49 protein-coding genes (2 of these 49 running past the window's edge) are annotated in these 57671 nt (G+C 58.4%); 12 read left to right on the forward strand and 37 right to left on the reverse strand.

All coding sequences use genetic code 11. From position 1 onward, the window contains the following. From APH42_RS00500 to APH42_RS00510, 3 genes are all read left to right on the forward strand, one after another. A protein-coding gene (locus tag APH42_RS00500; RefSeq protein ID WP_060492424.1) for an OprD family porin crosses the window boundary here: on the forward strand, positions 1-220 show its 3' portion. The gene continues 1061 nt to the left of window position 1, outside the view; only the last 220 of its 1281 coding nucleotides appear in the window; its start codon lies off the left edge, out of view; the stop codon is at positions 218-220. Between the two features lie 329 nt (positions 221-549). Further along, positions 550-1140: a disulfide bond formation protein B gene (locus APH42_RS00505; RefSeq protein ID WP_060492425.1), complete on the forward strand. Its 591-nt coding sequence runs from the start codon at positions 550-552 to the stop codon at positions 1138-1140. Between the two features lie 133 nt (positions 1141-1273). After that, positions 1274-2260 carry a LysR substrate-binding domain-containing protein gene (locus APH42_RS00510; protein ID WP_060492426.1) on the forward strand — a complete coding sequence of 329 codons (987 nt, stop codon included), beginning with the start codon at positions 1274-1276 and terminating at the stop codon, positions 2258-2260. On the opposite strand, the gene APH42_RS00515 is transcribed toward APH42_RS00510, so the two are convergent. From APH42_RS00515 to APH42_RS00540, 6 genes are all read right to left on the reverse strand, one after another. Continuing rightward, positions 2254-2472, reverse strand: a complete 219-nt coding sequence (locus tag APH42_RS00515) for a 4-oxalocrotonate tautomerase family protein (protein ID WP_060492427.1) — start codon at positions 2470-2472, stop codon at positions 2254-2256. The genes APH42_RS00510 and APH42_RS00515 overlap by 7 nt on opposite strands. Before the next feature lie 221 nt (positions 2473-2693). Next, positions 2694-4124 carry an NAD-dependent succinate-semialdehyde dehydrogenase gene (locus APH42_RS00520; protein ID WP_060492428.1) on the reverse strand — a complete coding sequence of 477 codons (1431 nt, stop codon included), beginning with the start codon at positions 4122-4124 and terminating at the stop codon, positions 2694-2696. 36 nt (positions 4125-4160) lie between these two features. Beyond that, positions 4161-4760 (reverse strand): thiamine pyrophosphate-dependent enzyme, encoded by a 600-nt coding sequence (locus APH42_RS00525; RefSeq protein WP_060492429.1) that lies wholly within the window; start codon positions 4758-4760, stop codon positions 4161-4163. A gap of 11 nt (positions 4761-4771) precedes the next feature. Continuing rightward, the gene (locus APH42_RS00530) at positions 4772-5305 is read right to left on the reverse strand and encodes a thiamine pyrophosphate-binding protein (RefSeq protein WP_177336832.1); all 534 of its coding nucleotides are present in this window, start codon (positions 5303-5305) and stop codon (positions 4772-4774) included. 28 nt (positions 5306-5333) lie between these two features. Further along, positions 5334-6698 (reverse strand): MFS transporter, encoded by a 1365-nt coding sequence (locus APH42_RS00535; protein WP_060492431.1) that lies wholly within the window; start codon positions 6696-6698, stop codon positions 5334-5336. A 49-nt stretch (positions 6699-6747) separates the two neighbouring features. Further along, positions 6748-8361: a GMC family oxidoreductase gene (locus APH42_RS00540; protein WP_060492432.1), complete on the reverse strand. Its 1614-nt coding sequence runs from the start codon at positions 8359-8361 to the stop codon at positions 6748-6750. A 165-nt stretch (positions 8362-8526) separates the two neighbouring features. On the opposite strand from APH42_RS00540, the gene APH42_RS00545 reads away from it, so the two are divergent. Continuing rightward, the gene (locus APH42_RS00545) at positions 8527-9327 is read left to right on the forward strand and encodes an IclR family transcriptional regulator (RefSeq protein ID WP_046786284.1); all 801 of its coding nucleotides are present in this window, start codon (positions 8527-8529) and stop codon (positions 9325-9327) included. Between the two features lie 941 nt (positions 9328-10268). Then, positions 10269-10736: an antitoxin Xre/MbcA/ParS toxin-binding domain-containing protein gene (locus tag APH42_RS30735; protein WP_080952114.1), complete on the forward strand. Its 468-nt coding sequence runs from the start codon at positions 10269-10271 to the stop codon at positions 10734-10736. A gap of 124 nt (positions 10737-10860) precedes the next feature. Here the strand turns inward: APH42_RS30735 and APH42_RS29780 are convergent, their stop codons facing one another. The 11 genes from APH42_RS29780 to APH42_RS00595 form a co-directional block, all read right to left on the reverse strand. Beyond that, positions 10861-11721 (reverse strand): hypothetical protein, encoded by an 861-nt coding sequence (locus APH42_RS29780; RefSeq protein ID WP_156352697.1) that lies wholly within the window; start codon positions 11719-11721, stop codon positions 10861-10863. Positions 11722-12205: 484 nt separating this feature from the next. Further along, complete coding sequence (locus APH42_RS00555; RefSeq protein ID WP_046786286.1) at positions 12206-13147, reverse strand: ATP-binding protein; 942 nt, start codon at positions 13145-13147, stop codon at positions 12206-12208. Positions 13148-13156: 9 nt separating this feature from the next. Then, entirely contained in the window at positions 13157-15064 is a 1908-nt protein-coding gene (locus APH42_RS28930) for a hypothetical protein (RefSeq protein WP_082421358.1), read from the reverse strand. Beyond that, positions 15054-15605, reverse strand: a complete 552-nt coding sequence (locus APH42_RS29785) for a hypothetical protein (protein WP_156352698.1) — start codon at positions 15603-15605, stop codon at positions 15054-15056. The genes APH42_RS28930 and APH42_RS29785 overlap by 11 nt, the downstream gene beginning before the upstream one ends. 588 nt (positions 15606-16193) lie before the next feature. Further along, positions 16194-17741: a histidine ammonia-lyase gene (hutH, locus tag APH42_RS00565; protein WP_060492434.1), complete on the reverse strand. Its 1548-nt coding sequence runs from the start codon at positions 17739-17741 to the stop codon at positions 16194-16196. A 91-nt stretch (positions 17742-17832) separates the two neighbouring features. Next, positions 17833-18603: an ABC transporter ATP-binding protein gene (locus tag APH42_RS00570; protein WP_060492435.1), complete on the reverse strand. Its 771-nt coding sequence runs from the start codon at positions 18601-18603 to the stop codon at positions 17833-17835. Positions 18604-18608: 5 nt separating this feature from the next. Beyond that, entirely contained in the window at positions 18609-19346 is a 738-nt protein-coding gene (locus APH42_RS00575) for an ABC transporter permease (RefSeq protein ID WP_060492436.1), read from the reverse strand. Positions 19347-19358: 12 nt separating this feature from the next. Further along, entirely contained in the window at positions 19359-20063 is a 705-nt protein-coding gene (locus tag APH42_RS00580) for an ABC transporter permease (RefSeq protein ID WP_305728941.1), read from the reverse strand. A 100-nt stretch (positions 20064-20163) separates the two neighbouring features. Beyond that, positions 20164-21015, reverse strand: a complete 852-nt coding sequence (locus APH42_RS00585) for a transporter substrate-binding domain-containing protein (RefSeq protein WP_060492437.1) — start codon at positions 21013-21015, stop codon at positions 20164-20166. 123 nt (positions 21016-21138) lie between these two features. Next, positions 21139-22248, reverse strand: coding sequence for an FAD-binding oxidoreductase (locus tag APH42_RS00590; protein ID WP_060492438.1), 1110 nt, complete (start codon positions 22246-22248; stop codon positions 21139-21141). Further along, positions 22241-23305, reverse strand: coding sequence for an aromatic ring-hydroxylating dioxygenase subunit alpha (locus tag APH42_RS00595; RefSeq protein WP_060492439.1), 1065 nt, complete (start codon positions 23303-23305; stop codon positions 22241-22243). Before APH42_RS00595 ends, APH42_RS00590 begins: the two co-directional genes overlap by 8 nt. A gap of 149 nt (positions 23306-23454) precedes the next feature. Here APH42_RS00595 and APH42_RS00600 point away from each other — a divergent pair, with 149 nt between their 5' ends. Continuing rightward, positions 23455-24399: a LysR substrate-binding domain-containing protein gene (locus tag APH42_RS00600; RefSeq protein ID WP_060492440.1), complete on the forward strand. Its 945-nt coding sequence runs from the start codon at positions 23455-23457 to the stop codon at positions 24397-24399. Between the two features lie 69 nt (positions 24400-24468). Here the strand turns inward: APH42_RS00600 and APH42_RS00605 are convergent, their stop codons facing one another. Then, on the reverse strand, positions 24469-25374 hold the full coding sequence (locus APH42_RS00605) for a LysR family transcriptional regulator (protein WP_060492441.1): 906 nt from the start codon (positions 25372-25374) through the stop codon (positions 24469-24471). Positions 25375-25532: 158 nt separating this feature from the next. On the opposite strand from APH42_RS00605, the gene APH42_RS00610 reads away from it, so the two are divergent. Both APH42_RS00610 and APH42_RS00615 read left to right on the forward strand, forming a co-directional pair. Continuing rightward, positions 25533-26642 carry an S-(hydroxymethyl)glutathione dehydrogenase/class III alcohol dehydrogenase gene (locus tag APH42_RS00610; protein WP_060492442.1) on the forward strand — a complete coding sequence of 370 codons (1110 nt, stop codon included), beginning with the start codon at positions 25533-25535 and terminating at the stop codon, positions 26640-26642. A 43-nt stretch (positions 26643-26685) separates the two neighbouring features. Beyond that, positions 26686-27084 carry a VOC family protein gene (locus APH42_RS00615; RefSeq protein ID WP_060492443.1) on the forward strand — a complete coding sequence of 133 codons (399 nt, stop codon included), beginning with the start codon at positions 26686-26688 and terminating at the stop codon, positions 27082-27084. A 619-nt stretch (positions 27085-27703) separates the two neighbouring features. On the opposite strand, the gene APH42_RS00620 is transcribed toward APH42_RS00615, so the two are convergent. The 10 genes from APH42_RS00620 to APH42_RS00665 form a co-directional block, all read right to left on the reverse strand. Further along, a complete protein-coding gene (locus APH42_RS00620; RefSeq protein ID WP_060492444.1) occupies positions 27704-28735 on the reverse strand; it encodes an aldo/keto reductase in 1032 nt (343 codons plus the stop codon). A 97-nt stretch (positions 28736-28832) separates the two neighbouring features. Then, complete coding sequence (locus tag APH42_RS00625; protein ID WP_060492445.1) at positions 28833-29204, reverse strand: carboxymuconolactone decarboxylase family protein; 372 nt, start codon at positions 29202-29204, stop codon at positions 28833-28835. A gap of 61 nt (positions 29205-29265) precedes the next feature. Further along, entirely contained in the window at positions 29266-30279 is a 1014-nt protein-coding gene (gene proX, locus APH42_RS00630; protein WP_060492446.1) for a glycine betaine/L-proline ABC transporter substrate-binding protein ProX, read from the reverse strand. A gap of 75 nt (positions 30280-30354) precedes the next feature. Further along, on the reverse strand, positions 30355-31269 hold the full coding sequence (locus APH42_RS00635; RefSeq protein ID WP_060492447.1) for a proline/glycine betaine ABC transporter permease: 915 nt from the start codon (positions 31267-31269) through the stop codon (positions 30355-30357). Continuing rightward, positions 31262-32440, reverse strand: a complete 1179-nt coding sequence (locus APH42_RS00640) for a glycine betaine/L-proline ABC transporter ATP-binding protein (RefSeq protein ID WP_060492448.1) — start codon at positions 32438-32440, stop codon at positions 31262-31264. The genes APH42_RS00635 and APH42_RS00640 overlap by 8 nt, the downstream gene beginning before the upstream one ends. Positions 32441-32672: 232 nt before the next feature. Next, positions 32673-33500 (reverse strand): alpha/beta fold hydrolase, encoded by an 828-nt coding sequence (locus tag APH42_RS00645; RefSeq protein WP_060492449.1) that lies wholly within the window; start codon positions 33498-33500, stop codon positions 32673-32675. An 18-nt stretch (positions 33501-33518) separates the two neighbouring features. Continuing rightward, the gene (locus APH42_RS00650; RefSeq protein ID WP_060492450.1) at positions 33519-34583 is read right to left on the reverse strand and encodes an LLM class flavin-dependent oxidoreductase; all 1065 of its coding nucleotides are present in this window, start codon (positions 34581-34583) and stop codon (positions 33519-33521) included. Between the two features lie 39 nt (positions 34584-34622). Then, positions 34623-36134, reverse strand: coding sequence for an aldehyde dehydrogenase (locus APH42_RS00655; protein ID WP_060492451.1), 1512 nt, complete (start codon positions 36132-36134; stop codon positions 34623-34625). Positions 36135-36163: 29 nt separating this feature from the next. Then, the gene (locus tag APH42_RS00660; protein WP_060492452.1) at positions 36164-37135 is read right to left on the reverse strand and encodes a flavin reductase family protein; all 972 of its coding nucleotides are present in this window, start codon (positions 37133-37135) and stop codon (positions 36164-36166) included. Positions 37136-37294: 159 nt separating this feature from the next. Further along, positions 37295-39088, reverse strand: coding sequence for a helix-turn-helix domain-containing protein (locus APH42_RS00665; protein ID WP_060492453.1), 1794 nt, complete (start codon positions 39086-39088; stop codon positions 37295-37297). Positions 39089-39230: 142 nt separating this feature from the next. Between APH42_RS00665 and APH42_RS00670 the strand changes: the two genes are divergently transcribed. The 3 genes from APH42_RS00670 to APH42_RS00680 are packed head-to-tail and all read left to right on the forward strand — an operon-like array spanning position 39231 to position 42726. Beyond that, complete coding sequence (locus tag APH42_RS00670; RefSeq protein ID WP_060492454.1) at positions 39231-39839, forward strand: amino acid synthesis family protein; 609 nt, start codon at positions 39231-39233, stop codon at positions 39837-39839. A 2-nt stretch (positions 39840-39841) separates the two neighbouring features. Continuing rightward, positions 39842-41314, forward strand: coding sequence for an NAD-dependent succinate-semialdehyde dehydrogenase (locus APH42_RS00675; protein WP_060492455.1), 1473 nt, complete (start codon positions 39842-39844; stop codon positions 41312-41314). A gap of 20 nt (positions 41315-41334) precedes the next feature. Continuing rightward, positions 41335-42726, forward strand: a complete 1392-nt coding sequence (locus tag APH42_RS00680) for an aspartate aminotransferase family protein (protein ID WP_060492456.1) — start codon at positions 41335-41337, stop codon at positions 42724-42726. 232 nt (positions 42727-42958) lie between these two features. Here the strand turns inward: APH42_RS00680 and APH42_RS00685 are convergent, their stop codons facing one another. The 8 genes from APH42_RS00685 to APH42_RS00715 all read right to left on the reverse strand — a co-directional run bounded on the left by APH42_RS00685 (position 42959) and on the right by APH42_RS00715 (position 51127). Then, positions 42959-43963, reverse strand: a complete 1005-nt coding sequence (locus APH42_RS00685; protein WP_060492457.1) for a hypothetical protein — start codon at positions 43961-43963, stop codon at positions 42959-42961. Between the two features lie 83 nt (positions 43964-44046). Beyond that, positions 44047-44373: a hypothetical protein gene (locus tag APH42_RS29790; protein ID WP_156352701.1), complete on the reverse strand. Its 327-nt coding sequence runs from the start codon at positions 44371-44373 to the stop codon at positions 44047-44049. Positions 44374-44375: 2 nt separating this feature from the next. Next, on the reverse strand, positions 44376-44999 hold the full coding sequence (locus APH42_RS00690) for a hypothetical protein (protein ID WP_060492458.1): 624 nt from the start codon (positions 44997-44999) through the stop codon (positions 44376-44378). A gap of 86 nt (positions 45000-45085) precedes the next feature. Next, positions 45086-45793 (reverse strand): TolC family protein, encoded by a 708-nt coding sequence (locus tag APH42_RS00695; protein WP_256217729.1) that lies wholly within the window; start codon positions 45791-45793, stop codon positions 45086-45088. 137 nt (positions 45794-45930) lie between these two features. After that, positions 45931-49110, reverse strand: a complete 3180-nt coding sequence (locus tag APH42_RS00700) for an efflux RND transporter permease subunit (protein ID WP_060492459.1) — start codon at positions 49108-49110, stop codon at positions 45931-45933. Positions 49111-49128: 18 nt separating this feature from the next. Continuing rightward, positions 49129-50337 (reverse strand): efflux RND transporter periplasmic adaptor subunit, encoded by a 1209-nt coding sequence (locus tag APH42_RS00705; protein ID WP_256217730.1) that lies wholly within the window; start codon positions 50335-50337, stop codon positions 49129-49131. Beyond that, positions 50327-50554: a hypothetical protein gene (locus APH42_RS00710; RefSeq protein ID WP_060492461.1), complete on the reverse strand. Its 228-nt coding sequence runs from the start codon at positions 50552-50554 to the stop codon at positions 50327-50329. Before APH42_RS00710 ends, APH42_RS00705 begins: the two co-directional genes overlap by 11 nt. A 132-nt stretch (positions 50555-50686) precedes the next feature. Continuing rightward, a complete protein-coding gene (locus APH42_RS00715) occupies positions 50687-51127 on the reverse strand; it encodes a carboxymuconolactone decarboxylase family protein (RefSeq protein WP_060492462.1) in 441 nt (146 codons plus the stop codon). Positions 51128-51238: 111 nt separating this feature from the next. Between APH42_RS00715 and APH42_RS00720 the strand changes: the two genes are divergently transcribed. Beyond that, entirely contained in the window at positions 51239-52159 is a 921-nt protein-coding gene (locus APH42_RS00720; protein WP_060492463.1) for a LysR family transcriptional regulator, read from the forward strand. A gap of 40 nt (positions 52160-52199) precedes the next feature. On the opposite strand, the gene APH42_RS00725 is transcribed toward APH42_RS00720, so the two are convergent. Further along, positions 52200-57671, reverse strand: the 3' portion of a protein-coding gene (locus APH42_RS00725) for a hypothetical protein (protein ID WP_156352704.1). The gene runs 1902 nt beyond the window's last position; 5472 of the gene's 7374 nt are visible here — the last part of the coding sequence; the start codon falls outside the window, past its right edge; it ends in the stop codon at positions 52200-52202.

The raw sequence follows: 57671 nt of genomic DNA on the forward strand, positions 1-57671 counted from the left end.
CTACGTGCGAGGTACCGATATTACCACTCGCCAGAGCACCGGCGGCACTGAACGGGAGATATTCAACCAGATCAAATACGTTGTCCAAAGCGGGCCGGCCAAGGATCTAAGCTTCCGTGCCAGGAGCTCAATACGCAGGGTGTCTGAAAAATCATCGGACTACAGCATCGGCGGGAACGAAGTTCGCGTCCTTGTCGAATACCCCCTGAACATCTTCTGACGTTCACCCTTCGCTTGGCATTGCAAGAGCGGGCTGATTGCTTGACGCCAATCAGTCAATCAATTTGGACCCGCGTTGCGAACCATGGCCGGCAAGCCGGGCTACTGCCCATCACGCCCACAGAGTATTCATAAAACCTGTAAGGAAATTGCACCATGTATATAGGCTTCATTCCAGTCCTGTTCGCCTTTGCAGCGACGCTTGCGTCGTTCAGAAACTTAGCCCTTGCCCGTGTGCTGTGGTGTGCCTGCGCCGTGCTGGTGGTAGTCTGGACAACTTGGCATGGCGCTAACCACATGCCGCACCTCAAGCAACTGGGGGCGTGGTAAATGAGCCTGCAACTCACTGAAAACCGTTTGCGTCAGCTCGAGCTGGCGGTGATCGCTGGCATCTGCTTCCTGCTGCTGGAGGCATTCTTCTACCAACTGGTACTCGGCGAATTGCCGTGCGCATTCTGCAACCTCATCCGGGTGTGTTTCATGCTGCTCGGCTCAGGCCTGTTGCTAAACCAGGTATTCGGCATCAATCCTTGGAACTACTTGCTCAGCGGCTTCGGCGCATTGATTGGCAGCCTGCTGAGCCTGCTGTTCATGTTCGTCAAGGTACTGCCCGGGTCCACGCCAATTGGATCGGCGATCTTCGGTCTGCATATGTATGCCTGGACCTTCATTTTGTTTACCGCGGCGATCATGTTCTGCTTGTTCATGGCTGTGCTGTATGCACGCCGTGCCGCCGGAAACGACGCGCCGACAACACGGCCGTCTCGCTCTGGCCTGGCCCACCTGGTAATGGGGCTGTTCGTTTTGCTGGTAGCGGCAAACCTGGTTTCGGCGTTTTTGCAGAACGGCTTCGACCACTTCATTGGCGGTGGCCAGCAGCACTACCGGATGCTCTATGAAGGTGACGTCATGAAACCCTGAGCGGGTTGAAGGTCTGCGCGGTGTTAGCATCAGCACCTGCTTGGGCTCCAGGATGGGGCCCGGGCAGTAGCAGGCCCAACACCACGAGCCGGGCAGAACAACACCCAACCGATAGCGGATAAGGAGCAGCCACGTGAGCCTGCACAAACCCAGGGGCGTTAAGTTAAGTCATCTGAATGCGCTGCGTGCGTTCGAGGCAACTGCCCGGCATCAGAGCTTTAGCGTGGCGGCAGCCGAGCTGGACGTCACCCCTGCTGCGGTCAGCCAACTGGTCAAGCGAATCGAGCACTTGATTGGCGCCCCACTGTTCAACCGGGCCAAAGGCGGCTCAGGCAAAGTCACCCTCACTCCTGCCGGCCAGATGGCCTATCCGGACATCAGCGCCGGCTTCAGACTCATCCAAAGCGGGCTCGGTTGCCTGAGGCGCATGACCGATGAGGCTCAACTGTCGATCGCAGCAAGTCCTGCTTTCGCTTCGAAATGGTTGATACCTAAACTGGGGGATTTTCGAACTCAGCACCCGGACATCGAAGTCGTTATCCATACCAATTCGATGAAGGACGATTACATCAGTAACAATATCGACCTGGGGATTCGGTACGGTACCGGCGCCTGGGACAACTTGAGCTGCGTTCCCTTGATGGACGAGTACACCTTTCCGGTCTGCTCGCCCCACTACCTGACGACGCTGGACCTCAATGCCAGCCCCTTACACGGTGCTACACTCATCCATGACCTCTCCCTGGACGGGCATTCCGACTTTCCATGCTGGGAACGCTGGTTAGGGGAAAAAAACCTGGTCCTGCTAAACTCCCAGGCCCCTCTCAAAATCAACAACTCAGCGGCCGTGCTGCAGGCGTGTGCTGAAGGCCACGGGTTGGCGTTGGCGAGAAGCATGTTGGTGGAAGGTGACGTGCAAAGTGGAAGGCTTGTGGCGCCGTTTGGTTTTAGTTTGAATAAACTGAAACTCGGCTACTACATTGTTCATCGCGCGGGATTTGAAAACGTAAACAAGATCAGAGTCATGACGAACTGGCTGAAATCCAAGGCGCTGGAGACCAGCTCGTCTTATCTGACGCGTGCCAGGCGACAGCCCGGCCAGTCGGACGGGGCTTACTGACCCGCTTGTACTTTCAATACATCTTCAGCCGTCAGCGCTTTGCCACCGATACCCCAGCTGCCGCTTTTCACCTCTTCAAAAACCACCCAGGTTATGTCGCGCATGCTTTCACCTTCGATGGACACCATGGCATCAGTGATCTTTGCAATCGCTTCGGCTTTTTGCGCGTCAGTGAAAACGCCTTCAATACCTTTAATGATAACCAGCGGCATGGGCAACCCTTCTCCACAATCAATGAATTAATGTTCAGTACGCCCCAAAATACTGCCAGCGGCAGCAGTTCGATGCGATCCATTTATTCTTGATAGCCGTTAAGAAAAACTTAACCTTCAAGCCGTTGAAAGGGCGCCAGATGAAGCGGGCCACGCTACCGAACCGCACGGGGAATCGATAGCAGTGAATGAAGGCCCCTTGGCAGCGATGCCCTTTCAACTCATGCTCTCTGAGTCACCAGCTTGGTATTCAGATACGCCTCTATGGCCTCCGTCCCTCCCTCGGAGCCATACCCCGAATCCCCCACTCCGCCAAACGGAATTTCAGGCAAGCCGAGTGCGACGTGGTTGATGGCGAGCATGCCCGCCTTGATGCCATCGCTCAATGCCTGGACGTTGCCGATATCGCGGGTAAAGGCGAACGAGGCCAAACCATAGGGCAGTCGATTGGCTTCATCGAGCGCTTGATCAATAGTATCGAACGGCATCAGCAAGGCCAGCGGGCCAAAGGGCTCTTCATTCATGGCTCTCATGGCAGGTGTCACATCGACAATTACGGTGGGGCTGAAGTAATTCCCCGCCCCTGCCAGCGGCTCGGCACTGCCGTGTACCCCTGCCCCCAATGCCTGCGCATCTTCTACCAGCGTTTTCAGGGCGTGGACGCGACGGCTGTTAGCCAATGGCCCCATGGTGGTTCCAGCGTCAAGACCATTACCTACTTTGATAGCCCGCGCGTGAGCGACCAGTCTTTCGGTGAAAGCTTCGTACACACTTCGTTCTACCAGAAATCGGGTCGGTGCAACGCACACTTGGCCGGCGTTTCGGAATTTCGCCGCAGCCAGCATGCTCGCAGCCTGATCAAGGTCGGCATCAGCGAAAATAATTGCCGGTGCATGCCCACCCAACTCCATGGTGACCCGCTTCATGTGCTGCCCCGCCAAGGCCGCCAGCTGTTTGCCCACCGGCGTCGAACCGGTAAAGGTAATCTTGCGGATGACCGGGTGAGCGATGAGGTAGCTCGATATTTGGTGAGGATCACCGTACACCAGACCAACGACACCACTCGGTATACCCGCGTCCACGAAAGCGCGAATCAGTTGGGCGGGTGACGCCGGTGTCTCTTCAGGCGCCTTCAGGATGATCGAACACCCAGCAGCCAGCGCCCCCGCAAGTTTGCGCACGGACTGATTAAGCGGGAAGTTCCAGGGTGTGAATGCCGCCACAGGCCCCACTGGTTCTTTGATAACTCGTTGTTCTACACCCGTGGCACGGGAGGGAACGATACGACCGTAAGAACGTCGTGCCTCTTCAGCAAACCAGTCGATGATGTCGGCCGCCGCGCCCACCTCGATTCGGGCTTCCGCAAGTGGTTTACCCTGTTCCATCGTCATTAGCCGGGCAATGTTCTCGCCACGCTCACGCATCAGCTCGGCTGCCTTGCGCAAAATTCGGTAGCGTTCGAAAGCCGAGGTGTTACGCCACACCTCGAAGCCTCGCTCGGCGGCCGCAAGCGCCGCGTCCAGGTCCGCTGATCCGGCCTTGGCAACAGTGCCGATCAGCTCGCCATTGGCGGGGTTGTGAACAGGTAATGTCGCACCCTCCTCTGCCTCGCGCCATAGGCCGTCAATGTGCAACAGCGTATCTACATACATTCATGTTCTCCCAAGGTGGATATTTATCGCACGTACTTACAACGCCCCGAGCAATGTCTGGCGAATCGTGCGCAACTCGTCCCCCATCCGGGTGAAGCGCATATCGGTCATTTCAACAGCGGGCAAGTCATCACCCAATGTTGCGTCGTCGCGGCTGACGCGCAACTCGACGAACGCGGGGGACAACCCGCTCAAAACGTCTTCGATGGCATTCTCGAAAGCCTGCGGATCTTCGAAGCTGTAGACAGCTTTGTAGCCTGCGGCCTTGGCCATCCCAGGGTAGTCGACACTGTGGTGACCGGGCGTTTGCAAATTGCCGAGCCCGGCAAACTGCACGCTGTTGTTCATCACCACATGGACGAAGTTTTCTGGCGCTGCCTGGGCGACGCTGACCAGCCCGCCCAACTCCATCAACAGGCTTGCATCGCCATCGAGCACTATCACCTTACGCTCCGGCCTGGCCAGTGCGAGGCCCAGGCCGATTGAGGCCGCCCCCCCCATGAGAGGCACACAGGCTACTGTCAGTGCTGGCGGGGACAATTTATCGGTAGCGTTCATCGCCCCCATGGTCGTCACGACGACGTGATCAGCCCGATGGGTCTGAATGGTTTGGCAGGCTTGACTAAGCGTTAACATGGCAACACTCCTCAGTTGAAGCCAACGAAATGGCCGATAATGAGCACTACAGGGCCCCGTCGCTCTTTGCTCGCTGCCCAGGCGGTGCGTATCAATGCCGCATCCTCCGGACTGTCCAGGCGCCAGAACGGTATGCCGAGCAACTCAAGCAGAGGCTCCAGCATGTACACCATCCGCCGTTTGGACAGCGACGGTTCCTGGCCCAGATTGCTCCACTCACGTCCGAACTGCCCAACCAGGAACATCATCGGTATCCTGGAATCGAGACCCAGGGCGCGAAGGCTGTTGAGCCCCGCATAAAGTCCTTGGTTTTGCACAATGATGGCGTTGTCAGCGCCACCGGCCCAGAGCCCGGCAGAGACTTCGATGGCCTGGTCCTCGGTGGCACAATTTATTTGCCGAATGCCATGTTCCGGGTTGTCCAAGGCCTGGTGAGTAGCGATTTGCAGCATGTCCGGCACCGTGACGACGTGCGTGATTGAACAAGCCTGTAGTTCTCGAATCACGGCACTTGCCGAAACCGAATGGCGAGCATGATCGATCATTGTCGACTCCCAACAATTAGAAATAGGTTCAAGACACGTAGTTAGAGGTTGCCGGGGCATTTGCAGCCGGTGCTGCCTGCGCGTCTGCTTGAGCAGGGGAACTCGTGGCCTTGGCTAGACGAAACCGCCGAGCGATGATCAGCGAACAGATCGAGGAGAGCACCCCACAACCCAGAACGTAGGCGCAAATCATCCAGGGACTTCCACCATTTGCCGTCAGCAGCAAGGTCGCAATGATGGGGGTCAAACCTCCAGCGAATACGCTTGAGAGCTGGTAGACGAAGGAGATACCGGTGTACCTCACACGCGCATCGAACAATTCGCACAGGAAACCGGAGATAGGGCCATAGACCGAGGCGTAGATCACCCCGAACGGTATCGATACAGCCAGCCAGATCATCCAGAGGTTGCCCTCCGATTGGTTCATCACCCAGAAGGCTGGGTAGCAGCTCAACGCGGTGATGATCGAAGCAAGCGCATAGAATCTAAACCGGTTCACCTTGTCGGACGCCCATCCAAAAACCGGTATGAAGACCGTCAGCACTGCCGAGGCGATCATGACGCCGATCAACGCATCCGCCCGGCTGAGATGGATCTTGTCGGTGAGGTAACTGATCGAAAACACCGCAAAGATATTGAAGACCACACCATCCACATGACGGGCGCCCAACCCAAGCAACACATTGCCGGGGAAGCGTTTGATCATGTCCAGGAACGGCACCTTCGCCTCGCCGTGCTCTTTTTTCATCTGGGCGAACGCGGGTGTCTCCATGACACTCAGGCGCACCCAAAGCCCGAACAGAATCATCACGAACGACAGCACGAACGCACTGCGCCAGCCCCACTGCATGAACTGCTCTTCGGTGAGGAAATAATTAAGTGCGGCAATGACGATCGCTGACAGCAGCACGCCCAGTGACAACCCAATCTGCGGCAAGCTCGCGTAGAAGCCACGGCGATGCGGCGGCGCATACTCATAGGCCATCAATATAGCCCCACCCCACTCACCGCCCAGGCCGATACCCTGAATGATCCGCAGAAAAATCAGAAGCAACGGGGCCGCTACGCCGATCTGTGCGTACGTTGGCACCAGGCCGATGGCGACAGTAGAGATACCCATGATCATGAGTGTCACTACCAACATCTTCTTGCGGCCAATTTTGTCACCGAAGTGGCCGAAGATGATGCCGCCCAGTGGACGAGAGATGAAGCCAACGGCAAAAGTCGCGTAGGCCATCAAGGTCGCCATGGCCGGGTCATCACCGGGAAAATACAACTTGTTCAGCACCAGTCCGGCGACTACGCCATACAGGAAGAAGTCATACCATTCAATCGTTGCACCAATTACACTCGCCAGCGCAACTTTGTTAACGGACTTTTGATCAATATTCATGACGCTGCCCACCTTTTTTTGTATTTGTTAGGGTTGCTCAGCTCACGCTTCACGCCTTTGTAAGGGCGTCCTGCAATATATAATCCGCCGCTTTTTCGGCAATCATCACCGTCGGAATATTGGTATTTCCTGATACCAGGGTCGGCATGATCGAGCAATCAACTACCCGAATCCCTTGCAAACCGTGCACGCGTAAACGTTGATCCACCACCGCCAGAGGATCATCCTCAGGCCCCATCTTTGCAGTGCCCGCCGGGTGGAAAATTGTTGAGGCGTGGTTACGGCAAAACTCTAGGATTTCATCATCCGTACGCACTTCTGGGCCTGGTTTGAACTCCCGTTTCATCAGTGAATTCATTGGCGCTGAGGCGGCGACCTTTCGGGCGAATTTCACCGCGGCGACCGTTGTGCGTTTGTCTGTTTCTGTCGACAGATAGTTAGCCTGGATGGCTGGGGCATCGAACGGATCGCTGGATTTGATGCGCACATACCCACGCGCTTCCGGGCGCAATTGACACACCGAATATGTGCAGCCGGAAAACGGATGAACCTTGCCAGCTGCGTGATCGGCAGACAGCGTAGCGAAGTGAAACTGGGTATCGGGCGTGGGGTTCTCGTCTGGCAGTGACCGACAGAACATCCCCCCCATATTGATACCTACTGCCAAGGGCCCACTACGGTTCAACAACCATTGCAGGCCCATTTTTGCCTGGCCGCTGAGTGACTTGAGGGTATCGTTAGTGGTGATGGGCTCGCTGACCTCGTACATCAGACGTACCTGCAGATGATCTTGCAGATTTTCCCCAACGCCTGGAAGGTGGTGAACCACAGGGACCTGATACCGCGTCAGCAATTCAGTGGCTCCAATACCTGACAATTGCAGCAACTGAGGTGTCTGAATGGCACCCGCGCAAAGTAACACTTCCTTACGCGCCTGAAGCTCCTGACACTTTCCATTCTGCTGAAACAGCACACCGATTGCGCGCTTGCCATGCATGAGCACTCGTGTCACTTGGGCATCGGTTTCGACGGTGAGATTTGGGCGCCCTCGCGCGGGCTTCAGGTAGCCACTGGCAGTCGAGCACCTGAAGCCATTTTTAGTGGACAACTGGAAATAGCCAACTCCTTCTTGCTTACCATCATTGAAGTCGGCAACCCGCGGAACACCGCAGGCTTGCGACGCCGAGATAAAAGCGTCAACCAGCTTGTTCGGGCCTGGTACGGTGGTTGCCCACATTGGCCCACCCTCTCCACGCGTTGACGAAGCGCCCAAATCATTGTGTTCAAGGCGTCTGAAATAGGGCAAGCAGCGCTCCCAACTCCAGTCTGGGTTTCCCAACGTCGCCCATTCATCATAGTCGCGAGATTGACCTCGAATATAAATAAGCCCGTTGATGGAACTGGAACCTCCCAGCGTTCTACCGCGGGGTTGATATATTTGGCGGCCATTTAAATTCTGATCGGGTTCTGTTTCAAAGCCCCAGTTATAGGTTTTGTGAAACATGGTCTTACCATACCCGATTGGAATATGTATCCACGGATAACGGTCAGGAGGACCTGCTTCTAGCAGACAAACCGTATACTTGCCGTTGGCGCTCAGACGATTGGCCAGTACGCACCCAGCGGAGCCGGCGCCAACGATGACGTAATCATAGTGTTGCATCTATACACCCTCATTTTTGTCGTTATCGAGGTAATGCAAGGTTGTTGAATTGCTGCATGTGGTATTGAATGTTTACTCCCCCCGTGTTCACCCAGCAAGGGCATAGCGTGACCACGGTGCAAAGTGGAACAGAATCAGTCGATACGAACCAAAAACGAGGTCCTGATGCCCTACAGCCCCGACGATGCAGGCAATGACACCCGTGCTATCCGCGCGCTCCTGATCCTGGAGCGCATCGCACAATCTGGCCAGCCGGTCACGAACTCCCGTCTTGCGCAACGCCTGGGCATACCTAAGGCGACATTGAGCCGCCTGCTGACGGCTTTGCAGGACGGCGGTTTCATCACTCGCAATGTTGAGTGTGATGGTTACGTGGTGGGGCCTCGCGCCACCGAAATGGCATTGGGCACGCTACGCAGTGCCGCCTTCACCCGCTCCTGCAGAACAATCCTGCGCGGGCTAGTACAAGCCTTGGGGGAGTCGTGCAATCTCACTGCCCTGGATGGAGATGAGGTGATTCACATTGAACGGGTGGAGACGTCCCACGCACTGCGTTTGCACGTCGTGCCGGGATCGCGGCATCCACTTCATTGCACGGCGGGAGGCAAGTTATTTTTGGCGATGATGCCCCCTCATGATCGAGAAGCACTCATCACCCGATTGAGATTGGTACGGATGACCAAGCACACCCTGAGCTCTGTCGATCAGCTCAGGGAAGCCTTGGACAAGATCAATCAGCGACAGGTGGGCATAGACGACGAAGAATACATACAGGGAATGATCGGCATCGCGGTGCCGGTCTTCAATGCTCAGGGGGCCGTCACCGCTGCAATTGTGTGCCACGCCGCCAAGGCCAGGGCCGATCTCGCAGATTTACTGGGTCATGTGTCTGAGCTGAGAGCAGCCGCTCGAGAGCTGTCAGGGTTGATTTATCATCACGCCCAAGGGCCGGTTCAAACGGAGTAAGTCTGTGCCAAGGCGTGATGGGTGGTCGTGCCGGCGAAGGCGACGCAGGGCTCGCGTCCAGGCTCTTTCAATACCTGCACGCGGGTTTCATTGCAGCGGATGATCATGAGCCCACCGCTTAGAGCAGAACCGCAGAAATCCTACTGCTTTTTGGCTCGCATCGTGGAACTGGTTGCCTTCCCCTCGCTATTGCTGCATCAACTGACTAACAGTGGTCCTAGAGCGGCGGTGGTCGACGCCGTTAGGAAGTAATCCAACTGCAAATCGAGGACCTGCGCCGTTTGGACACCGACACCTAACTGTATGCGCTGAGTGCAATCGACGGTGACAGTAGCGCGTGCGGCGGGAAAAGGCGCCGCAGCGGCCAACGATACAACCACTGATCGCCTGGCACGTTGAGGCGCCGGCCAGCAACGGCCCACAGTCTCCCAGTTTTACAAAGGAGGCCTGGTATCAACTGCAAGTCTGTCTGGCTATGAGATTGCGCACATCGTTGAAAGTGGCGCCGTACTGGCCGGTCTCGACAGCGCCTGGGTGGCACACAGCCTAGGCTCAGGTTTCGTCACTGAAGCTGGACGCCAAGAGAAGCCACAAGATCATGGCGAAGACTGAGCGCCGCAGCGCCAGCACAGCGATGGGTTGCTTTCAGACCAGGTCGCTACCAGACAGTCAAGCGAGTGAATTTTTGCATCGCCCTCTTCAGTCTGCCATCCACATGCCATCGCCCACCTGACATTTTCGTTTAGCCGATTCGCATCTACTGACCTGGCGCGACTAGCGCCTTCAGATGTATGTGTCCGTACCAGAGTTTTCGATCTTTTATCAATTAGAATCGCAAGACCCCGGAAGCAGAGTTATCATTGTTAGTCGCGTGCCATAGACCTGCCGCTCCAGCAATCACAGGCTGGGTGGTGAGTAAAAAATGCTTTGAGGATGTGTGGATGTCAACGCTACCTCGTCTTCGCCGAAAGCTCGTCAGACCCTTGAGGCCAACGGCATATTTGCTACATCCCGATCCCGATGAGTTCGGCCCTATACAGGTATACCAGAAAGTCTTACATGGCTTCGCTTTTGCAGATGTTCGTGACCTGTTATCGGCCACTTCTTCTGGTATCGAGCCACAGGTCTGGGCACGGATACTCGGTCTACCACAAAGCCAACTAAGTCCACAGCGAAAGCAAAGGCTGAGTTGGCTGACACCGCAGCAGAGTGCTACCGCCTTAAACTACTCCTGCATTCTAGAGCTAGCGATCGAGGTCTTCGGCTCGCAAAAGTCTGCTGAAGACTGGCTTATTCGACCTTGCACATACTTTGGCAGAGAGTTACCGCTAGATATCTTGACCACTGCGATTGGATTTCAAGCTCTGGAAATTTACTTGAAGCAAATCGCTTATGGCCTCTATCTTTAGCTTTGACAAAGATCACAGCAAAGCATAAAAGTCAGCACTAAAAGCAATGCCAATGCCCAATAAGGCCAACATGTTTTGGCACAGCGTTATTTATGCCCAATGATGAGTAAAAGTTAAATGGTTACTATACAATTAGCTCTCTAAGCTTAGAGTTTTCACGCGTTTGATAACTCTCTGTAGCGCACAGGGCGACAAAAGCTCCACCAGAGTCATTGCGTGTCAGTAAATTTTTCCGCAAAGGAGTGCGGCACTGGCTTCGGAAATTATAGGTTGTCATTTGCAGAAGTGTTGCACCCCGTTCATTTGGAAAGTAAACAACATCGGGCCTACAGAGTATTGCAAAATTTTGTCCTTTCGACATATGATACTCTAACCGAGCAAGTATCGTTAAGAAAACCAATACAGCCTCACGATAAGTCCAGTTTGTTAGCGGTTTTGGCGATTTTCTCCTATTAAAATCACTGAGCAAGACAAAGTCACTGCCTGGCATTGGCCATACATGATTAGATGCCTTAATGCACAGAAGAATGAACGCCAATGCTAACGGGCAGAGCGGAATTGTCCTAGATTGGCCGTCGGGGTAGCCAGCAATTAAACAGCCATCCTCATAACATTGAGAATGCTTAGCCAAAAATCTATTTTTAACGCGACTTAATATTTCAACCTGAGAATGCAGGCGCAGATAATCACCGAGGTCAAAATCTGAATCGCACCTATAAATTCTTTCATGCACAAAAGTTCTGAACCTACCGGCAACCATAAATGGTGGCGAGAATTGCCGGACCCCTGCCAAACTTTCAGGGCTAAGCATTTCAAACAACCTCTCGCCAGCGCCCGTCAACTCCGTTCGCGCGAGATCTGACTTATAATATAAGCCACTGTAACCACTTTCGGCACCTTCCAACTCATAGATTTTTCGATACCAGTCTGCTTGGGCCCGACCAAAATAATCAAGAGCCGCTTCCAGTCCAAGTGAGCGGCGCATTCTAATTTCGCGACGAAGACCAATCTCTTGAAATCCGCACTTATCACAGCGTTCCGAAACACTAGGTATATGAGCATTGGTAAATCCCTTAAAAAAACGCCGCCTACAGGAATCGCAAGCCACACTAAGCGACCGCTTATGCATTGGACAAACCCGGTGCAAGTTAATTGAATTGAACGCCGAGTGATAGCCAAACTTTACGCATTCAATGCAGAATGTGAATGTAGCCATTGGGCTAATGAGTGCATTGGCAGGCGCATGAGTCCAAGGCAGGTGAGCAGTCAGATCTAACAAATTATTTTCCAACCCCCTTTCAATCTTCCGGGTGATCAACCAATGACTTCGATCCTCATCTGGCACTCCTCCTCCGAACTGTCTAGCCAAATCAGGTAAGCAGACAAAATTACTATGCGACAATTTTATATAAATTGAATAAATCGATTCATATGGCATAGGCCCGCATTCCGGATAATAGATTTCCATCCTACGCCCTCAAGTCCGTTACATTCTTACAAAACTCCCTAAAATTACTCTCTCGCACGGCCTCTTCAACTAGATCTTGTGGCACGATCAAAGTATCAGAATCATCGCCACCTAAGATCACCAACAAATAAGCAACCACCTGCGCAACATGTTCCATTGGGAGGTTATTTACATATTTTCCGGCCGCAACGCGCGACATTTCACGCCAGATATCAGGTGCAGTACTTGCCAGTCTAAATCCCGCCGCATAGGCTTGAGGGAGAACATTTCTAGTGAAGCTGTGACCAAGAAGGCTTTCATTCGCACAATCATCATATAATTTTAGCACTTGATTAAGCTGCCCGAGAGTAGTGACGCCTTGAAGTGGACGAATATCAGACAGAAACCTGCCAATAATGTGCCTATCGTCATTGCGGAGGAACTCTTCCACGACCTTCTGAATCGACGGCATTGCAAATGAGATGACTGTCATGGTTATCTTTTCTGCACGTAATTTGTTGTAGATGTCCGCGAGCTGAGTGAAATCAACAATTGAAAGCCTTGATAACTCATCTATTAAAAGAACAATCTGTTTAGCATTGCGAGCTTCAGCCCTGATTTTGAGGCGTTCCACCAACATGGACTGCCGCTGGATGAACGTCGTTCGCGCTTTCGGGAGAATGCCTTCCTGCTCTATTAATTGGTGCACAATCGAGGAGTAGCGAGGTGATGAGGCATCCTTATTTGTTGCTGGAATCATGAGTACATATACATTGGGAAATCGCTTTGGAATCTCCTCAAGTAATGCCTCGCAGCAAACGGTTTTGCCAACCCTAGGCTCGCCGGTGTAAACCACTCCTGTCTTACGCATTAGTACTTTAAAGCAAGCATTTTGAATGACTGCCAGTAAAGCAGGCGTGTTGAGTCGGTATTCTCTACTCAGTAAAGGGTGAGAATGTTCCATAGCTACCTCTCACTTAAGTATGTCCAAGTTTTTCCATCGCTCACTTAAGCTCGGTTTATCGGTAACAGATGTATCTACAGCCTGGTCCTCAGGTCTTTCAGCCACATGTCCACTACTTTCCTCCTTTAGCCGCTGGAGTTCGCGATTAGCTTGCGGAGAGGAACTATTCCTCATATGTCTGCGCCAGGCAAGTAGCGGACTTTCTCCCTCTAGAACTTCAAATTCGCGTTTACGAAGCGCTCTATTCACCAAGCGCCTAGTTGTTACACTATGAACTATATTACGCCATGCCGTTTCGACTGTTAAAATTCCAAAAAAAATTCCGTCAGGCAGGTAAGCTTCCACGTGGCGGTAGTCGTTTGGTGTGATTCGAATAGTTAAGGTGGTACCGATCAATCCTGAGGAATTCGACAGATCTGCACTAGTATAAATTGCCTGGTCCAATTTGATCCTGGGCCTGATACCTTTTATCGTACTACCAGTCACACGCGCTTTACGTGTAGTGCTGCCCAAGGCAATGCTATTCAAATAGGATTCGGAAGATGTAGTTAACAGAGTGTTCCGATCATTACAATATGCCAACAAAATCTCCAACGGGCTATGTGCTTTATTCAAGCCCCCCTGAGGCGTACCGTTGTAGTTAGCCGTGTACACATCCATCACCTCAAGCGCATTATCAACGTCAATTTGATAAAAGATAGCGGCTTTTTCCGGAAATTCCGCACGTCCGTTTTCAGGAGAAGAACCGGTTGTTGATTCAATCTGGTGCATGACCCTCGACGAGATCCGCTTGAATAGCGCCTCAACCTTAGACCTTCTCGCTGGCTGCTTCAAGGGGCCGAAGTTAATACCAAACCCAATCGAATGCAAAGCGAGTTCATACACCTGATTCGCATGATGCTGCATTGCATTATCCAAGCAGACTGCTCCCCAGGTATGATTTTTTAAGGCTGGTATTGAATACCCCGGCATACCCCCTGCCTCGGAATACTTTAAGCCTGGAACATGCAGTGTTTCTCGAGGAACCCAGCATCCGGTATATGCATCGCAAATTAAATCAACTAAATCCTGCGCTCTTATTTCACTGGAGAATACGAATTTTATAGCGAGCACCGCATTACTTCTCCGACACACCGCCGCAATCATCCATATGCGACTTATTACATCGCTGGTCTTGACGCGTCTGTCACCTGTTATATTCAACACAAAAAAGGCATCGACATGATAGGAGTCTATTTCAATCAGGTCGTAGACATCATAGTTATCGAAAAGAGGAATCTTTCCCGTACCTGCTTTGGAGTGGGTTAAGGCTAGCTTCCCCCCGGTAGCAAGCGCAGCCCGCTCAAAGTCGCTCTCTAGAATAGTATTAATATAGGTTCTTATAGTTTTACTGGCACCAGACAATTGATTGAAAGGCCATTCGCCTGGTAGCACCCCCTCGTCTTCGCAAATGTTATAAAAAACAGCACAAAGATATTTTTTATCATACTTTGCTCCGTGCCCGAATTTAACATCCTTGCGAAAAACCTCAGCCACAAATCTTTGAGCTATTTCTGGAAATTTTTCAAGTGTGTAGCTGAGAGCGCCTGAAAGACCGCCTTGTGCCTCAGTGTGTTTATCCGGCAGTGCTTTACGTCTGATATTTGAACCCATGCGGGAGTGCGGCACCAGACCTGCTTCGCCTAGAAATACGCCCTCAAGCAGCATCACTGTATAACGCTTGAACAACCTAGTCTGTTCACTTTCAATTATATCAGTCTGCTCCCGAATCTCTCGTCCTGTTAAGCCATCCAACCTCATCTCGATAGCTTTTTTTCGCCTTAAAAAAATAGCACGATCTTCCTCGCTCATCGCAGTTGCATCCACCGCCTTAAAACCCACCGCGATTACTTTTTCCTTTGTGATATTAATTTTCATTGAGGACCCACTCAGTATCTTGACTAAAGAAGCTGACCTGATAGCTCACAGAAATTACACGCTGCAAGAACAGGCGGGCAAAGACGACCAAAATTAGATTACCGTCAAAGCTTGATAGCGCCGACAAAAAACCACGCAGGGTACCTGTTCGGAGCGACTTAACATAGTTGATCGATTTTTCCTGGAGTTTATCAGGGATGTATAGATTCCTGCTCCCTGCGAGAAAGCTTGCTACTTTGAGGAGAGGTAGTATATGGTGCCTTTTTGGCATCCAGTCTTCATCATTAAACTCCATATACTTATATTTATACCGCTTGGCCACCAAGACTTTTTCTTCAAAATCCTTAGAACGCCCCTCTACTTGCAAATAGTGCAATTCATTTTCGCCTTCCACGGGAAAAACCTCAACGTGATAATTCAATACAATATCAGGATGTTGAGCGAAATCTAACGAGCCGGCCTTGAAACTAAAACATTTAATAGAGGGAGAAAATTCTAGGAATAATAACCAGTGTGCTAACTGCCTGTCGGTCGACAGCAATAAAACCTCCTTGGCTTTACAGCTATACACCGCCCACAGGTTGCCAAAGTGCTTACCGCGCTTGGTAAAATATGAAGTTCTACTATTTCTAGGCATAACCACCCCCATTTTAGGTTGTGGATATGCTGATCCTTATCTCAATTCCTTATGATTGGGGCATTCCAAAAATAATCCTTGGCCGTAACCCTAGTCGCCGTTCATTACTAACGCAAGACATCAAGCGCGCATAGCTCCCACCAATTACATACCGACAAGCAATAGTTTTCTTCTATTTACATATTTACTGCCTGCTTCGATATGCAGGGGCTGTTCTCAAGAAATTATATTTGCAAAGCAGACAACCCTCACTGTTAAGAACACCAGTTAGGTATCTGATTTCTGGGAGATTTTCTATCTATAAATATTTTGCATAATCACTTCCGGGTACTACTCTTAGCACGGCATCAATTAACGCTATCTCTGATAGAAACGCCCTTGCCCACCCCAAGCGGGCTTCCTTCTTGGAGCCACGTCGACTTCGCCACACGTGATTTGATCGTTTAACAAACTCCTGAGCCGGCCCGGTATATCCACCGGGCCGGTACGCAATCACTGATTGGCAAGCACGCGATCAATGACTACGAGCACTTCGCCCCCGCGTAGTTGCTCAGTCACCGCAACGATATCGGCGTAGAACGCGCGGTCTTCATTGGCCACTGGCACGCGACTGCGCACCAGTTCATAGAGCGCACGCGTGGCACTGGAGGCCTTGCCCACCTCATGAAAGTCCAGGGCCTGGCAGCCGACCAGGATCTCGATGGCTAGCACCGACTCCAGCTTGCGCGACACTTGGTACGCCTTTATGGCTGCGTTGAAGGCAAAGCTCACCGGGTCTTCTTGGTTGCCACAAGTGGAGACACTGTCGATGGTGGATGGGTGGGACAGCACCTTCATCTCCCCCACCAGCCCGGCGGCGGTGTATTGGATGATCATGTAGCCATTGTTGAGGCCGGGATTGCGCACCAGGAAGGCGGGCATTTCGCTGAAATGCGAGTTGACCATACGGTCGGTACGCCGCTCGGAGATCTTCGCCAGGTTGGTCATTGCGTTGCACAGCGTGTCCGCCGCCATGCCGATGTAGGAACCATCGAAGTTCGCCCCGGAGATGGCGATACCGTCATCGTCGCTGAGCGGGTAGATCACCGGGTTGTCGCCCGAGGAGCCGATCTCGTTGTCGATGCAGGCCTGGGCGTAGGCGATGAACTGCTTGGAGGCACCATGCACCTGGGGGATGGCGCGCAGGCTGTAGGTGTCTTGCAGGCGGTAGTCGATGTTCTCCTCGATCAGCTGGCTGTCACCCAGCAACTGCTTGATATAGCGAGCGGTCTGCGCCTGGGCGACATGGGCCTTGACCGAGTGGTAGCGCGGGTCGAAGGCCCGAATGGTGCCCTTGAGTACCTGCAGGGAAATGGCCGCGGCCACGTCCGCCGCCTGGGCCGCCTGGTTGGCGTTGTACTGCGCCAGGGTGGCGATGGCAGTGACCGAGGTCGTACCGTTGAGCATCGCCAGGCCTTCCTTGCACTGCAGTGTGATCGGTTGCATGCCCACTTGGCGCAATGCAGTCGCACCGTCCACCCATTCACCACCGGCAACGCTGGCCTTGCCTTCGCCGATCAGTACCAGCGCGAGATGGCCTTCAGGGCCGAGGTAACCGACCGAGCCCTCACTGGGGGCAAACGGCATCACATCGTTGTTGAGCAGCCCGGCAATCTGCTCCAGCAGCGCCATGCGTACACCCGAAAACCCCTTGCCCAAGCTGACCAGAATCATCAACTGCACGGCACGGACCTGTTCGCGGTTCAGCGGCTCACCCACTGACACCGCGTGGGAGCGCACGATATTCACCTGCAGTGTTTGCGCGTCCTCAGGCGAAATCACATGCCGGACGTTGTCGCCAAAACCTGTAGTCACGCCATAGACCAAGCGGTTTTCGTCGAGGAAGCGTTCAATCAGCTGACGCGAACGTGAAACGCGGGCACGGTAGGCATCGGAGAAACTCACTTTCGCACCATAACGGGCGACCGCGATGAACGCTTCGAGGGAGGGTTTGGCATCGTCCAGTACTACGCTGGCGATATCTTGGGGTTGCATGCGCATGGCTGTGCTCTCTCTGCTCATTGGCTTTTCCAGGGTGTAGAACGCCTGCCCCGTTCCAGAACAGGCGAAAAAACGCGTTGTTTTCGGGGTGTCAGGCGTGGCTGAGGATGAACCGGCTGAAACGTTCGCAGTGCTGCTCGTTGAACATCTCCTGCGGCGTGCCCTGAGCCTCGATCAGCCCCTGGTTCATGAACACCACACGGTTGGAAACGTTGCGGGCAAAGCCCATTTCATGGGTGACCACCAGCATGGTCCTGCCCTCCTCGGCCAGCGAACGCATCACCTTCAGCACCTCGCCAACCAGCTCCGGGTCGAGCGCCGAGGTCGGCTCGTCGAACAGGATGACCCGCGGGCGCATCGCCAGGGTGCGGGCGATGGCCACACGCTGTTGCTGGCCACCGGACAGGAACGCCGGGTAGTGGTCGCGCTTGTCGGCCATGCCCACTTTTTCCAGTAACGCCTCGGCTTCATCGATGCACTCGGCGCGCGGACGCTTCTGTACATGCACCGGGCCTTCAATGACGTTCTGCAGCACCGTCATGTGCGACCACAGGCCGAAGCTTTGGAACACCATGCCCAGCTCCGGGCGCATGCGATCGACCTGGCGCCGGTTGGCGGGGACCAGCACCTGGTGGCGACCACGCTTGAACACCACCTGCTCGCCGGCAACACGGATCTCGCCGGCATCGGGGACTTCCAGCAGGTTGATGCAGCGCAGGAAAGTGCTCTTGCCCGAGCCGCTGGCGCCGAGTATCGACACCACGTCACCCTCGTGGGCGTCCAGCGAGATGCCCTTGAGCACCTCCAGGTTGCCGAAGGATTTGCGGATGTGTTTTACCTGCAGCACTGGATCTGTAGTCATGCCACTTATCCTCTACGTACGCTGAGTGCGTACTTTTTTGTTGTTTGACACGCGGTGACGGGCTGCCGGGGCGACAACCAGTGTTCGACCCACGCCAGGATGCGAACGATCAGGAAGTTCAGAACCAGGTAGATCAGCGCGGCACACAGGAACACCTCGAGCGTGCGGTAGGTTTCGGCGATGATCCGCTGCGCCACGCCGGACACTTCGTAGACGGTGACCAGGCTTGCCAGCGAGGTCGCCTTCATCATCAGAATGATCTCCGTCGAATAAGCCGGCAGGCAGCTGCGCAGGGCGATAGGGATGATGATCCGTCGCGCCAGCAACCAGCCCGACATGCCCGCAGCCCGCCCCGCTTCGATTTGCTGCGGCGGCACGGCCAGCAAACCGCCACGGAAAATTTCCGCCATGTAGCCTGCCGTGCACAGCGCCAGGGCAATCACCGCGCAACTGAGCGGCTCGCGCAGCACCGGCCAGAGCAGGCTCTGGCGCACCTCGGGAAACTGGCTCAGCCCGTAGTAGAGCAGGAACATCTGGATCAGCAGCGGCGAGCCGCGGAACAGGAAGATGTAGCCGCGCGCCAGGTGACGCAGCGCAGCGACCTCGCACACCCGCATCCACACCACCAGCAAGGCCAGCAGCGTGCCGATGGTGACCGATGCGGCGAACAGCAGCAGCGTTGTCGGCAGCGCCCGCAACAGTTGCACCAGGGTGTCAGCAATGAAAGCGATATCTACAGACATGGTTGGCCCCCTTCAGCTGCGACGAAAAGTTCTGCCCACACGCAGTTCAGCGCGGGAGAAAACCAGGTTGGAAATGCCCGTCAACACCAGGTAGAGCGCGCAGCCAGTGATGAAGAACAACACGAACTGCCCGGTGGAGGCGGCGGCCACGCGGCTGGCGCGCATCAGTTCCACCAACCCCGTGACAGAAATCAGCGCCGAATCCTTCAGGGTGATCTGCCAGACGCCGCCGATGCCCGGCAAGGCGAAACGCAGGATCTGTGGCGCAATGATCCGGCGAAAGCGCAGCATCAGCGGCATGCCGATCGCCTTAGCCGCTTCCAGCTCGCTGCGCGACACCGCCTGGAACGCCCCGCGATACACTTCGGCCTGATAGGCGCCAGACACCACCCCGACCGCCAGCGCCCCCACCAGGAACGCCGGCATGCTGATAAAGCCCTCGGCACCGAACAGCCCGCCCACGCTGCTCACCAACGCCGAGCCGCCATAGAAAAACAGGTAGATCACCAACAGCTCCGGGATCCCCCGGAACACTGTGGTGTAGCCATCGCCCAGCCTCCGCAGCAGCCCGCTGGGGTGCAGCTTGGCGGCAGCGACGAGTGCACCCAGCACAGCACCGACCAGCAACGCCGCCAACGTCACCAGTACCGTCATGAGCGCGGCCATGAGCAACACACTGCCCCAGCCCTTTGCGCTAAAACCAATCAACTCGATCACCGTAGTCCACCTATAACCGTGTCAGAGAACCGCCGGCCCGCGCTGATGCGCGAGCGGCCTGTCGGTGCCTGGCGCCACTGGGGCGCCAGACGGACCGGGGTCATTGGGTGGGCGGCGTGAAGTCGTGCTTGAACCATTTGCGGCTGAGCTCGCTGATCGTGCCGTCGGCGATCAGCGAATCGATCGCAGCGTCGAGCTTGGCCTTGAGCTCCGGCTCGCCTGGACGTATACCGAAGGCCTCCCCTTCGCCCCAGATCGGCCCATTGATAGCCGGGCCGACCAGTACCAGCCCACTGTCGGCGCCGCGCTGCATTTCCCCGGAAAGGAAGCCGAGGTCTTCGAACACCACGTCGACACGGCCGTTCTTCAGGTCCATCAGCGGCTCGGGCGGGGTCTTGTATTCACGGATGGTCGCCACCTGGCCAAACTGGTCGCGGATGAACTTGCTGTACACGGTGCCGGAGACGATCCCGATCAGCTTGCCCTTGAGGCGTTTGCGCAGGTCATCCACCGCAGGCGTATCCAGCTCAGGGTTACCGCGCAAGTGCAAGGTACCGCTGCCCAGGTCGACAGCGCTGGACTGCAGCGCAATGAACGTGGCCGGGGCCTTGGTGTAAGGGCGGGAGAAGTCGATCACCTTGCGCCGCTCCGGGCTGATCGCCAGGGCGTCCATCACCACATCGAACTTGCCAGCCTTGAGCCCCGGGATCAGGCCATCCCAATCCTGGGCAACGATCGTGCAGCGGGCTTTCATGCGCTCGCACAAGACCTTGGCCATCTCCGGTTCGAAGCCATCGAAAGAGCCGTCTGGCAAGGTGCGGTTCCAGGGTTCATAAACGCCCTCCGTGGCGATCTGTATGTGGTTCCACTCCTTGGCGTGGGTGTTCAGCGAGAAACTGGCAAGCAACATCATCAGCGAGCAAGCGGCGAATCGAGTTTTTTTGTTGTTCATCTTTAATTCTCCGATGCGAAGCACGGTAAGGGGCACGCGAGGCAAGGCAAGTCTGGAGGCGGGCATCAGTCGATAGGCATCAGGCCTCTGGCGGGTTCATCATTGGCCGCGTGGTGCGGGCCTCTATTGATCGATCAGCGCCAACACCACCGGCGAGGTCGGCCGTGCGCAACACAACAACACCTGGCCAGGCTCAGGCGGCATCAACGGCGCCTCGCTGTACTCGACACTGCCGCTAAGCAGCGGGGTCAGGCAGCTGTTGCACAGCCCGGCGCGACAACTGAAGGGCGGCGCGAACCCGGCCTGCTCGGCACAGTCGAGCAGCGAGGGGCAGGCGGCATCCCAGGCCACGGACTGCCCCGACGGCTCGAAGCGCACGGTCAGGTCACCGGCGGGCGCAGGCTCCGGCGGCGCCACAGGGGGAGCAGCCGGGGCTTCGTCTTCATCGAGGATCGTGGCCGGGCCGAAGAACTCATAACGAATGCGCGCCCTGTCGATCCCCAGGCCACGCAGCAGCCGCCAGTTCGCCTGCATGAACGGGCGCGGGCCACACAGGTAGGCGTCGTAGTCATCGAGGGGCAGTAATGTCTGCAGGGTTTCCCGACTGACCAGCCCGCTGCTGTGATGGTGCGCACGTTTCAAGTCGTCATCGGTCGGCATCCGGTAGCAGAAGTGCACCACGATCCCAGCGCGCCTGGCGGCCACCGCCAACACCTCGTCGCGCAGGGCATGCACGGCGCCGTTCTCGCAGGCATGGATGAAGTACACCGGCCGCGTGGTACCAGCCAGACGATGCAGCATGCTCACCATGGGGGTCAGGCCCACCCCGCCGCTGAACAACAGCACAGGCCGCTCGCTGCTTTCGTCCAGTACGAACGTACCGGACGGGCCAGCGATTTCCAGTTGCTCGCCCACTTCCACTGCTTGATGCAAGAAGCTCGACCCCACGCCGGCCGGCAGGCCGGGCGAATGTGCCGGCGGCAATTCGTGCTTCACCGAGATGCGCAGTTGCGAGGGATCGCCCGGGTCGCCCGACAGGCTGTAGGCGCGCAGCACCTGTGGTCCTTCGGCCTGTGGTATGCGAACTACGATGAACTGCCCCGGGCGAAATGCCACCCGGCCCTGGTGCACGGCAGGTTCGAGTACGAACGAGGTTATCGACACGCTTTCTCGCACCTTCCTGGTCACCTGGAAGCGCGCAAAGCCCTTCACGGCGGGAATGGTGTCAAGCATGGGCTTTGACCTCGCGGGTATCGATCAGCTTGGCGGCGCCTGTCTGTTCTTCGCGGATCATGCGCTCCATGGCGCGACGAAAACGCAGCGGGCCTGAGTCGATGGCCAGGTCGATGTTGGCGGTCTGGCGGTTTTTCATGCCAGCATGCACAGCGGCGAGGATCACCCGGTCCTCCTCGAAAGCCCGGCGCACGTCAGCAGCGAACTGACGCGAGACGCTCTCACTGTCGGCATCGAAGTTACGCAACTGGAACCAGTAGTAACGGGTACGGTTTTCATCGACCGGCGTCATGAAGTTGTAGGAGTCCATCAAGAACGCTTTATCGTGCGCAGGTACAGCATCGCCGCCGTAGCCGGCCGGGGTATGGACCCCCTTGATGATCGCGTGCGCCGGGTAACGCACCTCGTAGTACTGCAAGCGATCGCAACGCCCCTGGAACTTTAGGTACTGCTGGTAGAACGGCGCAACGTCGATGTCGTACAGCCACCGCGACACAACTACGCCATCCTCCTTCTCCACGGTTTCCAGCGGCTGCGATTCGCAGGCCGAGGTGCCAAAGGTGCTCTGGTGCACCCAGGCGACATGAGAGGGGTCGAGCAGGTTGTCGGTCATGTACAGGTAATTGCAGTCGATTGTCATCGAATCGCCGCGGTTCAACCCCCAGTTCGGGTCATCCCACTCGGCAATGTTTAGAAGCTTGGCCGGGTCGGCCAGCGCCGGATCACCCATCCACAGCCATACCAGGCCATAGCGCTCCTCTACCGGGTAACTGCGCACCTTCGCCGTCTGAGGAATACGCGACACGCAAGCGGCCTTCACGCAGGCGCCAGCACTGTCAAACGTCAGCCCGTGGTAGCCACACTCGACCACATCACCCTGCAGGCGCCCCATCGACAACGGCAGCTTACGGTGCGGGCAAGCATCCTCCAGGGCAACGACGGCGCCGTCCGCCTTGCGATACAGCACGATGGCTTCGCCAAGGAGGATGGTCGGATGCAAGGCCTGCTTCACTTCGGTGTCCCAGGCGGCGGCGTACCAGGCGTTTCTCAAGAACATGGCGTGTAGCTCCTCTTATTGTTATGCGAAGCGTCGCTTCTTGAGAAAAAGCCTATGCCCGGGGCGAACAAAAGAATAGATGTGCTTTTCTGTTGATTACTTAAGTATTTCTAAACTAAAAATACACACCTTCCCTACGAGGCGCACTCATGAGCCACCTGCCACCGTTACGCGCACTGGAAGTTTTCGAAGCCGTCGGCCTGTGCGGCGGCATCACCCAGGCCGCCAAGCGCCTGGGCATTTCCGCCGGTGCGGTCAGCCAGCAAATGAAGCTGCTGGAAGAAGCCGTGGGCCTTAGCCTTACCGCCAAGGAGGGCCAGCGCCTGCGCCTGAACGCAGCCGGCCAGCGTTTTCATGAAGGGTGCAGCCAGGCCTTCGAACGCCTGCGGGCGGCCTACGCGGAGCTGGAGCGCGGCAAGAACGCCAACAACCTCTACATCAGCGCCCTGCCCTCACTGCTGTCCAAGTGGCTGGCACCACTGGTGGCCGACTGGCAGCTGGAGCATCCACAACTGAGCGTCTACCTCGACGGCACCCACACCGAGCCTTCGGAGGCGCAAGCCAACGGCGTGGACTTTCGTCTCAGTTACGGAGAAGGCATTCACGATGACCAACACACCATCGAGCTGTTTCGTGATTGCGTGGTACCGGCCTGCAGCCCGGCGATGTTGGCGGGTACGGTGGAGCCACGCGAACTGCTGGCCCACCCACTGATCACCATCGACTGGCGACCGAAGTTCGACTCACCGCCGTCCTGGGAGCAGTGGTTTGCCGATGCCGGTGTCGGCGAGGTCATCATCCGCAACTACCGGATCTACTCCCTCTCCGCCATGGCAATTCAGGCGGCGATCGAGGAACAAGGCATCGTCCTGGCGCAGTATTCGATGATCCGCAGGGACCTGGATAGCGGCCGCCTGGTCATCCCGTGCATGCGTGCGTTGCCCATGCCGGCGGCGTATTACGTGACGTGGAACCAGAACAGCTTCCACCGTAGCCAGTGCCGGGCCTTTCAGCGGTGGTTGATAAATCAGGGTCGGGATCAGCAGGAAATGACGAATCAACTGCTAGGCGCTGAGAATGAGCCATCTTCTTAGAACGGCGCATATTCTGGCCTGTTTCTCTGTTTTCAAACGAAATTCAATTGCCGATGGACAAGCTGTGTGTCAGCGCAAAGCTGGCAGCCCCCCAACGGCGGCCAAGATTTCATCAAATACCACTCGAACCCTTCCCGGAACGGGGCCACGCTGAGGGCGATAGACGTACAACCCCCATGCCGGTGGCTCTTCGTCTTGCAACACCTGCACGAGTTTCCCGCTGGCAATGTAGGGGGCCGCCATGTAGTCCGCCAGTTGGGCGAAAGCGACCCCGGCCAGTGCGGCGCCTATTTCCATGTCGGCATTGTCGGCAATAAGCGTGGGCGCTGCGGGTATCCACTGCTGCCCCGCTTTGAAGTGCCAAGGCCACGGGCGTCCGGTATTGGTGTCCAGGGCTGCGGCGATGGGCAGGCCAACCAGCGCATCGATATCGCCAGGTGCGCCCACTTTCTCGATAAGGCGTGGAGCAGCAACGATGGGCAGCCTCATGTCGCCTGCTCTGCGTGCGATGAAGCGGCTATCGCGCATGAACCCGACCCTGACGCCAACGTCGATCCCGTCGTCAACCGTATTGCTGATGCGGTCGGACAAGCGCACATCCAAGGTGATCCTGGGATGACGCCCCGCAATACGCTCCAACGCCGGTAGAACTGCTCTGGTACCCAGGCTGTGCGGTGCGGTGATGCGCACCGTGCCCGACAGAGCATCCTGCTCGTCGGCCACAGGCGGTCGCCACAGATCCTCGAACCGCTCCAGCACAGGGCGCACCTGTTCCAGCAAGCCTTCGGCATAGGCGGTAATGCGGACCTGTCGCGTGCTCCGATGGAACAGCACCTCGCCGTAGTGCCTCTCCAGCTGCTGAATGGCTCGCGTGACGCCTTGAGGGGAGGCCCCCAGACGCACGGCTGCGTCGCGAAAACTGCTGCTTTCGGCCGCCACCCGAAATATGCGCAGCAGTTCGATATCTTTCGTCATTGCTCACGCCTCATGGCCAGGTTCGTCATATGCCAATTATTCCAAATATAGGAATTATAAAATCGCGACAATTCCATATACAACATCTCTGCCGTTTCCCAAACTGACAACACAGTGGAATGCTCCGCTCCTGAACCAGTTAGCAAGGAAACAACATCATGAAATCACGTGCCGCAGTCGCCTTCGGGCCTGGAAAGCCGCTGGAAATCGTTGAGATTGACGTCGAGCCGCCACGCAAAGGCGAAGTGCTCGTCAGGATCACCAATACTAGCGTTTGCCATACCGACGCCTTCACCCTGTCGGGCGACGACCCCGAAGGTCTGTTCCCGGTCGTACTGGGCCACGAAGGGGCGGGTATCGTGGTGGAGGTGGGTGAAGGTGTGACCAGCGTAAAACCTGGCGATCACGTCATTCCGCTGTACACCGCCGAATGCGGCGAATGCCTGTTCTGCAAGTCCGGCAAAACCAACCTGTGTGTTGCGGTTCGCGCCACCCAGGGCAAGGGGTTGATGCCCGATGGTACGACCCGTTTCTCGTACAACGGCCAGCCGCTTTACCACTACATGGGCTGCTCGACCTTCAGCGAATACACGGTGGTTGCCGAAGTCTCGCTGGCCAAGATAAACCCGAATGCCAATCCCGAGCATGTCTGCTTGCTGGGTTGCGGTGTGACTACCGGCATCGGCGCCGTTCACAACACGGCCAAAGTGCAGCCGGGCGACTCAGTGGCGATCTTCGGCCTCGGCGGCATCGGTCTCGCTGCGATTCAGGGTGCACGCCAGGCCAAGGCGGGTCGCATCATCGCCATCGACACCAATCCGGCGAAGTTCGAACTGGCTCGTACCTTCGGCGCCACCGAATGCCTTAACCCGAAGGACTTCGACAAGCCGATCCACGAGGTGCTCATCGAGATGACCGGCTGGGGTGTCGATCACACCTTCGAGTGCATCGGTAACGTCAACGTGATGCGTTCGGCCCTGGAAGCTGCCCACCGTGGTTGGGGCCAATCGATCGTCATCGGCGTGGCCGGTGCCGGCAAGGAAATCTCTACCCGTCCGTTCCAGCTGGTTACCGGCCGGACCTGGAAGGGCTCGGCTTTCGGCGGCGTCAAGGGTCGTACCCAACTCCCGGGCATGGTGGAAGACGCCATGAAAGGCGAGATCGATCTCGCCCCGTTCGTCACCCACACCATGGGCCTCGACGACATCAACAAGGCCTTCGACCTGATGCACGAAGGCAAGTCGATTCGCACGGTGATCCACTACTGATCGCCCACAAACCACTCAACACCAACCATCAAGGAAATCAATCATGTCCAATCCTGTCATCTCCGGCGACGGCATCTTCTCGCACGTCTTTATCGGTGCCGCCGATGTTCAGAAATCGGCCGCATTCTACGACGCCGCGCTGGGTGCCCTCGGCATCAACAACCTCGGCCCTTTCGGCAATGGGTGGGTGCTTTTCGGTCGCGAAAAGCCGGCTTTCATCATCGCCCGCCCGGGCAATGGTGAAGCGCCCTCCAGCAATGGCGTGACGATTGGCTTTGCGGCCGCCACTCCCGCCGAAGTGGACGCTTTCCACGTCGCCGGCCTTGCCGCAGGCGGCACCGACGAGGGGCAACCTGGCGCACGGGGTCACCTGCCGGGTGCCTATGCGGCCTACCTGCGCGATCCGGCCGGCAACAAGGTCTGTTCGTACACCTTCGTCTGAAAGCAACAAGGCTGAGGACGATATGAAAGGGTCAGCACAAGCCGCTGTACAGCGACGGTGCCAGCTCATGAAGAACAGCCCGCAGCCATGTGCGAAACGCATGGCTGCGGGCATAAGCCTTGAAGTGTGTTTTCGACCAATCAGAGATGAGGATCAAATGGCGATGGATTCGTTGCCCCAGGCCCGATCATATCCGGCATCCCTTTGAAACTTCTGCTAGTGCCTCATTAACGTCACCTCCACGAGCAACGCAATAAGGCACCTACACGCGCGCAGATACCAGCCAAAATCAGGACGTTGATTGATTTTCTAGTCCAGAAACGAGAGCTTCTATGCTGACGGTGCAAAATCTAATTGCAATTGATTCACTGAAACTGCAGGTTGTCGCCGGCATGGCAGGGAATGGGCATTGGGTGTCTCCTTTTATTATTGTTCAACGCTTGAACAGGAGACTAAGACGCCTTTGCGGTACTGGAAATCGTTAAATATTCAGGTTTCCGAGCCTGGTTTTGTACAAATGTATGACCCCAAATGCACCGACTTTGAAGCACGTTGGCGCTGCTTTGCCATGCTTGCCCGCAATGGTGTGGTCAAGACCAACGACACCGGTCTGACAGCATTACTCGAAGGCTAGGCTGCATTGATCGGCTGACCTGAATCGCCCCTCGACCGGATAGCTAGGGTCGGTGTAATACGGCGTGGAGCAATGCCCCGGCGGCACCAGGCTGTCGACAAAGCACTCGTCCTGCTCCTCGATACGCACCTGCAATGCCTTCAGGTAACCGTGCCACTGCGCTTCGGTGCGCGGCCCAGCGATGACCGAACTGACGCAGCGGTTATTGAGGACCCAGGCCAAGGCAAAGGCCGCACTGCTGATGCCGCGCGAGGCGGCGTGGGCAGCAACGGACTGGGCGATGTGCAGGGATTCGCGCCGCCATTCGGTTTGCCGGATGCGCTGGTCGCCACGCCCTGCCCGGCTGTCCGGCGGTGGCGGGCCTTCTGGGGCGTACTTGCCGGTCAGTACGCCCCGCGCCAGCGGGCTGTAGGGCACAACGCCCAAACCGTAGTGATAGGCGGCAGGCAATTGTTCGACCTCGACGGTACGGTTGACCAGGTTGTATAGCGGCTGGCTGGCCACCGGCCGGTCCAGGCCCATCTCGTCGGCCAAACGCACTACCTCGGCAATGTACCAGCCGCGCAAGTTCGACACTGCGAAATAACGCACCTTTCCCTGACGGATCAGGTCGCCAACGGCGCGCACGCCCTCTGCCAGGGTCACACCGGGAACGGCACGGTGGAAGTAGAGGATATCGAGGTAGTCGGTGCCAAGGCGCTTGAGGCTCGCTTCGACGACCTGGTTGATCCATTTGCGCGACTGGCCCTGGCGGTTCGGGGCAGTGTCTACGGGTGAGCCGAACTTGCTGGCCAGCACCCAGTCGTCGCGCTGGGAGGCGATGCCCCGGCCGACGATACGCTCGGCGGCACCACCGGTGTAAACGTCGGCGGTGTCGATGAAGTTGACACCCTGAGCATGAGCGTGGGCAATGATGCGCTGGGCGGTCGGTTCGTCGGTGGCACCACCAAACATCATGGTGCCCAGGCACAAAGGGGAAACCTTCAGAGCACTGCGGCCCAAGTAGCGGTAGTCCATGAATATCACCGTGGGAAGGGTTGCAAGTATGCTGGCAGCGGCTGTGTCACGGGGCACGCTCGCATTGGCGCTGATGCGAGAGCCCCGTGCCAGGTGATCAATCCTGCTGGAACACCTCACGGGCACAGCGGAAGCTGTCCACCGCCGCCGGCACCCCGGCGTAGATCGCCGCCTGCAGGAACACCTCGCGGATTTCCGCCTTGCTCACGCCATTGTTCAGCGCGCCACGAATGTGCAATTTGAGCTCGTGAGGCCGGTTGAGCGCGGTCATGAACGCCAGGTTGAGCAGGCTGCGGGTGCGCCGGTCCAGGTCTGGTCGGTTCCATACATCGCCCCAGCAGTACTGCGACACCAGTTCCTGCATCGGCATGCCGAACTCATCGGCGTTGGCCAGCGCGGCGTCCACGTAGGCGTCGCCGAGTACTTCACGTCGGGTCTGCAGCCCGCGTTCAAACAGTTCCTGATTCATGCAAGGTTCTCCGTTTCGATTCTGCCTAAGCGCCGGGGCGCCAGCCGCCCCGGCGTGACTGTCACTTGGCCGCGGCCACCCACTGATCGAACTGTGCCTGGTTGGCACCTATCCACTGGTCGGCGAGCTTGCGGATCATTTCCGGCGAGCCGCCCTCCTTGCCTATCGCCGCCTCCCACTGCGACCACACGGCAGTGGGGAAATGCACCTGCTGCATCAGTTGCCTGATCGCCGGGTTGTCCGCGAGGAACTGCTTGTTCGCAACCGTGTGGTAGTTCCATGAGCCCATGGCCATGCGGCACGGGTTGGCGTCGCCGGCGCAGCCCTCGACGTCCTTGACCAGCGCCGAGCCGTCGTTGGGAATGTCCGCTGGCAACGCATCCTTGGGCGTAGGCAGCCACAGCACGTCGCGGCCTGGCACCAGCGCATTGGTCACCCAGGACGGGCTCCAGGCGTAGAAGAACACTGGCTTGCTGCCCTTGACCTTGGTCACTACGTCGGCCATCAGCGCCTCGTACTTGCCACGCACCTGCCGCACCGTGCCGGTCAGTTCGAAGGCCTTCATCTGATAATCGATCACCTTGCCACAGCTCCACGCTGGGTCGCAGCTGGTCAACTCGGCCTTGCCGCCGGCGCCGAACAGCGCGGCGATCTTCGGATCTTTCAACTGTTCCAAGGTGGTGATGTTGTTGGCCAGTGCGGTCTTCTTGTCTATCAGATAGCCATTGATGCCACCGCCAATGATCATCCCCTCCCCGACCAGCTCAGCGTCCTTCGCCACGGCGCGAAAGCCGGGTTCGCGCTGTGGCAGGGTGATATCGGTGCCGATGTCCATGTCGTGTTGGGCCACGGCGGGGAAGAACAAGGTATTGTCCAGGGTGACCAGCTTGACCTTGTATCCCAGCGCCTTGAAGGCGTCGGAGACAATCTGCGCCACTACATAATTCCCCCCCAGGCTACTGTCCTGGGCATAGCGGATGGTCCGGCCATCACCGGGCAACCCTTCGGCCCGGGCGGTGCCTGTCAGGGCCAGAAGTATGGCGGCACAGGCGAGCGTCTTGTGGAACATGTTCATCGTTGTCTACCTTCTTCTTATGCTCGTTATCGGGTTGTGACACACACGCAAACGCATCAAGCAAGGTGCTGTGGCTCAATGCCCCTGGGACAGCAGGCGTTCGCCGCGCAGACAGCGGCGAAGCACGCTTTTCAACGTCAGACCATTGCCTGGCCGAGGTGCACCCAGTGCCTGGGAAAAACGGTCGAGCATGATCGCCAGCAGCACGATGGCGATGCCACCGACCGCCGCGCCGCCAACGTCGAGCCGGCCGATACCCTGCAGCACCACCAGGCCAAGGCCCTCGGCGCCAATCATCGAAATCACCACCGACATCACCATGGCGGTCAGCACCGTCTGGTTCAGGCCGCCGAGGATAGTCGGCATTGCCAGCGGCAACTGCACCTCCCACAACAGCTGCCACTTGTTGGCCCCGAACGCCTGGCCGGCTTCGACGATCTCGCTGTCGACCATACAAATCCCCAACTGGGTGAAGCGGATCAGCGGCGGCATCGCTGCAGTGGCAACCGCCACTTCACCGGGCACGTTGCCGACACCGAACAGCATCACCACCGGCACCAGGTACACGAAGGTCGGCGTGGTCTGCATCACATCCAGCACCGGGCGCACCACCATCCATGCAGCAGGGCTACGTGCGCACCAGATGCCAATGGGGATACCGATTACCGCGCAGAACACGATGGCCGTGGTAATCAGCGACAGCGTGGTCATCGCCTCCGACCACACCCCAAGCACTGCGATGGTCACGTAGGCGGCAACGCTGAACAGCGCCACTCGCAGGTTGGCCAAGCGCCAGAACAACACGAAGGTCAGCAGCACCATCACCGGGAACGGCATGGCATGGAAAGCACCGTCGACGAAGTTGAGCAACTGCTCGATCGGCCATTTCAGGCTGGAGAAAAAGGGACGGAAGTTCTCCGCCAGCCACTGCACGCCGTTTTGTATCCAGTCGGCGATGGGGAACACCGCCAGGTCGTTGGCTTCAAGCATGTCGCACCTCCACGCCCTGAGCGGCGCCAATCCGGGCCAGAATATGCCCCGCATCCAGGAACCCGAGCAGCCGCCCGGCCTCGTCTGTCACCCCCACCGGCTGGCCACCGATGCACTGCGGCGCCACGTCCACCAGCCGTGCCGTGCTCGGCACGCAAATGAAGCCGGCTGCGGGCTGAGGTGCCTGCTGGCCGCTGCAGGCCAGGGCGACCTGCTGCTGGCTGAGGATGCCCAGCAGCCGCTGATCGCCATCGACCAGGAAGCCTGGCCCCAGATTGCTGGCACCCAGCAGGGTGCGGCCTTCGCCGCGCCAGACCGGTGTCAGCGCGGTCATCACGGAAGCGGCGTCGAACACCCGAGCGCGGTCGACCTCGCGGGTGAAGCCGGCGACGTACTCGCTGCCAGGCTCCATGACGATCGACTGTGGCGTACCTTCGCGGACCACCCGCCCTTCGGACATGATGGCGATGCGCGAGCCAAGCTTGAGCGCTTCCTGGAAGTCGTGGGTGATGAACAGGATGGTCTTGTTCAGGGTGCGTTGCAGGCGCAGCAGTTCGTCCTGCATCTCGCTGCGGATCAGCGGGTCGAGGGCGCTGAATGCCTCGTCCATGATCAGCACGTCAGCGTCTGTTGCCAGGGCGCGGGCCAAGCCGACGCGCTGGCGCATACCGCCACTGAGTTCATGGGGCATGTGGTAGGCCCACTTGCCCAGGCCCACTACCGCCAGCACCTCTTCGGCCCGGGCGCGGCGCTGGGCCGGCGCGGTGCCGCGCATCTTCAAGCCGAACTCGACGTTCTCGATCACCCGCCGGTTGGGCAGCAGGCCAAAGTGTTGAAACACCATGGAGATCCGCGAGCGGCGCACCTCACGCAGGCCCTCCTCGTCCAGTGCGCAGAGATCTTCGCCATCAAGCAGGATGCGCCCGGCGCTGGGCTCGTTAAGGCGGTTGATGCAGCGCGCCAGGGTAGATTTGCCCGAGCCGGACAGGCCCATGATCATGTAGATCGAGCCGGACGGGATGCGCAGCGACACGTCGTCCACGCCCACCACCTGGCTCAGGGTTTCCAGCACCTCGGCGCGGCCCTTGCCTTCGTGCAACATCGCCAGCGCGGGGCCGGGCTTGTCGCTGAACACCTTGTAGAGATTCTCGATGACCAATCGGTCAGTCATGGCTGCGACTCCTCGTGCAAGTTCGGATGGCCCGCGAACCGAGCTCGCGGGGACACGGCAGTCGATGAAGGCCCGGCCTCACGCAAGGCGGCCAGGTGGAGGGATATCGAACCGCTTTTTATTCGGGGGATGCGTTTTTCGATGTTCATTGCCAGCACTCTCGTAGCAAACAGAATCTCACTGACCGGACCGACGCCCCCACCGCAGCGGGGTTGGTGACGTGTCCGTCCACTCACTGATCGTCCATGAAGAACTCATGCAATAGGCCGGCGACCTGCCTCGGTGCCTCGATCAGGATCGAGTGGCGCAACCCCGGCAGGATTTCGAGCCTGGAGCCTGGGATGCATTCGTGCATGAACGTCGCCATGCGCGGGTTGGACCCCTGGTCCTGCTCGCCGGTGGCGATCAGGGTCGGTACCTGGATCTGGTCGATGAAACCGCCATAGTCGGTCTCGGCCAGCACCCGGTACGCGGCCGCATAGCACTGAGGGTCGTTCTCGGCGTCACGCTGGCGCAGGCAGGCGATCAGGTCCGGATTGCACGCCTGGAAATCTTCCGACAGCCAGCGCGACAACGAGGCATCATGGTGCGAGCCGCGCTCGCCCTCCTGCAACGCCGCCAGGCGCTCCAGCACCCGCGCGCGTTCCTCGCGAGTGCGCCCAGAGACCGTGGCCAGCAGCGCCAGGCGCCGCAGCCGGTGTGGGTGCTGCAAGGCCAGACGCTGGGCAATCAGGCCGCCCAGCGAGAAACCGGCCAGGTCGAAGGTGTCGAAGCCCACATGGGCGGCCAACGCCAAGGTGTCACCGACGAAGTCGTCGATCTCGTAGCGGCCGTACACCCGCGAGGAATGCCCGTGGCCGCGCAGGTCGAAGGTGAGGATGCGAAAGTCCTCGACCAGGTGGCTGGCAACCGCGTCCCAGGCCTCCAGGTACGAGCCCACACCGTGGATGCACACCAGCGGGCGCGTACCGCGCCCTTGCAGGCGGTAGTTCAGTTCGATGCCGCCGGTGGCCAGGCTGCCCTGGATCACGCCCGATGGGTCGGAGGTTTGCGTCAGCATATGCGCTCCCTGTCCGTCTCAACCGGCCTGACGCGCGGCGGCGCGACGGGCGAAATGCGGCATGACTTCGTCGATGAACAGGCGCAGCGTCTTCTCCTGCAACTCGTATGGCAGGTTGAAGGCCAACCCGAGGCAGAACTGGTCCACCCCTTGCGCCTCGTACACTTCCAGCTTGCGAATGATCTCGTCGGGGGTACCGAACATCAGGTTCTCGCGGATCGCCTCCGGGTTGTAGCTGTCGCGGTTGGCCACCCGTTCATAGGGTACCGCCTCGGGAAAGCCGTTGTTCACGGTGCCGATGTTCTGCATCAGGTTCTCGAAGGCGCGGCCGTAGTCGATGCTGTGGCGCACGGCCACTTCCCAGTCCTGCTCACGGTCGTAGACACAGGTGCGGCGCTGCATCATGAAACGCGGACGCGGCACCTCGGGATGGTCGGCCACCGCCTTGCGGAACTTCTCACCCAGCACGACGACTTCGCTGGCAGGTGCTGACAACGGCGTGGAGAGGATGTTGGCGCCTACGCTGACGGCCCAGTCAAAGCTTGCCGGGTCGCGGGTGGCGACCCAAATTGGCGGATGTGGCTGCTGCAGCGGCTTGGGTACCGAGGTTGCGACCGGGAACTTCCAGTAGTGGCCATCGTGGGCATAATCCCCCTGCCAGAGCTTCTTCACCGCAGGCAACAACTCTTTCATGTAGGCCACACCTTCCTGCTGCGGAATGCCCCCGGCCATGCGGTCGAACTCATACTGGTAGGCACCGCGGGCGATGCCGAACTCCAGACGCCCGCCTGTCAGGTGGTCACACAAGGCGGACTCGCCAGCCAGGCGGATCGGCGACCAATACGGCGCCACCAACGTCGAGGTACCGAGGCGAATGTTCTGCGTGTGCTGGGCCAGCCAGGTCAGGGTAATGAACGGGTTGGGCGAGATCGTGCACTCCAGCGTATGGTGCTCGGCGGTCCACAGGGTCTCGAAGCCACCCTCATCGGCCATGCGCACCAGCTTGAGGAAGTTGAGGATCTTGTCGCTCATCCGCTCCTCAGGGTTGAAGCGCTCCATGCTCAGGGAAACTGCGAATTTCATTGTTGTTGTCTCCAGTCGTGTGGGGTTGGGCGCGCGCATTCAGCGCAGGCGGATGACGAATGGGTCCTGCAGGGTTTCGGAATAGTCCACCAGCACGTTTTTCAGCCGCGAGAACTCGCGCATCACCTCGAAGCCGCCGCGAATGCCATAGCCGCTGTTCTTCATGCCGCCGTTCGACGACATGTAGGCCGTCGAGCGATAGGTGTTGATCCATACCGTGCCGGCGTCGACGTCACGGGCAAAGCGCATGGCGCGGCTGATGTCTCGGGTCCAGACACCTGCGGCAAGGCCGTATTCGGTGTCGTTGGCCAGTTCAATCAACTGCGCTTCGGTATCGAAGGGAATGACCCCGACTACCGGGCCGAAGATTTCATCGCGCATGAAGCGCATGTCGTTACGCGCCTCGACAATGACCGTCGGTTCGAAATACCAGCCACCGCCTTGCACGGCTTCAGTCGCGCGCCGACCGCCCACAGCCACGCGGGCCCCTTCTCGGATCGCCGAGTCGACGTAGTGCTCGACTTTTTCCAGCTGCGCGGACAGCGCCAGCGGGCCAATATCGGTGTCCTCCAGGGTCGGGTGGCCGACCTTAATCCGCCGTGTGCGCTCCACCAGCGCATCGATGAACGCAGGGTAGATCGAAGACTCGACGAAGCAGCGCGAGCCTGCCACGCAGGTTTGCCCAGCGGCAGCGAACACACCGGCGACCACGCCGTTGACCGCCTGCTCGATGTTGGCGTCGGCGAACACCACATGGGGCGATTTACCGCCCAGCTCCATTTGGCACGACACCAGGTTCTGTGCCGCATTGGCGGCAATTTTGCGGCCAGTGGCAGTGCTACCGGTAAACACCAGCTTGGCAACGCCGGGGTGGCGACTGAGCGCCTCGCCGGTCGTCGGGCCATCGCCCGTCACCACGTTGATTACGCCCGGCGGAATACCGGCCTGGATGGCCAGTTCCGCCAACGCCAAGGTCGATGCACTGGTGTGCTCGGACGGTTTGATGACGACGGTGTTGCCGATCGCCAGGCACGGCGCCAGGGTGCCGGTGAGCAACATCAACGGCGAGTTCCAAGGCGTGATCATGGCCACCACGCCAATCGGCTCGCGCACGTTGTAATTCAGCGCATCGAGCTTGTTGACCGGGATGGTGTCGCCCTGCAGCTTGTCGGCCATGCCGGCGAAGTAGTAGAACGAGTCAGGCAGGCCGCGCATCTGCGCCACCATTTCCTTGAGCAGCTTGCCGTTGTCGCGGCACTCGATGCGCGCCAGCTCGTCGGCATGATCCGCCACCAACTCACCCAACCGGCGTACCAGCTTGCCGCGCTCGGTCTGCGTCATGCGCCGCCAGGCAGCGCCCTTCAGCGCAACCTGTGCGCTGCGTACCGCTGCATCGACGTCCCGCGCATCGGCCTGGGAGAATTCGTACCAGGGATGCCCGGTGGTCGGATCGAAACTGGGCAGGAACTCGCCGCTCTGGGCGGCGGTGAACTGGCCGTCGATGAACAGTTGCTGCCGGGAGCCTTGCAGGTTTTGCAGTGTGGTTTGCATGTGTTACCAACTCCTGATTTTTTTCTGACTCAGTAGGCTTTGTCCCAGCTCTGCGCGCTGCCGACCATCGCGACACGCCCGCCCTCCTGGGAGTCCATGTAGATACCGAAGCTGCCGCGCTCGGTCTCACGCGCATAGCGCTGCAACATGGCGCGTATCTCGTGGGAGGTAATGGTTTCGTAGGGCAGCTGATCGAGGGCGAAGAAGTGCAGCGAAGGCGGCAGCGCACCCTCCCCCAGCGACTCGCCCAGTTTGGCGCGATAAATCAGGTAACCCGGGTCGTTATCAGCGGTGTCGAACACCGAATAGAGAAAGGTGTCATCAGGCAACAGGGCCAACTCGCCGCCTGCGGACAGTGGCAGGCGCCCGTCCTTGAGCCGACGCGAGGCAGTCGGCAGTACCCAGCCGCCCTTGCCATCCTCGGCCAGGAGCAAGCGCCCTTCGGATTCGATCAGGTAGCCGGTGATCATGTCGCTGGCCGATAGCCAACCTGGTGGGAGTGGGTCCTTGACCTGGGCATAGCGACCGCGACAGAAGCCTAACGGTGCCTCGGGGCTGGTACCGAACGCCTGGACCTGGCCAAGCAGGAGGATGTGGTCACCTGCGTCGATGCATTGGTGCACCGTGCAGTCGAACCAGGTCAGGCAATCGGTCAGCACCGGTGCCCCCGTGTGCACTGCGACATGGCTAACCTGGTCGAATTTGTCGAGGGCTTTGGAGGCGAAGACGTTGGAAAGTACAACCTGCCCTTCATGCAGCAGATTGACGGCAAAGCTGTCGGCCTGTCGGAACACCGGAAAGCTCGCTGCCCCCTTGCCGATGCACACCAGCAGCAGTGCCGGATCAAGAGAAACGGAGGTGAACGAATTGGCCGTCATGCCTCTGGGGTTGCCCTGCTCATCACGGGTTGTGACCACGGTTACCCCGGTGACGAACGTACCGAAGGCACGGCGCAGGGCCATGGGGTCTATCGTCTTGTATGCGTGTTCAACGGTCTGCATGTCACTCACCTCAAGAATGCCGTTGCATTGATTGAGGTGAACTATAGGGACGGTGACAGGCCAGGGTCCTCCTAGGTATGGAGGAATAATCGGTGATTTATTCTCGGTTTAAGAGCAAAACGGACTACCCCTGTTTCTCACCCCAGGTAGCCCTGCTCTTCATCTTTTTCCCAGCTCTGCGCCGGTAGTCAGTTGGTGCAACTGCAGCGCCAGTTCCAGGGCAAATCGCCGCTCCGGTGTATCGAAGTCCAGACCGAACAGCTCTTGAATCCGTGCCAGCCGGTAGCGCAGCGTAGTCACGTGCAAGCCCATCGCATCAGCGGCCAACTGGCTGCGACACCCCGCACGCAGGTACGCCGCCACTGTCTCGAGGTAGGGTGCGGCGTTACGCTTGTCGTAGTCGATCAGCTTGCCCAGCGTGCCGCTGACGAAATGCCGCACATCAGTAGCGTCGGCGGCACCAATGAGCACTGGCAACGCGCCCAGGTCCGGCATTTCGAGCATGCCGCTGCGCCCGTAATCACGCGCCACGCGAATCATCCGCCAGCAGCGCTCCCACTCGACGGCCAAAGGCTCGAGCCCCTCGAACGTCTCCCCAAGCACCACGATCGGCTCATGGCCCAGCACACGCCCGAGGGCATCGGCGATACGCCGGCCAAACCGCGCTTGCACCGCAACCTGGTCGGCGTCTACCGGCAGCAGACAAACCAGGCCACTCCCCAGGGTGACCATGTGCATGGCAACCTGTAACTGCTTGGCAAGGCCGGAAACCTGCCGGCTGCATTCGAGCATCAAGTTGCTTCGATGGCTGCCATGGCCGGCAAAATCCACCACCAACATGCGCAGCGGCGCGGCCAATGGCAAGCCGAGGCGTCGGGCACGCGCAAGCACATCCTCTGAATCGCGGAAGCGTCGCTCGACGATCTCGGAAAACAACTCCGTCAGGGTGCGGGTCTCGAAGCGGTAGCGGATCACGCTGCGCATCAATTGCACACTCAAGGCGAAGCAGGCGTTTTCCAAGAGCAGCTTGCGCAGGGTGTCGGGTGGCGCATCACCCACGACCAACAGCGCACCGACCTGTTCATCATCCACCGTCAGCGCTTCGATGTGCGCCGCCAGCCGATGCTCCCCCTCGAGCGGCAGCATCACCTGACCGTCACGCTGATGCTGCAAGGTGTCGTGAATGTAGCCCAGCAGCTCGCGCCCGCCGCTGCCAGCCAGCCAGCGTGTCCATTGCGTGTCGTCGTACAGCGCGGGTAAGGCCGAAGCCGATCCGACCACGTGGCCGGCGGAAAAGTCCGCCACCAGTACCGCGCCGCCGAGCAACTCTCCCAGGGTGACGGCCAACGCTTGCAACGAGTCGCCCGCCAGCACGTTGCGCAACAGCGAACGCTGCGAACCGAGAATGCGTTGTAACTGCTCATTGGCTTCCAGTTGCGCACGGCGCCGATGGGCACGGTCCACCGCGATCGCACCCAGGTCGACCACTGCGGCCATGAAGGTCAGGTCCTCCTCGGCAACCTCCCGGACCGAGCGCGAGATGACGGTGAGCACCATCGGACGTCCTTCAGCATCGCTGCTGGGCATCGGTAAGGCCAGTACGGTGCGGTAATTACGTGCCAAGGCGTCACGCCGATAGCCTGGAAAGCGTGTCGTGTGCTGGGCATCGCGGATGTAGACCGGCTCCCCACTCTGCAACGCGATCAGCGAGGGACTGGTCGCCAGCTCCCAGCGGTCCTGCATCTTCTGCGGCAACCGGCTGCTCTCATAGCGCGCCAAGACCACACCGTAACCGTGAGCGAGGTCAATGCACATTACAGACCCAAGGTCCCAGCCGCCTTGCTGGCAGGCTGAGCGGGTCAACTCACCGAGCAACGATTCCAGATCTTCGTCGGAACTGATCTGGCTCGCCACCCGCCGTAACGCCGTGATTTTTTCTTGTTGTTCAGGCATCGGGTACCCCTTGCACCGATGATAATTAATCGAATCAGAGGAAAAATAACAGAATCTTGCAATGGTTCGACGGAAGATTCACTGCGAATCAGTGACTAGCATGGCCTTCAATTCCACATGGCCCATTGTCCTGGAGGCTTTGATGCCCGCTGATATCCGCAAGATCGTTACGTTTATCGAAACTACCCATCAGGAAGGCGGCAAGGATGCACCCAGGCCGATTACCTCGGTGGTTGTCGCGGCCGTGTTGCGCAACCCTTGGGCCGGCCAAGGGTTCGTCGATGACCTCGGCCCCGAGATCGTTCGCCTGGCACCTGAGTTGGGCCAAATGATGTCTGCGGCGCTGGTGGCCCACCTGCCCAAAGAGCGCATACAGGCCTATGGGAAAGCCGCCGTGGTGGGCACCGGCGGCGAGATCGAGCATGCCGCCGCACTGATCCACACCTTGCGCTTTGGCGACGTGTACCGCGAGGCGGTGGATGGCACGGCGTTTCTCAGCTTCATCAACACTCGGGTTGGCGCGGGCGCATTGTTGAGCGTACCGATGATCCACAAGTCCGAGACGGGCAAACGCTCGCACTTCATAACCTCCACCTTCCAGATCGCCGACGCACCTGGCCCCGACGAGATCGTCATCGCCATTGGTGCCAGTGATGGCGGGCGTGTCCACCCACGCATCGGGGATCGCTTCAAGGACCTGGAGGACATTGCCGCAGAACGCAAGCTTGCCGCACATTCGGGAGGGAAATAACAATGAAAAACCGCGCAACGGCAGCGTTACACCAGTTGAGTCGTCCAGACCTCCTGGAGCTGCGTGCCTACATCGCTGGGCAATGGATTCATGGCGAAGGGCGCTTGGCCGTCACCGACCCAGCTACCGATGAGGTTATCGCCCACGTCGCCCATTGCGACGAGCACTGGATCGACCGGTCCGTGGAGGCGGCCAGCGAAGCCTTCGTCAGCTGGCGTGCACTGCTGCCCGCTCAGCGCGGCAATCTGCTGCGCAAATGGGCAGCGCTGACCCGTGAGCATTGCCAGGACCTTGCGACCATCATGTCGGCCGAGCAAGGCAAGCCCTACGCCGAGGCCCTCAGTGAGATCGACTACGGCGCCAACTTCCTGGAGTGGTTCGCAGCAGAAGCCGAGCGCAGCTACGCAGAGTCGATCCCAAGCCATCTGCCGGGTAGCCAGCTCACCACTCGGCTGCAACCCATTGGTGTCACGGCTGCCGTAACGCCATGGAATTTCCCGAACGCCATGATCACCCGCAAAGCCGGCGCAGCCCTTGCCGCCGGTTGCCCGATGATCATCAAGCCGGCACCGGAAACGCCACTGTCAGCCCTTGCCTTGGCGAGGCTGGCCGAGGAAGCCGGCTTCCCGGCCGGGGTATTCCAAGTGGTCACCGGCGACGCGGCGAAACTGTCCAGGCAGTTGCTTCAGCGTACCGAGGTGAGAGCCTTCAGCTTCACGGGCTCCACCGAAGTCGGCCGGATTCTGCTGCGTCAGTCCGCCGACACGGTAAAAAAGGTTTCGCTTGAGTTGGGCGGGCACGCGCCTTTCATCGTCTTCGAAGACGCCGACGTGTATGAAGCGGCCAGCGCCTGTATCGGCGCCAAGTTCGCCACTTCTGGCCAGGACTGCCTGGCCGCCAACCGCATCTACGTGCAGCGCAGTCACTATGACGCCTTCGTGACCGAGTTCACTCGGTTGGCACAGTCACTGCGTGTCGGTCACGGCCTGGCAGAGGGTGTGGATATTGGCCCTATGACACGTGTCAGCGTTGCCAACAAATGCCGTGACCATATCGGCAATGCGATTTCGCTGGGCGCACGACTGATGTGCGGCGGCCTGGATCACAACCTGGGCAGCAGTTTCGTCCTGCCGACCGTGCTGGCGGATGTCACCGATGAGATGGACATCACGTTCGAAGAAACCTTCGGCCCGGTCGCGGCAATCCTGCCGTTCGACAGCGAGCATGAAGTGGTTCGGCGCGCCAATAAAACCGAGTACGGCCTGGCGGCTTATGTTTACACCAATGACCTGAAGCGCGCGGCGCGCGTATCCGAGCAGCTGGAGTACGGCATGGTCGCGCTCAACACGCCGAAATTTACCGGCGCACCGATCCCTTTCGGTGGCTGGAAACAGTCCGGCCTGGGCCGGGAAGGCTCAAAACATGGCCTGGCCGAGTACATGGAACTCAAATACGTCTGCGTCGGCGGCCTTTGACCAATAACAGGAGAACTACCATGGACAAGCAAAAGATCGACCTCATTTCGGCCCAGGATCGTGGCGCGGTACTGCATCCGTTCACCCACCTGAAGGACTTCGCATCCGGCAAACTGGGAGACCCGACAATCGTCGAGACCGGCAAAGGCATCACCATCACCGACGCGACCGGCCGTGAGTACATCGACGGCTTCGCCGGTTTGTATTGCATGAACGTCGGCTATGGCCGCAGCGAGGTAGCCGAGGCCATCTCGCGCCAGGCGCACAAGCTCGCGTATTACCACACCTATGCTGCGCATACCACCGACGAGTTGGCGCGGCTGTCCGATCGCCTGGTAAACATGGCGCCGGGCAAGATGAGCAAGGTGTTCTACGGCCTGTCGGGCTCCGACGCCAACGAAACCCAGGCCAAGCTGGTCTGGTACTACAACAACCTGCGTGGTCTGCCGAAGAAGAAAAAGATCATTTCCCGCGAGCGCGGTTACCACGGCTGTTCGGTCGTTTCGGGGTCCATGACTGGCATGTCGTTCTACCACGACTACATGGACCTGCCGGTCTCCGGCATCTTGCGAACCGGGGCTGCGCACCACTACTGGGGTGCCGAACCAGGTGAGACCGAACAGCAATTCTCCCAGCGTCGAGCCAACGAGTTGGAGGAACTGATCCTGCGCGAAGGCCCCGACACCATCGGTGCATTCATTGCCGAGCCGGTGCTGGGTACCGGCGGCATCACCCCACCACCCGCCGGATACTGGGCAGCCATTCAGCCAGTCCTGAAAAAGTACGACATCCTGCTGATTGCCGATGAAGTCATCACCGGCTTCGGCCGTACCGGCGCCATGTTCGGCTGCGACAAGTACGGTATCGAGCCTGACCTGATCACCGTAGCCAAGGGCCTGACCTCAGCCTATGCGCCGCTCTCCGCCTCGATCGTAGGTGAGAAGGTATACAAGGTCATGGAGGAAGGTGCGGACAAAGTGGGGGCGTTCTCCCACGGCTACACCTATTCCGGTCACCCCATCGGGGTCGCAGCGGCCAATGCGGTGCTGGACATCGTCGAGCAGGAGGACATTCCGGGCAACGCGGCAAGGGTCGGTGAGTACTTCCAGAAGTCCATGCAGGAAGCCTTCGGCGCGCTGCCGATCGTGGGTGAGGTGCGTGGCGTGGGCTTGATGGCGGCCATCGAGTTCGTCGCCGACCCGCTCACCAAGACACGCCTGGACCCGTCGCTGAAAGTTGGTGCACGTATTTCCAAGGCGGCCCGTGATCGCGGCCTGATCGCCCGTGCCATGCCGCATGGCGAAATACTTGGCTTCGCACCACCACTGGTCACCACTCGAGAAGAAGTCGACCGGATAATCGACATTGCTCACGGTGCCGTCTTGAGTGTCATGGGCGAGCTCAAGGTTTGAGCTTGATGGGATCTGCATATTCTGACCTGATATGAGAACTGGCTGGCCCACGGATCTGATCGATTGGGCGACGAAGCAAGCACCGAATTTTTTCGTCGCCCTCAGCCGCGCAAACGCTTCGCCGAACCACACGCCTCGAATGCAAGCGCAAGCCAGACAAAGCCATCATTCTTCATCTTGTCAGCAGCCTGGCTAAACCTTTCAAGTTAAGGTTCCCCGCCAAATCCGAGCGCTACTTCGTGTGTTCCCGCAGCCACTGCTCTCGGTGCCGCAGCTTACGCTGCATCTGTTGCTCGGGTAGATCGTATGCCCTGAGGTGGGCAACCCGAGTTTCAATCCGGTTATCCAGTTCAATGCGAAGCGCGGGCACACCATAGCCGTTTTCGGCATCTCGGATGAAACATACCCGTGCCTCTTCAATTGAAACCACTGTGGTGCGTAACCTGGCAAACTCATAGGCCACGTGGTCCTGTTCACTTTTCAGGGCCCTTAAGGTCTTACCGGACGCACTCAAGCCGAAAAACTCAGCCCGATCCTGTTTGGTATCAACGATACGTTGCTTGGTCTGCCCAAATGCCTCACCCATTTGCTCTAGCGCCTTATTCAAGGCGTAGATATCACTGTTGACCGTGTCGATCTCCTCTTTCACCCGCTTGATCTTCTTGATTACGATATCCCGGTCGTTCTTGGCGCGCTGCAATGAATTTTGGCTAATCCCGAAGATTGAGTACTTGGGAATCTCTCGATCCTTTTTCCCCAGTAAAACCCGACTCCGGTTGGCTTGCGCGTACCAGCTATCAATATCGTCCTTAAGCGCTCGGCTCTTTCTATACAGCTCTTTTTTCTCCTCGTGTAACGCCTCGAGGCTGTCGTATTCGGATGATTTCTCATTCTTTGTCACTCGCATTTCACCGCGCAGCCGATCTTTTTCTGCGTACAGGGCCTCAAGCTCAGCGCGGTAATCGCGCTGAAAGAGGCTTACCAGACGCTTAGCTTCAGTGACTTTGGAGTGCAGCGCTGTGACCGCCCCGTTCAGCCGATCACGATCAGCATTGAACTTCGCAGCGGCCTCATCCTGGACGCGCTTAAGGCGCTCGGCTAGATCTGCCTCCATCGCTTGTGTCGGGAATTGGTCGTAGGCCTGCGTGACATAGCGGTAGCGCTCTGATTCCTCGAAACGCGACCAGTCAAGGTGAATGCGGAAATCGCGACTCATGGAGGCAAGCCATTTGAGCATTGAGGGGAACCCACCTTCACTGAGACGAACGGAGACCAAGAAAAAGGGAGAGGATTGCCGCCCACTGCCCGGTGGAGAGAGCGTTAGATGTACCAATCCACAAAGCGTTTGAAGTGCTCGATGTCGCTGAAAGTCCAGTACAGAACTTCCTGTCCAAGCATAAGGCGTGGCGCGTTTTTACGATTCAGGTTCGAGTTGCGTGTTTCCGAGGCTGTATACCTACGCCTTGGCGTGCAGGGCGCTGCTTCCAGGGATGAGAGCTCGGTCCAGCAATAGATTTCATTTCGAACCCGCTCCAACGCCAGCTGGCGCCCGGTACGGGTGGTAAACCCTGCAATTTTTTCGGTGGGTGGGCTCGTTCGTTTCAGCGTTTCAACGCAATAGGCTTCAGCTTGTCTCGTCAGCGCCATGATCAGACCACAACTGTTGGATTGAAGCTTCGGCGACCCGATAACCACCGGAGAGCCTCGGGAGCCTCGACCACTGTTCGGGTGCCTTGCTTTGAGGTAACGAGGCGATCTTGAGCGGTCGGTAGCGTCGCATTCCTTACGGACTTCTCGCTCATTTGAGCCATTATTGCTATCTCCAGCAAGGTCAAGTACCCAGTGTAGAGCCCCTCTAGCACTGCGGGAATGCCATCGATATCAGCTCTATCGGAATCGAGGCCCGCGCGAATCCCTCCCATCACCAGTGTTTTCTCTAACATCTTGGGCGGTGCGGCGCCGTAGTGTTCAACATAGCTTCGACCGGTGGTGACAAAAGCACTCAGATCCAGCCAATCCGCGTCATTGTCATGGCCTTGTGACGGCCATTTACCTTCCACCGCATATTCGTAGCAGACCCGGGCGAGGTACTTAGGACGATGTGAGCCGCCAAGCGTAAGCCGCACCGCCGATTTACTCACACCGTAGAGTGTTGCGAGCGCATTGATTTGAATTTCGAAAATCCCATCGACCTCCTTCAACAGAGCGTGCAGAGAGACGGGTTCTGAAGGTTGGACAAATTCAAGATGCTGGTTCGTTTTCATGGCGCTCATCTCGGCTTCGATGAGCTAGATCGTAGGCAGGCTTGAGTAAGGCGTCAAGCATATTTCCATGCACAAATGGAATATATGTATCCGCCCTACTCCCAAACCACTTTTTGCGTGAAGGCTGCTGCTGCGTGCTTCGCCTGGCTGGAAACCTGGTCTATCTGCGCGTTGTAGAGCTCACGCTGGACGTCCAATCGCTCGAAGAGCTCGATAGCACCTGCTTGGTACTTTTCACCTGCAAGCGCTGACGCCTTCGCCAGTTCAGCGGCTGCACTGTTCAAGCGGGCCTCCTCATCCGTGGTACGCGTAAAACGCACCAATGCGTTCTCAACGTCTTCAAGCGCAACCAATACCGCCTGCTGATAATTCGCCAGTCGAGCCGCTGCTTCTGCATCAGCAGCCTCGATCCGACTCTTTACCCGACCTACGTCAAGGAATGACCAGTCAACCCCTAGCGCCGCCATGTTCGATTCTGCGGAGGCTGAGTAGAGCACACTACCGTTAAACGCATAGGCTCCTATAGCCGCCCCCAGTGTGACCCGAGGGAACAGGTCCGCAGTAGCTATCCCTATCTGCGCAGTCGCTGCGTGCAAGCGGTGTTCAGCCGATGCAACGTCGGGGCGCCTGCGGATAACGTTCGCTGGCGTGTCCGCTTCGATCCTCTGCGGCGCTGCAGGCATAGCGCTAACAGCCAGCAGCTGGGAATCCAGCGATGCAGGAGACAAGCCGGTCAAGACTGCAAGCCGATGCTTGTCGACGGCAACCCTCACTTCAAACTGTGGAATGTGGGCAAGCGTCACGCGACGGGGCGGCCTGGCCGGCGCGTTGATGGGTAAAGGACTGCGGCAGTGATGGCACACCTGGCCGGGTAAAGTCCGGCCCCACCGAGCATCCAGCCAGCAACATGAACAACATTGGTACTGAACAGTTTCTGAAGTTAGCCATGGGTCAGGCTCTCCACCTCATGCGCCGGCACGCTTGAAGGATGGTCGGGGATGGTTGCGCCTAGCTTCCTCATCACCACATAGAACACCGGGGTCAGGAACAGCCCGAAAACGGTCACGCCGAGCATTCCGCCGAAGACGGTGACACCTGTTGCGTGACGGACCTCACTGCCCGCTCCGGTGCCAACCAAAAGCGGCACCGCGCCCGCGATGAATGCCACCGATGTCATCACGATGGGGCGTAGACGAAGCCGGCAGGCTTCCAGCGCCGCTTCGACAGTCCCCCGCCCTTGCATCTCCAGCTCCCGCGCAAACTCGACAATCAAGATTGCGTTCTTGCACGCCAGCCCCATCAGTACCACCAGGCCAACCTGGACGAAGACGTTGTTGTCACCACCCGCGATCCATATCCCCATCAGTGCGGCAAACATGCAAACCGGCACAATCAGAATGACCGCCAGTGGCAGCGTCCAGCTCTCGTAAAGCGCGGCCAGTACCAAGAAGGCCAGCATGACGGCGATCGGGAATACGATCACGGCTGTGTTGCTCTGGGTGACCTGCTGATAGCTGAGATCTGTCCACTCCAGCGCTATGCCTCGTGGCAGTGTGCGGGCGGCGATTTCCTCCAACTTCTTGAGCACCTCGCCAGAAGACATGACCTTTGGGTCCGCGTCGCCGATCAAGTCCGCAGCGGGGTACCCGTTGAAGCGCATCACGGGGTCAGGTCCAAAGGTCGAGGCGATGTTGACCACGGCACTCAATGGCACCATGTTCCCTTGAGCGTTACGTACGCGAAGGTTGCCTACGTCTTCTGCGGCTTGCCTGAAGCTTGAGTCCGCTTGAGCAATGACGCGGTAAACCCGACCGAACAGGTTGAAATCGTTTACGTAAACAGACCCCAAGTACGTTTGCAGCGTGTCGAATATCGCCGGCAGTTCAACCCCCTGAGCCTGCGCCTTCACGCGATCGACCTTGACCTCCAGTTGCGGGATGTTGGATTGGTACGAGCTGACGGGGAACGTCATGCCTGGCGTGCTGGCGACCTCGGCCTGGAATTTATCCAGAGCCTGCTGCAATGCCGCGTATCCCAAACCACCTCGGTCGGTTAAAAACAGCGAATAGCCGGAGCCGTTACCAAGGCCTTGGATGGGGGGGGGCAGCAAGGCATAGGCTGCGCCGTCCTTGATGGCAGCGAATTTTCTGTTCAGCTCGGCGTTGATATCCGCAGCACTGCGGGTGCGTTCACCGAAAGGCTTGAGGATGACATAGGCCGTCACCAGGTTCGGGGTAGCGGTGTTTTGCAGCGCGTTGGAGCCGACATACGAGTTGGTAAAGTCCACACCTTCCACTGTCGAAGCGATCGCAGACATCTCTCGGGCTACCGCGTCAGAACGGGAAAGCGATGCACCTGGGGGAAGCGTCGCGCCGGCGAAGAGATAGAGCTTGTCCTGGTTGGGAATGAACCCGGTCGGGATGGTGTTGAACAACAGCCCGGTCACACCCAAGAGCGCGGCGTACACCAGAAAAACCGATCCCTTGCGTGGCAGTAGCCTGGCGATGCTCCCTTCATAACGTTTTGAGCTGCGGTTGAAGAACCGGTTGAAGGGGCGCAGCAGCCAACCAAGCGCAAAATCCATCCATCGCGTCAGCCTGTCCTTCGGGCTATCGTGGTGACGCAGCAGCTTGGCTGCCAACGCTGGCGAGAGCGTTAGGGAGTTAACCGTCGAAATCACCGTCGAGATCGCGATGGTGACGGCAAATTGCTTGTAGAACTGCCCTGTCACACCACTCATGAAAGCCATCGGGATGAACACGGCGCACAGCACCAGACCAATCGCCAGGATCGGGCCTGATACCTCCCGCATCGCCTGATGAGCGGCTTGCAGGGGTGTCTGACCTAGCTCGATGTTTCGTTCGACGTTTTCCACGACCACGATCGCGTCGTCGACAACGATGCCGATCGCCAACACCATGCCGAACAAAGTGAGCGTGTTGATGGAGTAGCCGAGCAAATAGAGGAACGCGAACGTTCCCACGATAGAAACTGGCACTGCGATCAGCGCAATGATTGATGCCCGCCAGGTCTGCAGGAAAATCACGACCACCAGAACGATCAGCGCCATCGCCTCGAACAGCGTGTGCTGCACGGCGCTGATCGACTCGCGCACGAAGACTGTGGGGTCCCATACACTGACGTACTTGACCCCTTCCGGGAAGTCTTTGGACAAAGCGTCGAGTTTCGAATACACCTTGTTGGCGACGTCGATTGCGTTGGCCCCGGGGGTTAGGAAGATCCCGACTGCAACCTCCTGACTTTTGCCTCGGAATACACGCATCGTGTAATCCCCCGAGTCCAACTGCACCCGGGCAACGTCGGCGAGCCGGGTGATCTGGCCATCACGCCCGGTTTTCAGGACGATGTCAGAGAACTCCTGCTCGGTCTTGAGCCGACCTTGCACGTTAATGGAGATCAGAAAATCGGTGTTCTGGGGCGAGGGTTCAGCGCCGAGCTGCCCGGCGGATACTTGAACGTTCTGCTGGCGGATGGCATTGATGGCGTCCTGTGCTGTGATACCACGCGCGGCGAGCTTGTCTGGGTCAAGCCAGATCCGCATCGCATAGTCGCCGGAGCCGTAAAGCACCACGTCGCCGATCCCCGGAATACGCGCGAGCTCATCCTTCACGTGCAGGCGAAGGTAGTTGCGCAGGTAGAGGGCATCGAACTTCTCGCTGGTGGAGAACATGTCCACATACATCAGCGGTGTCGGGGATTGTTTCTGCGTGGTGATGCCATACTGGCGCACCGTTTCAGGCAGGCGAGAAAGCGCCTGGCTTACCCTGTTCTGTACGCGAACCGCCGCCGTGTCTGGGTCTACCTTGTCGTTGAAGGTGACTACGACCTGCAACGTGCCATCGGAGCTGGCCACCGACTTCAGATAGACCATGTCTTCAACCCCGTTGATGGCCTCCTCAAGGGGAACAGCAACTGACTCGGCAATCTCTTTAGGGTTCGCGCCCGGATAGGTGGCCTTCACCACCACGGTAGGCGGAACAACTTCTGGGTACTCACCAACGGGCAGCAGCGGGATTGCGATCAACCCTGCTGCAAAAATGACAATCGACAGAACAATCGCAAAGATTGGCCGATCGATAAAAAACTTAGAGAAATCCATGAGACAGGCCTTCGCAGGTTATTTCAAGCTTTTATGCGTACTGGACACGTTCATTTCAGTACTTGCTGGAACGAGAAGATTGGGTGAGACCGCCATGCCGGAGCCATAGATTTGCTGAAGACCGGAAACTATTACGCGTTCGTTATTGTCGAGGCCTGCGGCGACCACACGCTGCTGCCCAACCAACTTGCCGGGCTCGATATACCTTTTTTCAGCCTTGCCATCGCCGCTCAGTACGTAGACATACTTTTTATCTTGATCACTCAAGATGGCGCGTTCAGGCACCAGTGTTTGCACCTGCGATTCACCCACTGACAGTTCTACTTTGGCGAAGAGCCCTGGCACCAGGAACCTGTCTGGGTTCTTCACCGTCGCCCTTGCGCGAATGGTGCCTGTTGCAGCGTCCACCTGGTTGTCAACGAACGAGAGTTCCCCTTCATAGGGAGAGTGTTCATCGTTTGCCAGTCCGACGCGCACCTGTGTACGTTGAGAGGCCTTCAAGCGTTCTTGATAGTTCAGGAAGCTTTGTTCATCCGGGTCGAAGTAAACATAGACCGGGTCCTGCGACACCACCGAGGTGAGTACAGACTGGTCCGCGACGGCCAGGTTGCCGACCGTGAGTTGTGCCCGACTTGTCCGGCCATCGATGGGCGATCGAACCTCGGTGAACGCCAGATTGAGGGCAGCTGTCGTCACCTCGGACTCAGCAGCATGTACCTCAGCAACGCCCTGTTCGTAGGCTGCTCGCTTCTGCTCAGCCTCCTCCATCGATATCGCATGGCTCTTGATAAGCTGCTGCGCTCGCTGATTTTGTTGCTTGGCGAAAGCAAGTGAAGCCCGTGCCTGCTCCAGCCGGGCTTGCGCACTCGCCAAGGTAGCGCGATAGGGGCGCTGGTCAACGACAAACAAGAGGTCGCCTTTGTTGACCTCGCTGCCTTCCTTGTAAGCGACCTTGGTGATGTAACCACCGACTCTTGGCAGCACCGATACCGTTTCCATAGCCCCGATGCGGCCATTGAAGCTGTCCCAGGGTTTCACGGGTTGAACGGTTACACTAACAACATCGACAGCGGGAGGATTGGCTGTCACTTGCGGGGCGGTTTCTTTGTTACATCCAGCGATCAGCAAAATTGTAGCAACGAAGCCAGTTGCAATGAGGGCGGGAGCGCGCACGGATTGATCCTTTTCACTAAATGGCAAATCGATACGCCGTGGTTTATTCAGCAATCATTCCTGCGCTAACAGAATCGCCACCCTCCTGCAGCGTATCTTTACTCGCCTGATGATCCTGTTGTTCGCGCTCCGCTCGCGCCTTTGCTTGTTGAGCAAACATCGCCTTGTTTCGTTCCTGGAAACGCTTCACCGCGTCTGCGCCGTCGGCGGCATGTGCAAAAAAAGGCAGTACTATCATGAGTGCAGCACAGGTTTTGATGATGTTTTTCATATTGACTCCGTCAAAGAGCGCGCACAGACACGCGCAAAACGTTAAAGATTTGATTCGAGTGGGGGTGTTTGAAAGTTCAGGCTGGGAGGAAAGTCGCCGTGTAGTGTCAAACACCCGAATTCGGATGTGGGATTACTTTGGCTGCATGGCGAAACCGACGCCGAAGCGGTTCCAGGCGTTGATGGCGGCAATCACAAAGGTGAGCTCGGACAGCGCTTGCTCAGTGAATTGAGCGGCAACCTCTTGGTAAATCTCATCCGGTGCATGCCTCTCTGCCACCAGGGTGAGGGTTTCAGTCCACAGCAACGCAGCACGTTCCTGGGCATCGAAGAACGGTGTTTCTTTCCAGGCACTGACAGCCATCAGACGGCGTGGGGTTTCACCTGCTTTCAGCGCATCGGCGGTGTGCATGTCGATGCAATAGGCACAACCGTTGATCTGCGATGCACGAATCCGCACCAGCTCTCGCAGCGATGCCGGCAAAATGGATTGAGAAGCGGCCTTTTCCAGCCCCATCATGGCTTTCATGGCTTGTGGGGCTGCTTCGTAATAATTGATACGTTTGGTGCTCATCACGATTCTCCAGTTGGTTCGCCACCGCTCGGTGGGATGAGCAAACTGTAGTGAAACCGTGTTTTCGGATAAACTGGGTGCAATCGTTTTGTTTGTACGGAAATTCGCACAATGGCATTGGACCGTTTGGAGGCGATGCGGGCGTTTTGCCGCATCGTCGAAGTGGGCAGTTTCAGCGGTGCTGCAGACTCCCTGTCGCTGGCAAAAACAACGGTCTCAGGCCAAATCCAGGCACTGGAAAATCTGCTGGGTATCAGGCTGCTGCATCGTACAACGCGTAAAGTTTCACCCACACCCGAAGGGGCCGCCTACTACATCAGAGCGCGTGCCGTGATTGACGATGTGGACGAGCTGGAGGCTTCGACTTCGCAAAGCCGAAATGTCGTGCGTGGGCGTGTTCGCATTGAAATGCCCTCCCCTGTCGGTATCTTGTTCGTGGTCCCCGCCCTTTCCGAGTTTGCCTCGACATTCCCCGAAATCCATCTCGACATCGGCTGCAGCGAGCGTGTCGTTGATCTTGTTCAGGAAGGTGTGGATTGTGCGATTCGTGGTGGAACCATTACCGATCAGGATCTGGTGTGTCGGCCTATTGGCCAAATGCGCTTTTGCTTCTGCGCATCCCCCAGGTACCTGGACAGTGCCGGCATCCCCGACACCCCTTGGGACCTGCCAAACCACAAACATTTAGGGTTCAAGTTTCCGGCAACGGATAGGCGTTTCGTGCCAACCCTCACACGCGGGTCAGACAGTTTCACCTTGGATCATCAGCCGTCCATGTACTTCAACAACGGCAGTGCAACTGCCGCCGCCGCGGTCTCCGGGCTAGGTGTTGCCTTCCTTCCAACGGCCGAGGCCGTGCCGCATTTCAAAACGGGTGCGCTGGTGAGGGTCTTGCCTGATTGGCAGATGGCTAGCATGCCCCTTTCCATCGTCTACCCCTACACCCGCCACTTGTCAGCAAGGGTACGCGCCTTTACCGATTGGGTGACCCTGCTGATGGCCAGCGATCCGCTATGGTCGTTGTCGGACTGATTGCTGGCTCAGACGAGCCACTGTCTCAAGCGCCCTCTCTCTATTGCGCAGGCGGGAAGTCCAGTGTCGGATGCTCAGGAAACTGCCCGCCTCCGGTACGATCGATCTTGACCAAACCCGCTGATGCATGACCAGGCGTAATCGGGTTTCTCGGCACGAATGGCCATACGAACATCGCCTTGCGCCGTACATGCCCACGTACCAGGTCGGCCACCAGCTCCGGAAACTCGACGATGCTGGGCTGCGGTGCGCTGGCGAACAGTTCCGGCGTTGCTCGGCCAGCCTCGTGACTGACCAAACCATAGATGGCCGCTGCCGGCGCGTTCACTGGGAAGTCGACGATGCTCAGATTCAGGTTCAGCGTCAACCCAACGCTCAAGGCGTCGTCATCCTCTAGCACGACTGCAGTGATCGTCAGTTGATCACCCGAAGCCAAGGCCGCGGGCGTGCCGTCCTTTTCCACCAGTGCACTGATCTCGATGGCGTACGCCTGGCCAGCGCTGCCCTGCACCGGCTGCTCGGGCGCCAGCCCGCGAACGCCCAATGCGCGAGGGATACTGCCATGCAGTGCAGGATCCTTTGCGGTGACTTCGATGCCGATAGACCACTTGCCCCCCAGTAACGGCGGCACGGCACGCCTATCCGGCCTAAGGAACGCTTCGTTGATCCTGCCAAAGGAAAAGCACAGTGTCTGCGTCGAGTCGTACTCCGCACGGTCGAAGGCCAGTAGATAGCGCTTTGCGCGCACCGCTTTGGTCACGCCATGCGCCGGGCTTGCCAGTTCGCGGTCATAGGCTGGGTCAGCGAACACCAGCGTGGCCATTTCCACCGGGCGCCACAGACGATTACCCGGTAACAGCATCAGACGGAAAGTGACGCGCAGGGGCGGCCCAGCGGGCAACTGCTGCGAGGCGCTCGTACGTGTCTTAAGGTCGACCCATTTGCCGGGTGCTGGCGCGGGCGCGTCCTTGATCCAGGGTGCCAGCTCAAGCCTTAGCATCGCCTGGGTGTCCGCATCCGCGCCGCGTACCGCGGCTTGCAACCTGGACCGATCAGTCAGGGACATCGCCAAAGTCAGGTCCAGCTGTTCATTGGCCAACGCACTGACTTTAAAGGCTGCGAAACGCACAACGACATCGCCTACCTCAAGGGTGGCCTGCAGGCCAGGCACCAGCAGTCCCAACTTGGCCAGCGTTTCGACCAGAGGGTTACGCCCACTCAACCCTGGACGTTTTACCCGGATCACCACGTTTTCACTGAGTTCAGGGCTCAGCCAGCCTCTGTCCGGCGACTGCAACGACAACAACAGCGCAATGGCTTCCTGGCCCGCTTCCTCGATCAAGGCCGGCAGATAGCGAAGCACCGCGCCAGGCCCACTGAACAGTACGAAGGGTTGAAGATGGCGAGTGTCGGACGCGCCTTTTTCCACCGCGTACAGGTTCGCTGCCACGAATGTGCGCCGGCTTTCGCTCTCCACGCGCCCGCGCGGCAGCGCGGTATTGCGTGGCGCGCGACCTTGTCGCCAGACCAGCGGTGCCCTGTCGGCCGGTCGGCCGAAACGGGCGTGAGCGCTGTCCAGTGGCAGCTCCTGATCCACGCTTACGAACCCTTCATGCTCCAGAGCCATCACGCCTGGACGAACGCCATTGGAAAAGACCTCGAACTGGCCGGGGGATAGCCCGGTCAGTGCACCGGCCTCTGTGTCCTTCAGCCGGTTCTTGCTTAGCGCTTGGGCAAGCTCCGCTGCCAATGGCACCCGCGCCCGGGGCGTTGCCGGTGTCAAAGCGCGGTCAGGTGGCGAGACGACTTGTGGGGCCTGTTCACCTCCTCGTGAAAACAGGATCCGGCGTCCGATGGCAAGGAAATCGATACGCTCGTCCTTGTCCGAGGCAACAGCCGCCTTGCAAGGCCCCGCGAACGTTCGCGCACGGCCCGCCCATGCATGCCCAGCATCCTGGATCACTGCCTCATCGTGGGTGTTGATCCACGCCAGCTCGGTGATTGCCTTGCGTGGCCAGCTCAGCGCCGGCGAAGGGTAGATCGCACGGTTGGGGTCGCGCAAGCGCCCTTGGGCCTGCAGCGCGAAGGGCGCCCTTAGGGTAATTCTCTGGAGGCTTGCATGATTGCGCTGATCGGCATCGAGCCCTTCAGTGGCGGCATCCATCACGGATGCGGCAAACACTGCCAACGGCTCTTGCACCAGGGTCGATGCGAAGCCGACCAAGTTCTGAAAGCCAGCATCTTGCGCCCTAGGCTCGCCGCCGGGAATCGGCGCCACAGCGATTTCCCAGCGCCCAGCCACAACCAGGTCACAACTGCCAGCAGCGCCCTGCTTGTTTGGAGGGTGCCGAACGACTTGCACTCGAACCGCGTCGCCCTGCCCCGGTCGGGCAAGCAGCGTGTTGACCCTGTGGTTGGTAGAAGCCACTCTCCACCACCGCGCCAACGCCATCAGGCTGCGCCAGAACAAGGGTCGAGCAAAGGGCGCGGTACTGGCGGGGCTGGGGAATAGATTGGCCGCGAACGCCTGGTCGATGACATCCTGTGCGGTGGTGGCGTCGACACCGATCATTTGTAAAAGGCTCTGCCGCACCTCAACTGCAGAGTTCGATGCCAGGCCAATTGCAAGCGGTGCCAGGCCATTGAGTGGCAAGGCAATTGCACTGGCAAGATCGAACCCCGCCACTTTACCGATCCAGGCCTTTTGCCCCGGCTCCGGGGCTTGGGGGATGTGGGAAAGCGGCTCCGCGGCGCCAGCGAATACGGGTGCAATCCAGGGTAACGGAGCGACAACGCCGCTCACCTGCTCTTCGTCCAGGCTCACCTCGATAAGCGCCCCCGCGAAAATCACCAAGGCCGGTACCGCGCCCCCTTTTGACGCGCCGACGAGCACACGGTCGATATCCCGCCCAAACAACCCGCCTCGGCCGATACCGGCGATGAGCGGCGAAGCATCATCGGTCAGGTCGCCATTAAGCCGGTAGCGAGGTACGAAACCATACTGTCTGTTGAAAGGGTCACGGGGATCAGCGAGCCGTCGTGCAACGTGGGCCAGGTCGACGATCGCCACGTCATCGAGGCTGTCGAAAACCTGGGAGGTCTGCCCCTCCCCTGAAAGCCTGTGGGTGGTCAACACTTTGCTGCGCCACACAGCGGTGAGCAACCAAACATCCTTGACCACGCCAATGACATTGCAATCGAGAGTCAGATCCGCCAAACCGGGCTTGGTGACGTGCGTCAGCACCGTCCCGGTCGTGCTCACCTCGACTGTGTGCAGCGTGCGTTCTTCGCCTGTATAGGGGCCCGCGGAGTCGATGAACTTCGTCGCATCCTGCCCTAGTCGTCCAACCGGCCATTGCACCACGCTAACCAGGCCAACGTCTGGAGTCGGCAATGTGACGCGGATGTCAGTGGTCAGTACAGCCCCGGCATTCTGCAGGCGGGTGAGCTGCGTAACTTGCAGTTGACCATTTTCATTGGAGGCCGTGACGTCAAAGCGCGCGCTGCTGATCTTCCAGGCCATAGGCCGTTTCGCCTCCGGCGCCTGCACGGTAAGCACGACGATACCGTGGGCGCGGGTTGTACCGATATTCAGGCCGCGCAGCCAATCGCCTTTGCAGATCGCCCCGTTCAGTTCGACACTGAGCACCCCACGCGGGTGATCATGCACGGTTATTGCCTCGCTATCGGTCGCGATGCTCGCGCCGTACCAGCCAATTGGGCCGCCCAGCGAAACCCGGATCGCTTCGCGCAAGGACGTTTCGCGCCGGTCGGGCAGCGTCGCCACTCCGTTGACCGTCACCAGGCATTGGCTAGCCGAAAGGTCGAGCGTCAGCGTACTGATCGTCAGGTATTCCGGCATCTGGGCTGAGCCTTTGAAGCTCACGTTCAACTGCGGGCCGTTGATCACGACCGTGCCACCGGTCAGCGTCAGTCGCGCGCCGAACAGGGTGATGTCCAGTTGCGCGCTGCTCGCCACGGCCTCCAGACGTTGGGCATTGATTTGAATGTTGAAACGCAGGGTGACGGGCTGGCGATCCTCGGCGTCCTTCGCACCCGGAAGCACCTTGGCGTCCAGGCGTAAGGTGATCGATGCCTGGTTCGTTGTGGCAACATTGATTTTCTGGTTCTGGACGACCGCGTCATTGATATTGTCGGCCACCAGCGGACCGCCGTTCGTCTTGAACGCGATGCACACCGAATTACCGGTATCGAAGGGCGATTCCGGCCCGAATGGTTCGTCCTGGTTGGCTACCTGCTGGTAGGGTGCATTGATGCCGAACAGCACCGAAACGGCCTTGACGATGCCATCGACATCGACGCTACAGTGCCACAAGCGCAACGGACGAAGGGTCAGTGGGCCGATGACGAGGTCGTGAAACGACGACGCCCCAGCGCTTGCATAGAGTCGCCACTCGTAGATCGAACGAGGCAACTTATCCCTGGCAAACACGGTACTGTCTGGGCCAGGCGCACTTTCCGGTGTGTCGTCGGGGCTAAAGACCCAGCCTCCGGCCGATGGCTGCATGGGTACATCGCGCAGGTACAAGGCAAGTTGGGCCCCATGCAGCGTGAGTGGCACCTCCTCGCGTGTGGTTATCAAGTCGGTGATCTCACCAACGCCTGAGGGCTTGAGGAGTTGAGTGCTGCGCACACTAAGCGTGGTCGGCACCGCTTTGGCCGTGGTTGCCATGACCAAGCCGCGTGTGTCGGCTATTGCAGAAGCTTTGCCGATTGTTTGCCTATAGGGCGCAAGTGCAAAGCCGACGATCTCAAGCCCTTTGCCTGTTGCAGATAATGCCTTGTCCCCCTTGGCGGGCTTGCCGAACGTCCGGTTCAAGCCCGCCAGGGCGTGCTCCCCCCATGTCCACTCGCCTGCCAATGCGTAAGCACCATAGGGCAAGGTATTGGCATCCGTCCGGACCGTGAACCCAGTCTCCCAGGTATAGGGTTCGACAAGCCCATCCGCCTTGGTGTCGTACCACCCTGTCATCCTGTCCCTGTCCGTGCGTGTCAGCGACAACCGATGGGAGGACGCAGCCCAGACGCTCTCCAGCGCTTGAAGGTCCAGCGCGGTAACCTGCGGCAAGGCTTGGCCCGTAGCAGGCGGTTGGGACTTGACGAAGGTGGCTTCGGCATACAGCTCGCCCAGGACCGGCATATCGTAACGCAGCAAGTAAGCCAGGCCTGGTGCGTTACTGGTCGTGGAGGTAAGCGTCACTTCAACGCCAGGCAACGTCAGGACCGACATCGCAATACCGGTTTTCGATTCGATATCCTGACCCTCGGCAAGCGGCCCGTGTGCCCACTGCGCATTGATGCCCGGCCAACCAAAACGTAGCTCGGCATCCTTCGATACGATGCTGGCGGCGCCACTCGAAAAGCCCTGCAAGGTAAGCGTGACGGTGGCGGCCGTGCGTGATTCAGGCACGTGGTAGAACACCGGCACCAGGTCCCGGCTGCATGAAGGCCTCACAGCGCTGGGCGCGCTGCGTGTCATGTTCATGCCCGC

Origin of the sequence: Pseudomonas sp. NBRC 111140 (genome assembly GCF_001320885.1) — a bacterium.
Classification (GTDB): Bacteria; Pseudomonadota; Gammaproteobacteria; order Pseudomonadales; family Pseudomonadaceae; genus Aquipseudomonas; species Aquipseudomonas putida_P.

Bases quoted from the DNA above. Each gene is read 5' to 3' on its own strand.
- APH42_RS00505 (WP_060492425.1), top strand. From the start codon at position 550: ATGAGCCTGCAACTCACTGAAAACCGTTTGCGTCAGCTCGAGCTGGCG.
- APH42_RS00515 (WP_060492427.1), bottom strand. From the start codon at position 2,472: ATGCCGCTGGTTATCATTAAAGGTATTGAAGGCGTTTTCACTGACGCG.
- APH42_RS00520 (WP_060492428.1), bottom strand. From the start codon at position 4,124: ATGTATGTAGATACGCTGTTGCACATTGACGGCCTATGGCGCGAGGCA.
- APH42_RS00525 (WP_060492429.1), bottom strand. From the start codon at position 4,760: ATGTTAACGCTTAGTCAAGCCTGCCAAACCATTCAGACCCATCGGGCT.
- APH42_RS00530 (WP_177336832.1), bottom strand. From the start codon at position 5,305: ATGATCGATCATGCTCGCCATTCGGTTTCGGCAAGTGCCGTGATTCGA.
- APH42_RS00535 (WP_060492431.1), bottom strand. From the start codon at position 6,698: ATGAATATTGATCAAAAGTCCGTTAACAAAGTTGCGCTGGCGAGTGTA.
- APH42_RS00540 (WP_060492432.1), bottom strand. From the start codon at position 8,361: ATGCAACACTATGATTACGTCATCGTTGGCGCCGGCTCCGCTGGGTGC.
- APH42_RS00545 (WP_046786284.1), top strand. From the start codon at position 8,527: ATGCCCTACAGCCCCGACGATGCAGGCAATGACACCCGTGCTATCCGC.
- APH42_RS30735 (WP_080952114.1), top strand. From the start codon at position 10,269: ATGTCAACGCTACCTCGTCTTCGCCGAAAGCTCGTCAGACCCTTGAGG.
- APH42_RS29780 (WP_156352697.1), bottom strand. From the start codon at position 11,721: ATGCGCCGCTCACTTGGACTGGAAGCGGCTCTTGATTATTTTGGTCGG.
- APH42_RS00555 (WP_046786286.1), bottom strand. From the start codon at position 13,147: ATGGAACATTCTCACCCTTTACTGAGTAGAGAATACCGACTCAACACG.
- APH42_RS28930 (WP_082421358.1), bottom strand. From the start codon at position 15,064: ATGAAAATTAATATCACAAAGGAAAAAGTAATCGCGGTGGGTTTTAAG.
- hutH (WP_060492434.1), bottom strand. From the start codon at position 17,741: ATGCGCATGCAACCCCAAGATATCGCCAGCGTAGTACTGGACGATGCC.
- APH42_RS00570 (WP_060492435.1), bottom strand. From the start codon at position 18,603: ATGACTACAGATCCAGTGCTGCAGGTAAAACACATCCGCAAATCCTTC.
- APH42_RS00575 (WP_060492436.1), bottom strand. From the start codon at position 19,346: ATGTCTGTAGATATCGCTTTCATTGCTGACACCCTGGTGCAACTGTTG.
- APH42_RS00585 (WP_060492437.1), bottom strand. From the start codon at position 21,015: ATGAACAACAAAAAAACTCGATTCGCCGCTTGCTCGCTGATGATGTTG.
- APH42_RS00590 (WP_060492438.1), bottom strand. From the start codon at position 22,248: ATGCTTGACACCATTCCCGCCGTGAAGGGCTTTGCGCGCTTCCAGGTG.
- APH42_RS00595 (WP_060492439.1), bottom strand. From the start codon at position 23,305: ATGTTCTTGAGAAACGCCTGGTACGCCGCCGCCTGGGACACCGAAGTG.
- APH42_RS00600 (WP_060492440.1), top strand. From the start codon at position 23,455: ATGAGCCACCTGCCACCGTTACGCGCACTGGAAGTTTTCGAAGCCGTC.
- APH42_RS00605 (WP_060492441.1), bottom strand. From the start codon at position 25,374: ATGACGAAAGATATCGAACTGCTGCGCATATTTCGGGTGGCGGCCGAA.
- APH42_RS00610 (WP_060492442.1), top strand. From the start codon at position 25,533: ATGAAATCACGTGCCGCAGTCGCCTTCGGGCCTGGAAAGCCGCTGGAA.
- APH42_RS00615 (WP_060492443.1), top strand. From the start codon at position 26,686: ATGTCCAATCCTGTCATCTCCGGCGACGGCATCTTCTCGCACGTCTTT.
- APH42_RS00620 (WP_060492444.1), bottom strand. From the start codon at position 28,735: ATGGACTACCGCTACTTGGGCCGCAGTGCTCTGAAGGTTTCCCCTTTG.
- APH42_RS00625 (WP_060492445.1), bottom strand. From the start codon at position 29,204: ATGAATCAGGAACTGTTTGAACGCGGGCTGCAGACCCGACGTGAAGTA.
- proX (WP_060492446.1), bottom strand. From the start codon at position 30,279: ATGAACATGTTCCACAAGACGCTCGCCTGTGCCGCCATACTTCTGGCC.
- APH42_RS00635 (WP_060492447.1), bottom strand. From the start codon at position 31,269: ATGCTTGAAGCCAACGACCTGGCGGTGTTCCCCATCGCCGACTGGATA.
- APH42_RS00640 (WP_060492448.1), bottom strand. From the start codon at position 32,440: ATGACTGACCGATTGGTCATCGAGAATCTCTACAAGGTGTTCAGCGAC.
- APH42_RS00645 (WP_060492449.1), bottom strand. From the start codon at position 33,500: ATGCTGACGCAAACCTCCGACCCATCGGGCGTGATCCAGGGCAGCCTG.
- APH42_RS00650 (WP_060492450.1), bottom strand. From the start codon at position 34,583: ATGAAATTCGCAGTTTCCCTGAGCATGGAGCGCTTCAACCCTGAGGAG.
- APH42_RS00655 (WP_060492451.1), bottom strand. From the start codon at position 36,134: ATGCAAACCACACTGCAAAACCTGCAAGGCTCCCGGCAGCAACTGTTC.
- APH42_RS00660 (WP_060492452.1), bottom strand. From the start codon at position 37,135: ATGCAGACCGTTGAACACGCATACAAGACGATAGACCCCATGGCCCTG.
- APH42_RS00665 (WP_060492453.1), bottom strand. From the start codon at position 39,088: ATGCCTGAACAACAAGAAAAAATCACGGCGTTACGGCGGGTGGCGAGC.
- APH42_RS00670 (WP_060492454.1), top strand. From the start codon at position 39,231: ATGCCCGCTGATATCCGCAAGATCGTTACGTTTATCGAAACTACCCAT.
- APH42_RS00675 (WP_060492455.1), top strand. From the start codon at position 39,842: ATGAAAAACCGCGCAACGGCAGCGTTACACCAGTTGAGTCGTCCAGAC.
- APH42_RS00680 (WP_060492456.1), top strand. From the start codon at position 41,335: ATGGACAAGCAAAAGATCGACCTCATTTCGGCCCAGGATCGTGGCGCG.
- APH42_RS00685 (WP_060492457.1), bottom strand. From the start codon at position 43,963: ATGCTCAAATGGCTTGCCTCCATGAGTCGCGATTTCCGCATTCACCTT.
- APH42_RS29790 (WP_156352701.1), bottom strand. From the start codon at position 44,373: ATGGCGCTGACGAGACAAGCTGAAGCCTATTGCGTTGAAACGCTGAAA.
- APH42_RS00690 (WP_060492458.1), bottom strand. From the start codon at position 44,999: ATGAGCGCCATGAAAACGAACCAGCATCTTGAATTTGTCCAACCTTCA.
- APH42_RS00700 (WP_060492459.1), bottom strand. From the start codon at position 49,110: ATGGATTTCTCTAAGTTTTTTATCGATCGGCCAATCTTTGCGATTGTT.
- APH42_RS00710 (WP_060492461.1), bottom strand. From the start codon at position 50,554: ATGAAAAACATCATCAAAACCTGTGCTGCACTCATGATAGTACTGCCT.
- APH42_RS00715 (WP_060492462.1), bottom strand. From the start codon at position 51,127: ATGAGCACCAAACGTATCAATTATTACGAAGCAGCCCCACAAGCCATG.
- APH42_RS00720 (WP_060492463.1), top strand. From the start codon at position 51,239: ATGGCATTGGACCGTTTGGAGGCGATGCGGGCGTTTTGCCGCATCGTC.